Origin of the sequence: Phaeovulum sp. (assembly GCF_047638075.1) — a bacterium.
Lineage (GTDB): Bacteria > Pseudomonadota > Alphaproteobacteria > Rhodobacterales > Rhodobacteraceae > UBA6197.
Genome location: NZ_JBLJBV010000023.1, coordinates 56,415 through 107,339, shown reverse-complemented (window position 1 = coordinate 107,339; position 50,925 = coordinate 56,415). Strand labels below are relative to the sequence as shown.

The following is a 50,925-nucleotide window of genomic DNA, read 5'->3' as shown; positions in this document are numbered from 1 at the left end:
GAGGTCTTCTTCTTTGATGTCTGTTCCATAACTGGCAATTCTCCGAGAGTTTTGCTTTCCGGTAAAGCCGGGGCGGTTTACCCCGCCTGCAATCCACACCTTCAGGGCAGGCGGATCTTCGGTTGGGTCACGCGGACACAGAGAGGATCGTTAGGGGCGGCTGATGTTATGGCGGCCTCAATCCGCTTTTAGGACAGTGCGACAGGCGGGGTGTTGCACCCGAGTGCGCCGGCGGCCTTGAACAGGCGATTGAGCCCGTCGCGGTTGCGATGGATCGTCGTCATGGTGATCCGTGACGTGAGGCGCTCAGCGAGCAGGGCACGCTTTTCCAGATCGGAGAGGTGGTTCATTCCCCGGATCTCCTGCAAGACCTCCTCGTCTGCCGCATCGGCCTCGTCGATCTCGTCTTGTTTGGTGAAGGCGTATTTCTCGGGCTCAAGCGGGGTGTCCCGGCGGAAGCGGTTCTTGCCATGCCTTTTCCCGTGCTTTTTCGGCAGGCGCGCCATCCAGGCGAAAAATTCTCCTGGTCTTCGGCGGCGATTGTCGCGACCGGGATGTCTGCGAAGTAGATGATCGCGATCTTGGCGATGGCGTCGATGTTCCCTTTCATGTCCTTTGAAGGATAGAGCTTCAGCGCTTTATCCCAAAATTCCGACAGGGAAACGGACTTCGACGACACGAACTGATCCACGGATGTGTCGCTGAACTGAGCGACCAGAGGGCGCGCACCGGCACGCGCATCTTCGCCGTCGAGCACCTTCCCTTCAAGGTCCATGATCGCGCGGATCAGGTCGATGGCGCGACGACCCAGGTCGTTCGAAAGCGGTGATTGCACCGGGAGGCCGATCTTTCCGGCGGCCGTCGAGATCGTGCTCTCCACCTTGGTGAAGTCGTTGCGCCGGGCATCGCGCTTGAGGTCGATGGATTGCTGATCCAGCACCTCGATGCGCCTGTCGATCTCGTCGTCGGGGAGGTCTGGCCCGATATCCTGTTCGAGAATGACGCGGGCCAGTTTATGGCGTAGCGCTTCTCCCAGCACGACGGGGATCTTCTCTGCCGGAGTGCTCTGCCCAATTTTGTTTGTCATGATTTTTGTCGCTTCGCGTTTCAGAACAGCGAAGAGACGAGCCGCTCGGCCCATCGCCTCGGGCAGTAAAGGGGTTCGAAGCGAGAGACACAGAAATTCGGGACCACCTTTTTGGGCGATGACGTGGGGTAAGCGTTTTCTGAAGTAGTAGATCGCGCCGCGACGCTGGAGGTAGGGCCCTGCGGATCGGCTTCGGCGGGGGCGGCATGGCCGAGGCTCGCGTGCCGCCTGTGCCGGCGCGCGCCTGGTGGCTCGTGTCACATCATGTGTCACACATTGGGAAGACTGTGACACAGCGTTTCGCGACGGCATCCCGTCGACCCAATATCTATCAACGGCGGCGTAAAAGCCAACCAAGGGGCGGCGCAAAAGTCTACCAGTTGAAGGAGCCTTTGACGGTGCGGTTGTATCGCTCGATGTAGGCGTTCTGTTGCGGCTGGCCGGGTTGGATGTGCTGGATGCTAACTCCTTGTTTCTCAGCCCATTCCAGCAGCTTTCCACTGATGTATTCGGGGCCATTATCAACCCGAATTGTGCCGGGCTTTCCGCGCCACTCGATGATGCGGTTCAGGCTGCGAATGACCCTTTCAGCGGGCAAGGAAAAATCGACCTCGATGCCTAACCCTTCGCGGTTGAAATCATCCAAGATGTTCAACAGCCGGAATGCCCGGCCATCCCCGAGGCGATCTGCCATAAAGTCTATTGACCAGGTCACATTGGGCGCATCCGGCACCGCCAGTGCATCGGGTTCCGTAACGCCGACCAGTACTGGCAAGCCTTGGCTGACTACGTGGTGACCAGGAAGCTTACCTGAAAGCACCCTCGGCGGCCTCGTGCTGCCGGGGGAGCCACACTCCGCTTTTTTCGTCGTTTCCCAAATTGGATCAGAATCTGGGGGATGTATTCAGCTTGGGTTTTGGCGGTTCTTCGGGTGTCTCGGGGGTGTCGGAATGCAGTTGGGTAGGAGCGGTACAACGGGGCCGCTAACAAGCCCAAATCCACCAGTCGACGTTAATAGGAATAGAGCACCCCAAACGCAGCATTTGAGCGTTTTTGCAGGGCTTTGTCTGCCTCTCAAATCCAAGCGTTTTTATAAAGGAAATTCATTATGAATGTGACGAATATTAACCCGCATCTGGTCGCCACTAAGGGCTATGATCCCGAGCACCTGACCACCCTCTCACGCGCCATGGCAAGCTGGTTCGTGCGGCTAAATAACAACTACCACGATGTCGACGACCTTGCCCATCGGCGATCACGGGTTGATGTCGAGCAGACCGCTATGATCCGGTTTCGCGAAGAGTTTCCTGACATCCCGTTAACCAACGATCTGGTCGCGGCTGTACTCAAGCGGGTGATACATACGCGTCATACCGTGGTGGAAGAGACCATCCTGCCTTGGAGTGGCAACTGGGTATTCCGGCCCGGTAACCACCGGCGGATCATCGTCGAGCGGGGCGTAGCGACGATCAACACATGGCGCGAACCCAGCTATCGGCGGCTGGCGGTGACTGAAGCGGAGGCTGGCGTGGCGGGCGAGTTCCTTGACTGGTTTTTCACCCGTAAGCCTGAGCGGGACATGTTCGTAAACTGGCTGGCGTGGTCCTTGCAGCACGAAGAGGACAAGCCAAACTGGGCACCCTTCTTTTACTCGTCCAAGATGGGCACAGGAAAAAGCGCTTTGGGTCGCCTGCTGATCCGGCTGTTTGGTGAGGCTAATTCCATCACGCAAAATAACGTCGACAAGCTGACGGGCCGATTTAACATGACGCTGCTTCAGAGCAAGCTGGTGGTGTGCGAGGAGGTCAACCTTAAGCTTGGCGGCGGCGATGCAAACACCCTTAAGACCTATATTACGGAGAAGTTCACGGCGGGGGAGGCGAAGGGCAGGGAGACCGAACGGGTTGAGCAGAGGGTGTGCATGGTGCTGACCAGCAACCACATGCCCTTCTGGATTGAGGCTGAGGATCGGCGCTACTACATCGTTAACATCGACCACGACGGCTACGCGCGGGGGCCAAGGGCTGAAGAGTTTGCGGAACTGGTCGGGCGGCTTGAGGACTGGGCGGAGGAACCCGCCAACATCGCGCGGCTTTATAACGCGCTAATGATCCGCGTCCTACCTGACGACTTCTCAGCCAAGACGCTCAATGTCGAGGTCCATGGCACGGAAATTATGAAGCAGGTGTTTGGCAATGGGCGGGCGACAGTTCTGGATCAGTTGCAAGAGCATCTGGACGTAATGAAGCAGCACGCAGTGCCGGAAGCTGAAGTGGTAGAGATCGTCACGGGGACGTTGAAGGCCAACATCAATACCACCAAGCATTTGATGTCTGACCTTGGCTGGGTAAAGCGTCAAGTGAAGTGGGGCGGCACCGACTATGCTCGCCAGATTTGGGTGCGACAGGGCTATACGGTGGAGCGTGGCAGGATCTTCGGCCCTGATGGCTTCGACGAGGCACTAGCAACGCATTTGAAGGAAACGGTCTATGACGTTTGAATATGCAGACGCCTCGCAGCAGTGGTTCGAGGCAGTATTGAAAGACCATCAGGAGGGGGCTCGTTCGCGGGCCTTTTCTTTGATAGCGGAAGGAACGAAGACCGAGACGGGATGTATTGAGACGCCCACCCTCGGGGCCAGAAAGGTGCGGTTCGGCGGGAGGCAAATGCCTGCCTATCGCTTTATCCACTGCATTCTGAATGGGGTCGTGGCGAGCTATGATGACGTGGTTCGTCATCGGTGCAACAATCGTCGCTGTATCAACCCGGACCATCTGGAGATTGGCTCACGGGGGGAGAACTTGCAGGATGAACGCGGCTTTGCCGCAAACGGGGTGGACTTTGGCTTGCTATAACCCCGTGGCACTGACCCTCGCCAATTGGAAAACCCGTCACCCTTGCCACCCGTTCTAGCCTGAGGACCAAGTCAAATAGCTAGGCAAAAGGTCTGCGAAGAACATAACGGAAAGCGGGTTATGCACTACTAAGGGGGGTATCGACTACGTGTATACCTCCTCCACCCTCCATTACTTATACCTATTTCCCCTAGGAGGGAGGGGCAGCCTTTGGGGCATCCCCTAGGGATGGACGCTTAACAAGTCGAAGAGGATATGCAGTTTTCAACTAACATTAATGATTGGCTGGGGCGGTAGGATTCGAACCTACGGTACACGGTACCAAAAACCGATGCCTTACCACTTGGCCACGCCCCAACTTGGTGGCTGTTTAGCCAACGTGTTCGGGGGCTGCAAGAGGAAAAAGCCGCAAATGTGATTGCACCTTGCCCAAGACGCGCGTTAAGGCTGGGCCATGGAGACAACAGACGTTCTGATCCTTGGCGCCGGGGCCGCTGGCATGTTCGCGGGCATTGAGGCCGGGCGGCGTGGGCGGCGTGTGATGGTTCTGGATCACGCGAAAACGCCGGGAGAAAAAATCCGCATCTCGGGCGGTGGGCGCTGCAATTTTACCAATCTTTCCACCGCGCCCGAGGCATTCCTGTCGCAAAATCCGCGGTTTGCCCTATCGGCGCTGCGGCGCTATCGGCCGGCGGATTTCATTGCGCGTTTGGACCGGGCGGGAATCGCCTGGCATGAAAAGACGCTGGGACAGCTTTTTTGCGACGGCAAGGCGACCCAGGTGGTGCGGATGCTGACCGATGATCTGCGTGACTGCGGTGCGGAGTTGCGGCTGGGTGTCGAGATTGACGCGATCCGCCATGATGCGGGCTTTGTGGTGGAGACCGGGGGGGGGGCGATCCGGGCGCAGAGCCTGATCGTGGCGACCGGAGGCAAGTCGATCCCGAAGATGGGGGCGACCGGGCTTGGCTACCGTATCGCTGAAAGTTTTGGCCTGCCAGTGACGGAGACACGCCCGGCGCTGGTGCCGCTGGCGTTTGCCGAGCAGGATCTGGCGCGCACGGCACTGATGGCGGGTGTTGCGGTTCAGGCGCGGGTCCGGGCCGGGCGCACCGGTTTTGACGAGGCGCTGTTATTTACCCACCGGGGGCTTTCGGGCCCGGCAATCTTGCAAATTTCGAGCTATTGGCGCGAAGGCACGCCGGTCAGTATCGACCTTGCCCCTGGTGCCGATATTGTGGCGCGGCTGAAGGCAATGCGCAGCGAAGCGGGGCGGGTGGCCGTTCATAATGCGCTGGCGCGGCTTTTGCCGGAAAAGCTGGCGGTGTTCGCGACTGAAAACGCGGGTGTCGCGGGGCGGTTGGCGGATCTGAACAACGCGAGCCTTGAGCGGCTGGCGCAAGCGGTCAAGGAGTGGGAGGTGCGCCCGGTTGCCACCGAAGGTTACCGCACGGCCGAGGTGACGCTGGGCGGTATTTCGACCGAGGCGCTGGAGGCGCGCACGATGGCGGTGAAATCTGTGCCGGGGCTTTATTTCATCGGTGAGGTGGTTGACGTGACGGGCTGGCTCGGCGGGTATAATTTTCAATGGGCTTGGTCATCGGGCTGGGCCGCGGGGCAGGTGGCCTGAACGCGGTGATGATTGGGGCGTTCCGCCGTGAGTATTTGGGCCAAACAAAAGCGGTAGTTGTCTGGCCCAATTCTTGCGTTGGCAAATTGGAAGTCAGAGGCGGATCGGATCGGCCTTGGCCAGCGCATCAAAGGCCATCAGCGATTTGATCAGCTGCGGCATCTGCGCCAGTGGGATCATGTTTGGTCCGTCCGACGGGGCGGTATCGGGTGCTTCGTGGGTTTCGATGAAGACCCCCGCAACGCCAAGGCTGACGGCGGCGCGGGCCATGACCGGGGCAAATTCGCGTTGCCCGCCCGAGGCGCCGCCAAGGCCGCCGGGTTGCTGCACTGAATGGGTCGCGTCCATGATGACGGGGTAGCCGGTCTTCATCATCGTGGGCAGTCCGCGCATATCGGCCACCAGCGTGTTATACCCAAAAGAGGTGCCGCGTTCGGTCAGCAGGATCTTTGCGTTGCCGGTGCTTTCGACCTTGCTGATGACGTTGGGCATATCCCATGGGGCCAGAAACTGGCCTTTTTTGATGTTGACCACCGCCCCGGTTTCACCCGCCGCGATCAAGAGGTCGGTCTGGCGGCACAGGAATGCGGGGATCTGGATTACATCGACCACGGCGCCGGCGATGCGGGCCTGCTCGGCGTCGTGGATATCGGTCAGGACCGGGCAGCCGAATTCGGTGCGAACCGCCTCCAGCACGCGCAGGCCCGCGTCGATGCCAAGACCGCGTTTACCGGTCAGGGAGGTGCGGTTGGCCTTGTCATAGCTGGCCTTGAAGATGAACTGTGCGCCGGTATCCGCGCAAACGCGAACCATTTTTTCCGCGATCATCCGCGCGTGATCCAGGTTTTCCAACTGGCAGGGCCCGGCGATTACGGTCAAGGGGCGGTTGTTACCGACGGTCAGGCCGCCGATCGTTACGTCATGCATCTGCATTCTCCGGGCTTAGGACGAAACCTGCTCGCGCAGGATTGAGGCCGTCAGGGACAGCATCAGGTAGATGCCCGAGAAGATCAGAAATGCCAACAGGGTGCTTTCAAAAGACCGTGGATATGTCGGCTCGTCCGGGGCGATGGGACGCACCCCCATGGACAGGTAGCGCACCTGTTTGTTGGCCTCGATCCGGGCCAGCTCCATTTGCTGGGCGGCACCGCTGAGCAAAAGCTGACGCGTTTGCAATTCTGCTTCGGCGATGCGCAGCTTACCGGTAATGGCGGCCAGCGAGCTACCGGTGGTGTTGCGTTGGGTGAGCGTGGAGCGAAGTTCTGCGATCAGCATTTCAAGTCGCTCGATATCGCCCTGCACACCGTCGACACGCGCCTGATTGGGGGCGTCATTGTCCAACAGTTGCTGAAGCTGCAGGCGTTTTTGCTGTAACTGGATTTCAAAGTTGGAGACTTGGGTCATCACCACGTTGGTCTCGCTGACCGGATCGAGGATACCTAGCTGTTCTTGCAGTTCCAGCACCTTTTGCTGTGCGGCCAGCACTTTGGCTTCGGCGTCATCATAGCTGTCGCGGGCGCCACGCATCTGGTCTTCGCGCAGGCGTTGGGTCAACTGGTCGACCTGCTCTTCGGCGTAGCTGATCAACGATTCAGAGAAATCCACCGATAGTTCCGGGTTGGGGGCGATCACCTCCATCTTGATGATGCCTTCGGTCGGATCATAGCCGATTTTGACGTTACGACGGTAAAGTTTGTAGGCTTTTTCATTGGTTGCGCCCTCTGGAAGGCGCTGGATCGCATCTATTTCGGGGTTGCTGAACGCGGTCTTGAAGCCCATGTCGTTATCAAGGCGCATCAGCGCCTCGCGGGAGTTGAGGTAGCTTTGGACGGTGATCGAGTCCTGGCTGGTGGCCATGCCGGTGCCTTTCAGCATGCCGCTCAGGCCGCCACCGCCACCGCCGATGCCCTGATCGGCCTGCTGGATGACAAATTCGGTTTTTGTGGCATAAAGCGGCGTCGCCATGGCATAGTAATACCACCCCGCCATCAGCGTCGGCAAAAATACGAAGAACGCCAGCCGTGTCATCAGCAACAAGAGCTTGCGCCGCCGACGTTTGGCGATGTCGCGCTGAATGCGGATGATCTGGCGGGCGCGGCTGTCTTCGTCATAAAGCTGCGGCGCGGGAAGGTTTGCGTTCTGTTGTGTGGTTTGCGGCAACTGCACACGCGGTTCTGTGTCGGATTTGTCAATCCTGGCCAAAGCCCTGGAGATGACGTTGCCGATGCCGCCCGCCTTGCCGCTGCGCTTGGCCGGGTTTGCAACGAGGGCGGCGGCGGGGGTCTTGGCGTGGATCATATGCACCACACCGCCACGATCGAACGGGTCGATACCACGGCGGCGCAGCAGGCGCACCGCCTCATGATCCGAGGTGGCGTCAATCCCGTTGCGCAGTGCCATGCGCCGCGCCAGACGCAGTTGCCGCCCGGTCAGCCCTTCAGCCTGAATCGCGGCAATTTCCTGCGCCTCTGTCGGATCCGGCCTGTCGGGCTGCGCGGCGGTAGGAAAGGGCTCATCGCCAAAGCCATCATCGGGCACCTCGAACAACGACTCGGGATCGTTACCGCCCTGCGAGCTGGCCGCTGCGGGATCGACGTTGCGGATGCGGTATTTCTCAACCTTGGGAGCTATAGTCATAAACCCGCTTTGCTTCTTCCAATGTGTCGAACATATATAGCTTACCGTCGCGCAATACAGCCGCCGAGCGACAGAATTTCTCAAGTGTTTGGGCCCGATGTGACACAACCACCACGGTGGATTCTTTCAACCGATCCCGCAGGATCGAGCCGGCCTTGCGGTTGAACTCCACATCGGTGGTCGAGGGCATGCCCTCATCAATCAGGTAGATATCGAATTCCAGCGCCAGCAGCAGCGAAAAGGTGAACCGGGCGCGCATTCCCTGGCTATAGGTGCCAACCGGTCTGTCAAAATATTCCTCGATTCCGCAAAGCCAACGGCAGAACGCTTCGACATAGTCGGGGTCCAGCCCGTAAAGACGCGCAATGAAGCGGGCATTTTCGCGCGCGCTGTGTTTGTTAACCACCCCGCCCATGAACCCCAACGGAAACGAGACACGGCATGTGCGCCGGATCGTGCCTTCATCAGGCTTTTCCAGCCCGGCCATCATGTTGATGATTGTCGTCTTGCCAGTGCCGTTGGGCGCCAGAATACCCAACGAGTTGCCAAGCTCTACCCGAAACGAGGCTTGGTCAAGGATGACCTTGTGCCTTGTTCCGGTCCAGAAGGACTTGCTGACATTCTCGAATTCGAGCATTCGCCCCTTGCCTTGTTCGGCTGTTCTGGATTTTTGCGTTGTTCAGGCGTGTGATTGTTATGACTTTGCCAGATCATTCAGGCAACATTGTGTCTGATTGACGCAAAAATGTGTAGTGACAAGCCGTTTGTGGCACTGTTGGCAATGAAGGGTGCTTTAAGTGGCTGCGCCTTGCCCCTAGATAACACCTATGGCCGCCGTTGAAACCGATTTGATCCGCCAGATTTCCGCCTGCACGATTTGTGCCGCGCGTTTTGCCGCTACCGCAACCGCGCATACGCCGCGCCCTGTGGTCTGGTTTCAGCCGGGGGCGCGGGTTTTGGTGGCGGGGCAAGCGCCGGGGATACGGGTTCACGCATCAGGGGTGCCCTTTTCCGACCCCTCGGGTGATCGGCTGCGCGATTGGATGGGGGTCGACAAAGCGACGTTTTATGACCGCGCCCGCATTGCCATTGTGCCAATGGCCTTTTGTTTTCCGGGGCTTGATGCGTCAGGGTCCGATCTGCCGCCACCGCCGATCTGTGCGGCGACATGGCGCGACAAGGTGATGGCGGAATTGGGCGAGGTGCCGCTGGTGCTGCTGGTCGGTGGTGCGGCACAGCGTTGGCATCTGGGCACCAAAGTCAGCGTTACCGATACCGTTGCCCGTTGGCGCGACACGGCGCCTTGCGTCTTTCCCTTGCCCCATCCGTCGTGGCGCAATACGGGTTGGCTGAAACGCAATCCATGGTTCGCCGCCGAGCTGTTGCCCGCGCTGCGCGCCCGCCTGACCGAGGTTTTGATATGACCCCCTTTGACCGCGCCCATGCCGCAATGGAAGCCGCCCCCGAAAATGACGCCGCGCGGCTGGCGCTTTATGATCGGCTGGCAGATGCGGAACTATTCGTTTTGCTGGAATCCGAACCCGAAGGCGACGACATCACCCCCCAGCTTTTTGCGACCGAAGAGGGCGACTATGTTCTGGCCTTTGATCTTGAAGAACGCCTGACCCGTTTCACCGATGGCCCCGCGCCCTATGCCGCGTTGCCGGGCCGGGTGATTGCGCAGTATCTGGTAGGCGAGGGGGTTGGCCTTGGGGTCAACCTTGATGTGGCGCCCTCTGCGATGTTGCTTCCCCCCGAGGCGATGGAGTGGTTGACCGATACGCTGACCCACACCCCGACCGAGGCCATGGGAACGCCCGTTGCCTTTCACGCGCCCGCGCTGCCGCCTGCGGTTCTGGCGGCGCTGCTGCCCGCCTTTGACGCCAAGTTCAGCCATATGGCCGGGCTTGCCAGCCATGCGCTGCTGGGCGGTGTCAGCTATCAAGACGGGCGGCGGGGCCATGTGCTGGCCTTTCTGGGCGCCGCCCCGAAATCCGAACCCGCGCTGGCCAAGGCGGTTGCCGAGGCGCTGGTCTTTTCCGGGCTTGAGGCCGGCGAGATTGACGTGACGTTTCTGACGCCCGAAGATCCGGCCGCGGCGGTGTTGCTGGATAAGGCGCTGGTGCTGGCGCTACCCGAACCCATCGAGGAACGGGCGCAGATCCTGACCCCCGCCGCCCCCGGCATGGACCCGACAAAGCCGCCGATTCTGCGTTGATGGAACCCGGATCGTGCCGGGCGGCGGCGTTCAGTAGCCCTTTTGCCGGTCGACCAGATACAAAAGCGGCTCGCCTGCCTGATCGCGGCGGATGTTTTCGGCAATGACCCGCGCGGCCGAGCCGGGCCGCGTATCGGCCGCGATATGCGGGGTGACCGTCACCTTCGGATGCGCCCAATAGGGGTGCTCGGGTGGCAATGGCTCGGTGCGGAATACATCCAGCGTGGCTTGCGCAATATGACCGCGATCAAGCGCCGCCAAAAGGGCCGTATCGTCGATCAGGCTGCCGCGCCCGGGGTTGAGGATGACCGCGCCTTGCGGCATCTGCGCCAATGCGGCGCTGTCCAGTATGTTTTCGGTGTCAGGGGTGTTGGGCAGCAGTGTAACCAGGATTTCGGCCTGCGCCAACGCCGCGCTGAAACCCTCATTCCCCGACAGGCAGGTAATGCCGGGCAGGGACTTTGGCGACCGGCTCCACCCGGTCACCTGAAAGTTCAGCGCAGCAAGGGCCGCGCCACAGGCCGCCCCCAGCGCGCCCAGCCCCAGCACCGTCACCCGGCGTTCGCGCGCCAGCGGTGGGATGGCATAATGGCGCCAAACGCCATCCTGGTTCAGGATATGCCGGTCAATCCCCAGATGGGTGCGCAGCACATGGCCTGTGACCCATTCCACCATGCCTTCGGTCAGCCCCGGATCGACCATCCGGCACAGTGGCTGGATAAGGGTCGGGTTGCCCACGATCCGTTCGACCCCGGCCCAAAGGCTTAGCACCGCGCGGGCGTTCCGGTAGGGGGTGAAATCCTGAACCGGGCCGGTGGGTGCATAGATCACATAGTCGATCTGCGCGGCGGGGGTGCTTTCATCGGCAATGGTGGCGCTAAGCCCGAATTCGGCAAGGGCATCGGCCAGAGGGGTTTCATAATCGGGCAACAGCCCCGCCGGGGCGGCAAAAAGAACGGTCAGCATAAATTACCTCGGGCGGTGGACATGCGCGCTTTGGACCAGGCCAAAGGCCATCAGCAGGATCATCATCGCCGTTCCGCCATAAGACACAAGCGGTAATGGCACCCCGACCACCGGCATCAGTCCCATGACCATCGACATATTGACCGCGAAGAACAAAAAGAACGTCCCCGCAATGCCCAGCGTGACAAGCGCCGAAAAACGGTCCTTGTTGGTCAACGCCGAGTGAACGCAAAAGGCAATGATCCCGAAGTAGAGCACCAGCAGCGAAAATGCGCCCAGAAACCCGAATTCCTCGGCCAGGGTGGTAAAGATAAAGTCGGTGTGCTTTTCGGGCAGAAAGTTCAGCCGCGACTGCGTGCCTTGCATGAAACCGCGGCCCGCCCAGCCGCCTGATCCCAGCGCAATCTGCGCCTGCATGATGTTGTAGCCCGCGCCCAACGGGTCGGTTGAGGGGTCAAGGAACGTGTCGATGCGGCTGAACTGATAATCCTTGATCATCTGCCATGGCGTGCCCCGGCTTTCAAACACCACCCAGATCAACGCGATGCCTGCAGCGATCACGGTGCCGAAATACCAAAAACTGACGCCGGCGACAAACATCACGATACCGCCGCCCAGAACAAGCAGGATCGCGGTGCCAAGGTCGGGCTGTTTCAACACCAAAAACGTGGGTGCAAGGATCAATACCGCCGGGATTGCCACCCATAACGGACGCGAGGTTTTCGACACATCCAACCAGTCGTAATAGGCGGCAAGCATCATCACCATGGTAATCTTCATCAACTCGGACGGTTGCAAACGCACCGGCCCCAATTCGATCCAGCGCTGCGCCCCCATGCCGACAGAGCCGAAAAACTCGACCGCGACCAATAGCAAAAACGACACCGTGTAGGCCAGCGCCGAAAGGTTGCGCCAAAACCAGATCGGCACGAAGGCCACCACCAACATGCCTACCATCCCCACGCCGAAACGCTCCATCTGCGGTTCGGCCCAGGTGTCGATGTTGCCGCCCGCCACCGAATAGAGCATCAAAAAGCCCACGCAGGCGACCGCAGACAACAGCACGATCAATGGCCAGTTCAGATAAAGCACCTTGCGAAACCCGGTCGGGACCGCTTTCAGGTTGTGGTCAAGATAGCTCATGAGCGGGTCATCCCACTTGTCGGCGGTGCCGGGGCTGCCAGATCCAGCGCGTCTTGCTGGGCCTTGACCTTTGCGCGCTGACCTTCGGGGTAGGCGGTAAGCGGCGGCAGGCCACCGTTAAGCGCAAACAGCAAGATATCGCGCGCGACAGGGGCGGCGGCTGTCGATCCGCCGCTGCCATGCTCTACAATCACCGAAACCGCATAGCGCGGGGCCGCGACGGGCGCAAAGGCTACAAACAACGCGTGGTCGCGCCGATTCCAGGGAAGGTTCTTGTTGGAAATGACACCCCGCGCGCGTTCTGCGGCGGTGATGTTGCGCACCTGGCTTGTGCCGGTTTTGCCCGCCATACGCCAGTCTGCCGTGACAATCCGGCTGGCGTTGGCGGTGCCGCGCCCCGAATTGATCACCGCATTCATCCCCGCGCGCACGGCCGCCAGATGCGCGGGCTTCAACCCCAGATCGGCGGGCTCCGGCCCCCTGACATCGACACCATTGATCGACTGCATCAGTTGCGGAATGACCGCGCGGCCACTGGCAATGCGCGCCGTCATCACCGCCAGATGCAGCGGCGACGACAGCACATAGCCCTGACCAATGGAGGAGTTGATCGTATCCCCGATCAGCCAGTTCTTGCCGTAACGCTCTTGCTTCCATGCCTTGTTGGGTGCCAGCCCTTCGGCCACCGCCGACATCGGCAGATCATGCCGGATACCCAAGCCAAGGCGGTGCGCCATCTCAGAGATCTTGTCGATCCCGACACGCTGCGAGACATCATAGTAAAAGACATCGCAAGACTGCTCAAGGCTTTGCAAAAGGTTGACCCGGCCGTGGCCTGCGTGTTTCCAACAGTGAAACCTGCGCCCGCCCAGTTCAAGATAGCCGGGGCAGTAGACGGTATCTTCGGGGGTAATCACGCCCGCATCCAGGGCGGCAAGGGCGGTGACCATCTTGTAGGTCGAGCCGGGCGGATAGAGCCCCTGCACCGTCTTGTCCGCCAGCGGGCGATGGTCATTTTCAGTCAGCGCGCGATAATTGGCCGAGGAAATGCCGCGCACGAAAAGGTTGGCGTCAAACGACGGGGCCGAACTCATTGCAAGCAGATCGCCGTTTTGCACATCCATCACCACCGCCGCGGCGCTTTCGTCGCCCAGCCGCGCCAGCGCATAGTTTTGCAGCCGGTAGTCGATGGTCAGTTGCAGATTGTCGCCCGGCACACCTTCCTGGCGGCCCAGCTCGCGCATCTCGCGCCCGGTTGAATTGACCTCGACCCGGCGGGTGCCCGCCTTGCCGCGCAGACGTTCTTCCATCTTCGCCTCAACCCCCAGCTTGCCCAATTGAAACTTGGGAATCCGCAAAAGCGGGTCGGGGTTTTCAATAAGGCTGAGGTCATAGTCAGATACCGGGCCGACGTACCCCAGCACATGGGTCAGATCCTTGGTGCGGGGGTAGATGCGGCTAAGCCCCACCTCAGGCGTGACGCCGGGCAAGGAGGGTGCATTCACCGCAATTCGGGTGAACTCTTCCCAGCTGAGGCGGTCGGCAACGGTCACCGGGGTCGTCGGGCTGCGGCGTTTGAATTCGGCCATAAGATCCGCCGCGTCCGCATCTGAAATCGGGATCAGGTGGCGAAGATCGCGCAACACGGCCTCAACGTCATGCGCGTCTTCGCGGGTAATGGTCACGCGGTAGTTCTGCTCATTCCCGGCCAAAAGCACGCCGTTACGATCATAGATCAGGCCGCGCGCCGGAGGGATAAGGCGGATCTTGACCGAGTTACCCTCGGCAAGAAGGCGGAACTCATCAGCCTGTTCCAGTTGCATGCGCCGCATGCGCAGCGCCAACACGGCCGCAAACGCCGTCTGCGCGCCCCCCAGCATCAGCCCCCGCCGGGTAATGCCGCGCATGCTTGTTGCGGTGTCTTTGGGGGATCTTCTCATAGGGGCAGCCCTGCTTCGTCAATATCGCCCGGCACGCGCCGCAGCTTGAACACCACCTGCGAGACGAGCGCGACAAGCGGATAGGCAATCAGCGTGGCCTGCATCTGCAACAGTGTCTGTTCCAACGTGGGTTGCGGCACCACGACCAGCGCCAACACCAGCCGATTGGCCAGCAGCATCACCACCATAAGCGCGCCCACGATCAGCCATTCCGAAATGAATGGCAACTGCCTCAACGTGGTTTCACGCGACCGCAGGAATTCTGTCGCCAGCACGACGATCAGGGTCCAAAGGCCAGGGGGCCGCAAGAACAGCAGGTCTTCCAGAAAGAAAACCGCAGCAATCAGCAAGACCGGCACATATCTGGGGCGCCGCACCACCCAGACCAAGGTCAACGCCAACGTCAGATCCGGGCCCGGAGAGCGGTCAGCACCGGGTGACAGCGGTAACAGGTGCAAAAACAGGATGCCCGCGGCCATTGCTACAAAAAGCATCCGATACGCAATGCGTTTGGTGGTTTTGGGGTCAACCATCGTTTTGCCCCGCCGGCTTTGGTTGCGGCGCAGGATTGCCCTCGGGCAGGTCGGCCAACGGGGGAGGCGGCGGGATCAGCACGCCCGCATCATGCAGCTGTTCGGCCGGATGGCTGCGCAGCACGCGCAGAAAATCCAGCCGCTCATAATCCGCAGCCAGGCGCACCCGAAGGCGCCTGTCGCGGTCCTCCACCACTTGCCCCACCAAGATCCCCGCCGGAAAAACTCCGCCGTCGCCGGAAGAGACTACCTGATCGCCAGCGCGCACCTGTTCGGGATGTTCCAAAAAGTCGATCGGCGGCAGCATCGAATTGTCACCCGACAGGATCGCCTGCTGCCCCGAGGGCCGAATTGTTACCGGCACCATGCTTGATGTATCGGTCAACAGGATCACGCGACTGGTTGAATTCCCCACCCCCGAGATCCGCCCGACCAGCCCCAATCCATCCATTGTTGCCCAGCCGTCTACAATCCCATCGTGCGAGCCAACATTGATCAGCACTGATTGCCGAAAAGGACCGCCGCTGTCCGCCAGCACCACCCCGGATACCGACGTCAGCTTAGGGTCCAGCCGGACCTGATTTAGCGCAAGAAGCTTGGCGTTTTGCTGATCCAGTTGCACCGCAGCCTCTTTCCAGGCCTTCATCTGCTGCAATTCCCGCCGCAACTGCTGATTTTGCGAATGGATGCGCGAATAGGATTGAAACCCGTCGACCATGGTCAGAACCTTTGTTACCGGAACCATGGCCCAATCAAAGGTCGGCACAAAACGGTCAACAAAGGCCGCACGAAACCGTTCCACCCGGGGGCTGTCGATCCGCCATGCCAGAAAGATCGACGCCAAAACCAGCACCAGCATCGTAATCAGGATGCGGCGCACAGGTCCGGTATAATCGGTATTGTTGCGGTCTCTTGCCAAGGGTGCCTCTTGTCAGGCGCCGAAGGGCGCTTAGCTGTCGTAATCGATGACGTGGCGCAATTGCTTTTCGTGTTCCAACGCCTTGCCGGTGCCCAACGCGACACAGTTCAGGCACTGATCCGCAATCGAGATCGAGAGCCCCGTCTGTTCACGCAGGCTCAGGTCCAGATCACCCAGCAACGCGCCACCACCCGTCAGCATTACACCACGATCGACAATATCGGCGGCCAGATCGGGCGGGGTCGCCTCCAACGCCTGCATGACCGCGTCGCAAATTTGCTGCACGGTTTCCGATAGCGCCTCTGCGACCTGGGCCTGATTGATCTCAACTTCTTTCGGCACGCCGTTCAACAGATCACGCCCGCGCACCAGAATCGAGGCGCCGCGCCCGTCGTCGGGCATCCGCGCGGTGCCGATGGTGGTCTTGATCCGCTCCGAGGTGGATTCTCCAACCAGAAGGTTCTGGTTGCGGCGCAGATATGAGATGATCGCCTCATCCATCCGGTCGCCGCCAACCCGGACCGAACGCGCATAAACGATGTCGCCAAGGCTAAGAACCGCCACCTCGGTGGTGCCGCCACCGATGTCGACCACCATGCTGCCCGTCGGGTCGGTGATAGGCATGCCCGCGCCAATGGCCGCCGCAATCGGTTCGGCAATCAGCCCGGCCCGCCGCGCCCCCGCCGACAGAACCGATTGACGGATCGCACGCTTTTCAACCGGGGTCGCGCCGTGCGGCACGCAAACAACAACCTTGGGCTTGGTAAAGGTGGTGCGCTTGTGAACCTTGCGGATGAAATGCTTGATCATTTCCTCGGCGCTGTCAAAATCTGCGATGACACCGTCGCGCATGGGGCGGATTGCCTCGATGCTGCCCGGCGTGCGGCCCAACATCAGCTTGGCGTCTTCACCGACTGCCATGACCTGCTTTTTGCCGTCCTTGACGTGATAGGCAACCACTGAGGGTTCGTTCAGCACGATCCCTTTGCCCCGAACGTAGACAAGCGTATTCGCTGTTCCAAGGTCGATTGCCATGTCGGAGGAGAAGATCCCGCCAAAACCAGCCATATGTGTCCCGCTTCCGTTTTCTTGTGCAAATATCGAACCACCCCGACTCGGCGCCCCTGAGTCTTGGTCGGTCAACCATATAGGCTGCGCTGCGATGTGGCGGAAGGCCTAATGGAGACAGCCCCGGCGGCAATCCGCCGGAGTTGCGATCACTTTGGTGACATCTGGCCCCGGCATCACTACGCCCGGGGCCACATTGGCAAGCCCCCTTCAGAGTTTGAAGGAAACCTTTTTCATATCGGCATCCGGTGCGGTTTTTTCACGCCGCACCCGCAATCTGTTCAGCGCCCCGACATAGGCTTTCACGCTGGCGAGTATGGTATCGGTATCAGCGGCAGAGCCGGTGACGATCCGGCCTTCTTCCTCCATCCGCACCGAAACAGTCGCCTGCGCATCGGTGCCTTCGGTCACTGCATGCACCTGATAAAGTTGCAGCCGCGCCTTGTGCGGATAGATCTGGTCCACCGCACGAAACGCCGCATCCACCGGCCCATCACCCGAGGTGTCGGCATGGTGTTCAACCCCGTCGACCAACAGCTTCAGTTCAGCCGACTGCCCTTCGGAGCCGCAGATTACCCGCAGCCATTTGACCTGCAGAAAGTCGGTGTCGGTATTGGCGGCGCTGTCGGCCATCAGTGCGACCAGGTCTTCGTCGTAGATTTCCTTTTTGCGGTCGGCCAGCGCCTTGAAGCGCACGAAGACATCGTTCAACTGGTTGTCGGCCAGGTCAAACCCCAGATCCGACAGTTTGGACCGCAGCGCCGCGCGGCCGGAATGTTTGCCCATCGCAATGTTGGTTTCGGTAATCCCGATATCGGCAGGGCGCATGATCTCAAACGTTTCGACATTCTTGAGCACCCCGTCCTGATGGATGCCGCTTTCATGCAAAAACGCGTTCTTGCCGACGATGGCCTTGTTGAACTGCACCGGAAAGCCCGAAACCTGGCTGACGCGGCGGGAAAGGTTCATGATTTTCGTGGTGTCGATATTGGTCTGATACGGCATGAGATCCCGCCGCACCCGCAGCGCCATCACCACCTCTTCCAGCGCGGTATTGCCGGCGCGTTCGCCCAGACCGTTGATCGTGCATTCGATCTGGCGCACGCCTGCGGCCACGGCGGCAAGGCTGTTGGCCGTGGCCATGCCCAGATCGTTGTGGCAATGCGTGGCAAAGATGACCCCATCCGCGCCGGGCACCTTTTCCACCAGCATGCGGATGATCGCGGCACTTTCATCGGGCAGGGTATAGCCGACCGTGTCAGGAATGTTGATCGTGCCGGCGCCGGCCTTGATCGCGCATTCGACCACGCGGCACAGATAGTCGCGCTCGGTGCGGATCGCATCCATCGCTGACCATTGAACATCGTCACACAGGTTGCGCGCGTGGGTCACCGTATCGTGGATACGCTGGATCATTTCGTCCATGTCCAGCTTGGTGATTTCGCGGTGACTGGGCGAGGTGCCGATGAAGGTGTGAATGCGCGGCTGACGCGCGTGTTTCACCGCGTCCCAGCAGCGGTCGATATCCTTGAAGTTGGCGCGCGACAGGCCGCAGATCACGGCGTTCTTGCTGGCCTTTGCAATATCGGAAACCGCCTCAAAGTCCCCCTCTGACGCGATCGGAAAGCCCGCCTCAATGATATCCACCCCCATCTCATCCAAAAGCGTGGCGATTTCCAGCTTTTCGTCATGGGTCATGGTGGCACCGGGGGATTGTTCGCCATCACGCAGGGTGGTGTCAAAAATCAGAACGCGGTCTTTGGCGATTGTGGTGGTTGTCATCTGAATTCTCTCTATTTGTCCTAAGCTGTGGCCTTTGGGCGCTGGTCACCTCTGAGCGGTCGCACCCAAGGGCACGCTCAGAGGTAGCTAAGGAGAAGCAGCGCACGGAACGACCGGGCGCGAAAAGCGCCCAAGGCTGCGGGAATATGCAGGGTCCGTATCATGACGTGGACTATAAGGAGGAGGATGAAAAAGAAAAGTCCAAAAAGCAGGGCGGGACGTATCCTTTCAAATAACCTTATGGGGTAGGGCATGCGGGCATTGATTGTGGGGGAAAGCGGGGGAATTGGCAGGGCGGTGGCGTCGCATCTACGTTCTGGCGGCGCCGAGGTTCTGGGCCTGACACGCCGCAATCATGGCTTTGACATCACCGACGAGGCCAGTATCGCGGCGCATCTGGGCGCAATCGAGGGCCATTTTGATCTGATTTTCGTGGCCACGGGCGGCTTGGGACATCCTGAAAAAACCCTCAAGTCTGTTGCGGCAAACGAAATGGTGTCTCAGTTCGCGCTGAATGCAATGGGGCCGCTTTTGACGCTTAAACATGCGGTACGGCTGATGCCGCGAAACCGGCGGGCGGTGTTTGCGGCCTTGTCAGCGCGCGTCGGCTCTATCGGGGATAACCACCTTGGGGGCTGGTATTCCTACCGGGCTGCCAAAGCTGCGCTTAATCAGATGATGCACACCGCCGCGATCGAGCTGGCGCGCAGTCATCCGCAGGCGGTAATCGCCTGTCTGCATCCCGGAACCGTCGCCACCTCATTTACCAAAAACTATGACCGTGACAAATTCCCGCCCGACAAGGCTGCCCATCATCTTTTATCGGTGATCGAAGGGCTGGTTCCCGCGCAAACGGGTGGGTTTTTTGACTATTCCGGAAAAGAGGTGCCTTGGTGATGGCGCAAAGGGAAAAACCGGCCAGCAATCTTTCTTTTGGCGCCCATTAACGCCGCTTTTGGGCCGCTAACATGAGCTTACCGCAAGTGTCACCAATATAACCACCACACGGCACGAATCTGCCTGACGGAAAACCAACTTGTGAACGCCGGGTCAGGCCAACGCCCCAACATCGGGCGTCTTACGCCCCGCTTGCTGACGGGTTCCCCTTGGGTTGAGGCTGCAATTTACCCCTTGATCAATATTTTCACAAAATATCGTCATAAAAATTTCTTCAAAATCAATTATTTGCAAGTTTTAGCAGCTTATTTCCGAATTACAGCCTTGTTAGCGATTGACGTTCGAAGCCAAAAGATTACAACCCACGCCGAGCAACTTGTCGGGCCGCGCCGGACCAACAAGTGAGAAGAATGCCGCTGTAGCTCAGCTGGTAGAGCACGTCATTCGTAATGATGGGGTCGGGGGTTCGAGTCCCTTCAGCGGCACCACTCTTCTCGGAACGATCATCAGATTTCGGCGGCGCGTGGGGCGGGTACTCCCTCCCACATCGCCCGGTGCATGACCTTCACCGATGCGGCACCGCATGGGCCAGGCTGGCACCTTTGGACGCCCGCGCCCAAAGTGCCGGCCCATCAGCGACGACTGGTTACGCGGCAGCCCGGATTTGCCTGACGCGGGCTACCGCAGCCGCGGCATTCGTGGCGATCTTGTCCCAGTTACCCGCAGCAATATCTGCACGGGTGGCGATCCAGGTGCCGCCAACGGCACGCACCTCGGGCAGGGCCAGCCAATCGGCAAGGTTATCCATGTTCACCCCACCGGTCGGGTTGAATCCGATCCCGGTATGGACATAGGGCGAGGCGATATTTTTAAGCATGTTTGGGCCGCCTGCGGGTTTCGCGGGAAAGAACTTTACCATTTTGCACCCCATCTTCAGCGCGGCTTGCAGCTCGGTCGGGGTCATGATGCCGGGCGCAAAGGGCATGCCCACCGATGCCGCATGGGCCAGCACCTCGACGTCAATGCCGGGCGACAGGCAAAACTGCGCGCCCGCTGACTTTGCGTCATCAACCTGCGCATTGGTAATCACGGTGCCCGCGCCAATCTGCACCTCGGGGCGTTCGCTGGCGATTGCGGCGATTGCGTCGCGCGCCGCAGTCGTGCGAAAGGTGATCTCAGCCACCGGCAGGCCGCCCTTGATCAAGGCATCGGCAAGCGGAATGGCGTCGGCCGCATCGTCGATTGCGATCACCGGAACAACACCGTAGGCGGACAGTGTATCGAAAATGCTCATGATAAATCCTTTAATATCATTGTGGGGGCTGACGCCTGTGGTGGTATCCGCTGAGTTGCAGACCCTGCGCCGGCTTTTTCATTAGGCACGGGCTAAGGGGCCGCGTTATTGGTGATCTTGCCGCCTTTGTCACGCGTGCTCGCCTGTTTGGCGATGCCGCCCGATATTCTCAGGATTATGGGGGAAAACGCAAGACGGGCAAAACACATCCTCAGGGTTCAGGGCGGATGTTGGCCTTGGGCTAGACCCACAGCGGCCACCTGTGGGGCAGCATCCACCCCGGATGTCGACGCGAGGCGCCCTCATTGGTGGTCGGTGGAAATAGGCGCGGCCTGCTCATCTGCGGTCTTTGGGGGCGGCGGCACGATGATTATTGGCTTGGCATCATCGGGGGATGTTGCCGGCAGATCCGCACCAAGGCGTGCGTCCTGCGCCTCGGTCTGAATTTCGGCGCCATCCGGCAGTGTTTGGTCATGTGTCGCCTGCACGGCGGCGCCTTTGGCCCCGTCATCCGAACAGACGTAAACCGCGCCGCCCACGGCGACGGCGGTAACCGCCACCGCCCCCAATGCAACCGGGTTGCCCAGCGCAACAGAGCCAAGGTCAACCAGGTAGCCGCCAATTGCAGTCCCCTGGCCTTGCAGCACCACCGTGCCGGCCGGATACGCCAGGATTTGCCCGCCGATATCATAAGCAAGATCGGTTGCATTGGCCGCAAGGTGGCGCGCCGCCGCAGTAGACCCATTTACCCGTTGGCAAAAGCTGCGCGAAGGTTTGCGGCATGAAACCCAGGCATCGCGCGCGCCTTCGGCAAAACCTATATAGGTCTTGGCGTCGCGGTCCCATTGCAGGCAAAAGGGGGCGCGGCCGAGGTCGTCCAGCTCTGGCGTCATGGCGCGCAACGTCACAAATCCGGGGCAGGTGATTGCGCCATGCGCCCCTAAAAGGCGCTCGCGGCGCGAGGTGTTTTCGCGCAGCGCCATATTTTCGGCGTCATAGACAAAGGATTTGGCCTCGCCATGAATCGAGGTTTCGCAACGTGTCAGCTCTGCCAACGCAGAATGCGTGGTCAACGCCAGCGTGCCCGCAGCGATTACCCCAACCCAGCCCTTTCGCCCCCCACCCATGCGACACCTTTGCGATAGCCCTGGCAGTGAGGCGAAAGACAGGGAAATGACCATTTTGCAGGTCGTTGATAAACCCCGGCGCCTTCTCCGGGGTTCGCCAATCATTCCAATACGTCCAGCACCTCTTTCAACTTGCCGATCAGCTCATCAATCTCGGCTTTCGAGATGATCAGCGGCGGGCTCATGGCGATGATGTCACCGGTGGTGCGGATCAGGATTCCCTTTTCATACGCCTTGAGAAAGGCAGAAAACGCCCGCTTTGTCGGCTCTCCGGCGATCGGCTCCAGTTCTACCGCGCCAATCAGCCCTTCGTTGCGGATGTCGATGACATGGTGGGTGCCGCGCAGGGAATGCAGCGCCTCTTGCCAGTAGGGGGCCAATTCCGCCGCGCGTTCAAACAGACCCTCTTCCTTATAGGTCTCAAGCGAGGCGATACCGGCCGCCGAGGCGATCGGGTTACCCGAATAGGTATAGCCGTGAAAGAGCTCGATCATATGTTCGGGGCCCTGCATGAACGCGTCGTGGACCTCGGCGGTGGTCAGCACTGCGCCCATTGGAATGACACCATTGGTCAACCCTTTGGCGGTGGTCATCATGTCCGGCAGCACACCGTAGTGTTGCGCGGCAAAGGCGCTGCCAAGGCGGCCAAAACCGGTAATCACCTCATCGAAAATCAACAGGATGCCGTGCTTTTTGGTGATTGCACGCAGCTTATCAAGATACCCTTTCGGTGGCAGCAACACGCCGGTGGACCCGGCCATCGGCTCGACGATCACGGCGGCGATGGTTTCCGCACCGTGCAACGTCACGATCCGTTCCAATTCATCGGCCAGATGCGCGCCATGTTCCGGCTGGCCTTTGGAAAAGGCGTTCTCGCCCGGCAGATGGGTATGCGGCATGTGGTCGACCCCGCCCAGAAGCGTGCCAAAGACCTTGCGGTTAGAGACGATCCCCCCCACCGAGATACCGCCAAAGTTGACCCCGTGATAGCCACGTTCGCGGCCAATCAGACGGGTGCGCGCCCCCTCACCGCGCGCGCGGTGATAGGCGATCGCCAGCTTGAGCGCGGTTTCCACCGCCTCGGACCCCGAGTTGGCGTAAAATACATGCTCGATCCCCTTGGGCGCGATATCGACCAGACGGTTGGCCAGCTCAAAGGCGGACGGGTGGCCCATCTGAAAGGCGGGGGCATAGTCCAGCGTGGCGGCCTGTTTCTGGATTGCCTCGGTGATTTTGGGGCGGCAGTGACCTGCGTTGCAGCACCACAGCCCGGCGGTGCCATCCAGCACCTGACGGCCATCGGCGGTGGTATAATGCATGTCCTTTGCGCCCACGAACATCCGCGGGTTCTTCTTGAACTGCCGGTTTGCGGTGAACGGCATCCAAAAAGCGGCCAGGTCATTTGGCGTAGTCGTACGGTCAAGCGCCATGAGGTTCTCCATAAGGATCACCCGGCGCACCCGATACGGGCGCCGGGAAAGGGTGGTTCGACCAACCGGTCGCAACAAGCCTATCAGAGGCAGTGGTCCAGTCAATCTGAACGTGCCATCGCACAGAGCTATTGCGAAAGGGATAAGCACCGCCCCTGACCCAAGGCCCTGTCGGGTGGCCTTTTATTGGACGGGTTCGGGCTTTACTGGAAGGGTTGGGGCGACATAGGGCCAAACCCAAACGCGGCCGGGGTTCAAGCCGGCCGCGCTCATCGGGTGCATCAGCCAAAAGGCCGCGCGGTTATACCTGACCGAATTTTGCCGCCAGCCATTTTTCAAGCCAGTGAATAGAGTAGTTTCCCGATTGGATATCAGGTTCTGCCAATAGCGCACTGAAGAGCGGCACCGTGGTGTCTACCCCGTCCACAATCAATTCGCCCAAAGCGCGTTTCAACCGGGCAAGCGCCTCGTCGCGGTCGCGGCCATAGACAATCAGCTTGCCGATCAGGCTGTCGTAATAGGGCGGGATCGTATAGCCATCATAGAGCGCGCTATCCATCCGCACACCAAGCCCGCCGGGGGCGTGATACTGAGAAATCCGTCCGGGGCAGGGCGAAAAGTTTGGCAATTTTTCGGCGTTGATCCGCACCTCGATGGCGTGGCCCCGAATGGTCAGATCTTCCTGATGAAAATCCATCGGCAGGCCGGCGGCAACACGGATCTGTTCGCGCACCAGATCGACCCCGAAGATTGCTTCGGTAACGGGATGTTCGACCTGAAGGCGGGTGTTCATTTCGATGAAATAAAACTCTCCGTCCTCGAACAAAAACTCGATCGTGCCCGCGCCGATGTAATTGATCTTGGCCACGGCATCGGCGCAGACCTTGCCGATACGGGTGCGCTGTTCGGGGGTGATGACGGGGCCGGGGGCCTCTTCGAACACTTTCTGGTGGCGGCGCTGCAGGGAACAGTCGCGCTCCCCCAGATGCACGGCGCGGCCCTTACCATCGCCAAAGACCTGAATTTCGATATGGCGCGGCCGTTGGAGATATTTCTCCATATAGACCTCGTCATTGCCGAAGGCGGCTTTTGATTCCGACCGTGCGGTGCGAAAGGCCACCTCCAGTTCGCTTTCGTCGCGCGCCACTTTCATGCCGCGCCCACCACCACCTGCCGTTGCCTTGATGATGATCGGATAACCGATTTCGGCGGCAACGCGTTTGGCCTCGGCAACGTCGCCCACGCCCCCGTCCGAGCCGGGTACACAAGGTACGCCCAGTTTTCGCATGGTGTCCTTGGCGGTGATCTTGTCGCCCATGATCCGGATATGGTCGGAAGAGGGGCCGATAAAGACTATGCCGTGGTCTTCCAGCACCTGCACGAAATTTGCGTTTTCAGACAAGAAACCGTAGCCCGGATGAATCGCCTGCGCCCCGCTGATTTCACAGGCGGCCACGATAGCGGGGATCGACAGATAGCTTTCGGATGAAGAGTTCGGCCCGATACAGATTGATTCGTCAGCCATGCGCACATGCATCGCGTCGGTATCGGCGGTTGAGTGGACGGCGACCGATGCGATCCCCATTTCACGGCAGGCCCGGATGACACGCAGCGCGATTTCGCCGCGGTTGGCGATCAGGATCTTGTCAAACATTGCGCCCTCACTCGACGATCATCAACGGCGTGCCGTATTCTACCGGCGTGCCATCATCCACAAGGATGCGTTTGACGGTGCCGGATTTGGGCGCCGGAATGTGGTTCATCGTCTTCATGGCCTCGATGATCAGCAGGGTCTGACCTTCCTTGACTGCCGCGCCTATCGCGACAAAGGGTTCCGTGCCCGGTTCGGCCGCCAGATAGGCCGTTCCGACCATTGGCGAGGGAACCGCCCCCGGATGGTTGGCCGGGTCTGCAGAAGGCTCGGCGGCGATGGGGGCACCCGGTGCGGGCGCAGCCGTGGAAACGGGTGCCGCAGCATAGCTGGCAGGCGCCGGGGCGACGATTGTTGCCTGCTTGACCACGCGCACTTCCAGACTGTCATCTTCGCCATATTCGCGCATTACAGACAGTTCGGTCAGGTCATTCTTGTTCAAAAGCTCAGCCAGCGCCTGTATGAAGGCCACATCGTTTTCATGGTTGTTTTTGGTCATGCCGTCCTCGAAGGGTCTGTTTTTGGGTTGTTGCCACCCGTCCGGCACGGGCGTTGCCATTGTAGGGTGTTTATACGACAGCCCGGCGGGCGTGGAAAGCCATTGGTTTTGCGCTTTTCATCTGCGGCGCTGACGGTTCGGGTGTGCGACGTTGGGGTGCTTTGCCACCGGATGCAAAACCAAGCGTCTGCGCCAAGGAATGGATCGGTGGGCCTGCCGAAGGGTTGCGTTGCGCTCTTGCCCGTGTTGAAGATCATGGAAGAGCTAAACGAAAGGCAAAACCTGATGTGGATTGACCCGCAACACCCGATATTTCGCCCGATTGCGGTGCGCCTGGTGGCGGTGGCGGTGCCGCTGCTGGCGGGGGCCATGTTTTTTGCCACGGGCTGGGTCTATCCTGGTGCGGGGCTGACGATCATCGGCGGCTTTATGTTCAAGCGCCTCTTTTTGACCGATATCCACTAGGAGCAACGCATGAGCCGCCTTCATATCCGCCCCCGGGGCACCCACGGCAAGGTCCACAACATAACGCCGCAAAGTGCGGGGTGGGGGTATGTGGGGTTTGATCTTTACCGTCTGAACCCGGGCGAAACGGTTAACGACGTCACCGGCGCGCGAGAGGTGATCCTGGTGTTGGTCGAGGGGCGGGCAGATGTGCAGGCTGCCGGGCAGGACTGGGGCGAATTGGGCGACCGGCTGGACGTCTTTGAAAAGACCCCACCGCATTGTCTTTATGTGCCCAATGACAGCGAATGGCGCGCCACTGCCACCACGCCGCTGACGCTGGCCGTGTGCAGCGCACCGGGGCAGGGCGGCCACAAAGCCCGCCGGATCGGCCCCGACGGCATTGCCCTGACGGACCGGGGGCAGGGCGCCAACCTGCGCCACATCAACAATATCGCCATGGAAAACGAAGATTACGCCGACAGCCTGTTGGTGACCGAGGTCTTCACCCCCTCCGGCAACTGGTCAAGCTATCCGCCGCACCGGCATGACGAAGATGATTTCCCCCGCATGACTTATCTGGAGGAAAGCTATTACCACCGCCTGAACCCACCACAAGGCTACGGCATCCAGCGGGTTTTTACCGAGGATGGCAGTCTGGACGAAACCATGGCCGTCAAAAACCACGATGTGGTGCTGGTTCCAAAGGGGCACCACCCCTGCGGCGTGCCTTACGGCTATGAGATGTATTATCTGAACGTCATGGCCGGCCCTTTGCGCAAATGGCGATTTGCCAATCACCCCGATCACGACTGGATTTACCAGCGTGACACCGCGCAGGCCTGAGCCCGGATCAGTTGCGCAAGGGCCCGACTTCCAACAGGTCGAAATCCAACCCATCGCAGGCCTGCAATACCTCGCGCCGGACAAGCGTCCGGTTTGGCACCGGGCCGCAGAACGCCCGCAATGGAACATCGCAACCAAATTCCAACAATCTTGTCCCCACATCAATAATATCGAAGCCATCGCTGAGCAGAGGGGCTAGAATTACATCCGGCTGCGTCCGGTATAACGTCTCCAACGTCATTAAACGGAACGTGGAAACACTTAGCAAAGCGCCCGCAATGCCGCGCAGCGCGGCGGGCAATTCATGGGTGGACTCTATCAGCAAAATTCGACGACCGATCAGTAAACGCGACGCAAAACGCCCGGCATCGGGGGATGCGTATGAAACCTTTTTCATTGTCTTATATGCTGACGAATAAGCCGACGGGTTCGCGCCTGCTGGAATATGATCTTTGTATTCATTTCTGGCTGTGCAACCTATCGTCTCTGGTGTGTATCTTGCTTAATTTTCCCGCTTGGGTTTAACGGCAACAATTTATTGAAACAAGCGATTTTATAAACTGTTAGCAATGCCGATAAGGTTTTGATGGCCCCCTGGCATTGAGCGGTTTTTGGAAACAATAATCCGGGATTTTGAAACCCGCGCGATCAAGTCACCATGAAAAAGGTCGATACCGGGCTGGTTTTTGCCAGATCAGGGCCTCTCAGGCAGGCTTTCGCTACGTCGCACCCGGCGCAGTGCTGGACACTCACCGTAGCCTCGCGGCAATAAGGGGCGAAACTACGGTTGGCCGCAGTGCGGCCTAGCCTTTTTTGTTATCAGCGGGTCCGATCGGGGCCCTTGCGGAGGAAACATGACCCGTCACGCCACCAAGCCGTTCGCGGGGCAAAAACCCGGAACCTCTGGTTTGCGCAAGAAAACAAGGGTTTTCATGCAGCCGGATTATCTGGAGAATTTTGTTCAGGCAACTTTTGATGCTATCGGCGGCGTGCGGGGCAAGACTTTGGTTTTGGGCGGTGACGGGCGGTTTTACGGGGCTGAGGCCGCGCAGGTGATTCTGAAAATGGCGGCCGCAAACCACGCTGCACGGGTGATTGTGGGGCAGGGCGCATGGCTCTCCACGCCGGCCGCCTCGAACCTGATCCGGTCGCGGGGCGCAGATGGCGGGCTGATCCTGTCGGCCAGCCATAACCCCGGTGGCCCGGACGAGGATTTTGGCGTCAAATACAACATTGCAAACGGTGGCCCGGCCCCCGAGACAGTAACCGACGCAATCTTTGCGCGCGCTGTGGCCCTGACCAGTTACGCCAAGGCGGATCTGCCCGATATAGACCTGGGCCGAATCGGGGAGATCAGTTTCGGGGATATGCGGGTCGAGGTGGTGGACCCGGTCGCGCTTTATGCTGACCTTATAGAAGAATTATTCGATTTCAACGCGTTGCGAGACCTTTTTAAGGCAGGTTTTCGCGTGCGGATTGACAGTATGAACGCGATCACCGGGCCTTATGCGGTTGAAATATTCGAGCGCCGTCTGGGCGCGGCCGCAGGCTCGGTCATGCATGAAACGCCGCTGCCGGATTTTGGCGGGATGCACCCGGACCCGAACCCGACCTGGGCACACGAATTGATGGCAATCATGATGGGCGATGACGCGCCCGATTTTGGCGCCGCGTCGGATGGCGACGGCGACCGCAACATGATCCTTGGCGCGGGGGTCTATGTCAGCCCGTCCGATGGCCTGGCGGTGCTGGCCGCCAACGCGCATCTTTGCCCCGGTTATAACGCCGGACTAAAGGGGGTGGCGCGTTCAATGCCTACCTCGATGGCGGTGGACCGGGTTGCACAGACGCTTGGCATTGCCTGCCATGAAACCCCGACCGGCTGGAAGTTCTTTGGAAACCTTCTGGATGCGGGGCAGGTCACGCTCTGCGGCGAAGAAAGTTTCGGCACCGGATCTGACCATGTGCGCGAAAAAGACGGTCTGTGGGCCGTGCTGATGTGGCTGAACATCATCGCGCGGCGCGGTCAGTCGGTTGCACAAATTCTGGCCGACCATTGGGCGCGCTTTGGGCGCAACTACTATTCGCGTCACGATTATGAGGCGCTGCCGGTCGATCAGGCCAATGCGATACTGTCAGATCTGTGCGACCGCCTGGCAGATCTTCCCGGTCAGGTTGTGAACGGGCTTACCATTACGGCGGCCGATGAGTTTTCTTATACGGACCCGGTCGATGGTTCCGTTTCAGGCCATCAAGGCGTCCGGATCCAGTTTGACGGTGGCAGCCGCATCGTGCTGCGTTTGTCGGGCACCGGCACCGAAGGCGCAACGCTACGGCTTTACCTTGAAAGGTATGTTGCCGGGCCCGGCGGCCTGCACGAGAACCCACAGACCGCATTGGCACCGATTATCGCGGCCAGCGATGCGCTGGTTGGTCTGCGGGCCCGAACCGGGCGAAGCGGGCCCGATGTCGTCACATAAGATTTTGGGGACTCTGGGGGCGGCCATTTGCGCCATGGCAAAAGTCCGATAATCAGTATTATGTAAAATATAGGTTAACCCCGAGCACGCTTTCTACCACAAAATACACAGCCTTGCTGAATTTCCTATGACTGCACCGTTTTGATTGAGGCACACCACCACCTTGCGCCATGTGCCGCAATGTTGGACTAAGGGGCAAGCCACGCGCACCCGTGTCCCTTTGCAACGCTCTATTCGACAGCCAACCCCGGAGGCCAAAAACATGTTCGACCGTAAAATCAAGATCGCACCCTCCATCCTGTCTGCGGATTTCGCCAACTTCGGCCAAGAGTGCGAGGCGATTGAGGCACAGGGCTGCGACTGGGTGCATGTAGACGTGATGGACGGGCATTTCGTGCCCAATATTACCTTCGGCCCGGCGATGTGTGCTGCAATCCGGCCCCACATCAAGGGTGTCATGGATGTGCATCTGATGATCGCCCCGGTCGACCCTTATATCGAGGCTTTCGCAGCCGCCGGCGCTGATGTGATCTCGGCCCATCTTGAGGCCGGCCCCCATATTCACCGCAGCTTGCAAGCCATTCGCGGCGCCGGGGCCAAGGCGGGTTTGGCGATCAATCCCGGCACTGGAATCGAAGACGTTGATTACCTGCTCGATATGGTTGACCTGATTTGCGTGATGACAGTAAACCCCGGATTCGGTGGGCAAAAGTTCATTCATAGCCAGATCGATAAGGTCAGGAAGCTGCGTGCGATGATTGGCGACAGGCCGATCCATATCGAGATTGACGGCGGCGTTACACCCGAAACCGCGCCTTTGGTTGTGGCCGCAGGCGCGGATGTGCTGGTTGCGGGCTCTGCGGTTTTCAAGGGCGGTTCGGTCGCGAACCCCGCCCCTTATGGGGCCAACATCCGCGCCATAAGGGCCGCAGCCAAAGCCGCACTGTAGCAAGCCCTGCACCCTTGGATTAGCTGATCCGGACGCAAAGAACGGCGTACAGATCAGCGCATGAACAGGAGGTTTCAATGGCTGTCAGCCCCCCCGTTTGCGATTTCGGGCGCCCTGCCCCAGATTTCTCGCTTCTTGGTACCGATGGCCGCATCTGGCGTTACAAGGATGTGGCCGGCCCCCGCGGCACACTGGTAATGTTTATCTGCAATCACTGCCCCTATGTGCAATCCATCCTTGACCGTATCCTGCGCGATGGGGCCGATTTGCAGGCAGTTGGCGTGGGTGTGGTGGCAATTTCGGCCAATGACGCGCGGGCCTATCGCGATGACAGCTTTGAGAATATGGCGGAGCTGGCGCGTGAGCGGGCCTTTCCGTTTCCCTACCTTTATGACGAAACTCAAGCGGTAGCAAAGGCTTATGGGGCGGAATGCACGCCAGACTTCTTTGGGTTCAACGCCGCGGGGCACCTGCAATACCGCGGCCGGCTTGACGCCTCGACCCGCAGCGCCGCCGCAAAGGATGCGCGCCGTGAACTATATGAGGCGATGGTGATGATTGCGAAAACCGGTCTGGGGCCGTCAGACCAGACCCCCTCTATGGGGTGTTCGATCAAGTGGAAAACGGGCTGAAACCGCGCCAATCTATCAGATGACTTTCGGTTCGGGTCGGGGGCAGATCGCAACCCATCGTTGTTATGACTGCCCGTGACCCTATATAACCCCCATGATCCGGAGGAGCCGATGTTGAAACCTGACGTAAAAGCCTTTTTCGACAAAGCAACATTTACCGTGACCTATCTGGTCAAGGACCCCGGTAGCCCGGCTTGCGCCATTGTCGATTCTGTCTTGAATTTCGACTATGCCTCGGGGCGCACCGATACTGCCTCGGCGGATGCGGTGATTGCCTATATAAAGGATGCCGGGCTGACGGTTGAATGGATCCTTGAAACGCATGTCCACGCCGATCACCTTTCCGCCGCGCCCTATCTGCAAGAGCACCTCGGCGGCAAGATTGGTATTGGCGATCAGATTACCGTGGTCCAGAACACGTTCGGCAAGATATTCAATGAGGGATCCGAGTTTCAGCGCGATGGATCACAGTTCGATCAGTTGTTTGTCGAGGGCGACCGCTTTGAAATCGGGGCGCTTTCGGGCCGGGTATTGCACACACCGGGCCACACCCCCGCCTGCCTGACCTATGTCATCGGGGAGGCGGCCTTTGTGGGCGATACGCTGTTCATGCCTGATTTTGGCACCGCGCGGTGTGATTTTCCGGGCGGCTCGGCCGAGGCGCTGTTTGCCTCGATCCAGAAAATCTTTACCTTGCCGGATACCACCCGCATCTTTGTTGCCCATGACTACCTGGCACCGGGGCGCGATAGCTATGCCTGGGAAACTACCGTTGGCGAAGAAAAGGCACGAAACATCCATGTTGGCGGCGCAACGACCGCAGCGAAATTCGTGGCCATGCGGCAGGCGCGCGATGCCACATTGGCAATGCCACGCTTGATCATTCCGTCATTGCAAGTCAACATGCGCGCAGGCCAGATGCCGCCCGCCGAAGACAACGGCAAGACCTACCTCAAGGTGCCGGTGAACGGGCTTTGATTCAGCAGATCCGGCGTATCACCCATGCGCCCCAGAGGGAGAAACCTATGGACGTGCGGCAGATCACGCCGGAATTTGCGGTCGGCCCGCAGATCGCCCCCGAAGATATTCCGGCATTGGCTGAAATGGGATTCAAGACAATCCTGAACAACCGCCCCGATCAAGAGGTTGATGGCGTGCTGGACAGCGCCGCGATGCAGGCCGCCGCCGAGCGTGCAGGTCTGACGTATCGCTACCTGCCCTATCATCCGGGCCGGATGACGCCGGATCTGGTCACCAGCTTTGAGACCGCCATGGCCGAGCTGTCGGGCCCGGTTTTTGCCTATTGCCGGTCCGGTACGCGCTGCTCGCATTTGTGGGCCATGTGGCAGGCGGGCAAGATGCCCTTGGATCAGATCATCCGTGCCAGTGCCAATGTGGGTTATGACCATCGCGACCTTCTGCCCTTGCTTGAGGCCCATGCGGCCGATCGGGTCTGACCATCCGCACCGGGCGCCCGTTGGTCATGCCGCAGCCCCCGGGGTTTTGGCACAAAACCCGGGGGCCACTACGCGCAATCGCGTTTTGCGCGGCGCAAAGGACGCCAGATTGATCGTCAGACGATGGCAGCCTCGGCAAACGGCCGATTTTCCAGCACGCGTTCCATCCCAAATTGCGACAGATCTATACTGACCCAATCGCCCGTCAGGATCTGCTCGGCCAGGCCGCGCCCGATGGCCGGTGCCTGCTGCAGCCCGTGGCCCGAAAAACCATTGCACATATAGAGGTTTTCAAACACCGGATGGCGGCCCAGAATCGCGTTCTGGTCCAGCGTACAGTAGTCATATTGCCCAACCCACATACGCGTTACCTTGACCGCGTCAAACCCCAACGCGCGATTATAAAGCGCGGGCCAGATTTCTTCTTCAAACAGGTGGTGGTCAGGTTCAAAGTCGTCAACAGCACAAGGGCCGTCAGCGGCCGGCACGGTTGCGGTAATCCACTGATCGTGTTCGGGACGCATGTAATAGCCGGTGTAATCTATCAAAAGCGGTGCGTCCGGGTGGCGCGCATTTGGAGCGTCAATCACAAAAACCGTTCTTTTTCTGGGCTCTACGGGTAAATCTTCACCCACAAAACGCATGATCTCGGCCCCTCTCGTCCCGGCGGCATTGATCACGGCGCTGGCCTCGATGCTTGCGCCCGATGCCAGATGCACATGTGTCACGCGCCCGCCGTCTCGGGTAAGCCCGGTGACGGTATCGGCCACAAATTCAGCCCCCTGCGCGCGGGCCTGACTACGCAACCCCCCAAGCAAGCCCATATTGTCAAACCAGCCCTCGCCCGAGGGGCCGAAAGACCCCGCCACCACGTCGTCAAGGTTCATCCAGGGGAATTGTTTTGCCAGCTTGGCGGGGTCAAGAACGCATGTTTGGGCGCCAAGCCCTCGCTGCATTGCCGCCAGCGTTTCCATCTGTTCTGCGGCGGCGGCATTATCGGTCAGAAATAGATAACCGTTTTCCTTCAAGCCCAGATCCGGAACGCCGCCCTGCGGAACATAATTTGCAAAATTCCGTATGAAATCAAGTCCGAAAAGGCTGATCTTAACGTTAACCGGGTTGGAAAACTGTAAACGGACCGATGCGACAGAAAGTGCTGTCGCGGCCTGCGCATAGCTCGGGTCACGCTCAACCACCAGCACCTTCAAGGACGGGTCCATCTTTGTCAGCCAATAGGCCGCAGAGGCGCCCATCACCGCGCCACCGATCACCACAACATCATAGCCGCTTCGCATCTCAATTCTCCGATTCCTGTGCGCGAAACGTAACAGGTGCAATAAAAAGATAAAGCCGTATTGATGCGACTCGACACGATGCGAAACACATGCGATTTCTTTGCCAAGGATTAGTTTATTGTAGCGTCCATCAGGATGCGAAATTTGTTTTAAGGGTTATCCTTGACCGCCTGTGGGGGGATCATGCTAACGCATTTGGAACGGTTGTTGGAGGCGCCAACGATTCAGGAAATCTGGGCGCTGCATTGCGACAAGATGGCTGAATATGGCTTTGACCGCCTACTATACGGCTTTACCCAGTTTCGGACCCCCAACAGCTTTGGCAATCTTGAAGACACCGTCGTTTTGTCAAACCATAGCGAGAGTTATCTTGATACATTCATTCGGGGCGGAATGTTCCATGATGCCCCGATGGTGCGATGGGCGGCAACCCATGAAGGTGCCGCCTCATGGCGTTGGGTGGACGAACAGGCACGGGCCGGTAAGCTGAACGAGGCCGAGCTCAAGGTTCTGGAATTCAACCTGCGCCACGGAATCCGTGCCGGGTACTCCATTTCATTTCGAGATGTTTCCGTGCGGGCAAAAGGTGCCATCGGGTTGGCCGCCAGCGAATCCTTACGTCAACACGATGTCGATGTGATCTGGGAACGCCATGGCCGTGAACTGATGGTATTCAATACGATGACCCATCTGCGAATATCCTCAATGCCGCTTGCCACTGCACGCCGCCCGCTTACCTCGCGTCAGCGGGAAGTGTTGGAATGGGTTGGGGATGGCAAAACAACAGCCGACATTGCCACCATCATGGGGCTGACCCCCGCAACGGTGGAAAAGCACCTGCGGCTGGCCCGCGAAGCGCTGGATGTCGACACAACCGCCCAGGCCGTGCTGAAAGCCAGCGTACAGAACCAGATTTTTATCAGCGTTGCCGGCGCGCCCTTACACTAGATACGGTCGGGTTTTCCAGACTTTCCTTGCCTGCGCCAAATGGCGTTTATAGTGTTGTTCCAAGAGTGGTGGCTTCGGCCAGGAACAAGAGAAGGGTAAGCCGCCGTGGTATTTTTGGCGTTCCTTCTCTTTGCCGGGAGACCGGATCTGACCTTGTTGGGGGTATTTTCGCCCAGCAAGGTCAGCCTTTTTCAGGGCATGGGTTCGCTGCGCAGCGCCCATACGAAAGGTGGCGTTACAGGTCGCAGCCCCCTGCCCCGTCAAGCCTTCATCAGAACAAAGAAAACCGCCGGCCCCATGAGGCCGGCGGTTTAAGAAGATCTGATTGAGATCAGGCGCCCTGCAGCGTCTTGGCGACTTCGGCGGCGAAGTCTTCCTCTTTCTTTTCGATGCCCTCACCCACGGCAACGCGCACGAAACCCACGATCTCGACGCCGGCCTCTTTGGCGGCTTGTGCAACGGTGATGTCGGGGTTCACAACAAATTTCTGCCCCAGCAAGGTCACTTCTTCAAAGAATTTCGCCATCCGGCCCACGATCATCTTTTCGATCACCGCATCAGGTTTACCGGATTCGCGCGCCTGCTCGGTCAGAACGGCCTTTTCGCGTTCGATCAACGCCGGATCAAGGTCAGCTTCGCCAAGCGAGGCCGGCGAGGTTGCGGCGATATGCATCGCGATCTGCCTGCCGATACCGTTATCGGCACCTTTCAGACCCACCAGAACGCCGATTTTGCCCATGTCCGGCGCGGCGGCATTGTGGACATAAGACACGACGCTGTCACCGGTCACACGAACCATGCGGCGCAGGGTCATGTTTTCACCAATTACGGCGATTGCTTCTGAAATAACTGTCTCGACGGGCTTGCCGCCCAGATCGGCGGCTTTCAGGGCCTCGATATCCGCGACGTTCAGCGCGGCGTTGGTGATCCCCGCGACCATCTTCTGAAAGTCGGTGTTCTTCGCCACGAAATCGGTTTCCGAATTCAGCTCGACGGCGACACCCACGCCGTCGCTGACGGCAACGCCGACAAGGCCCTCTGCCGCGATCCGGCCCGATTTCTTGGCGGCTTTTGCCAAACCCTTGGTGCGCAGCCAATCAACCGCAGCTTCCATGTCGCCATCGGTCTCGGTCAAGGCGCGTTTTGCGTCCATCATGCCTGCGCCGGTCGATTCGCGCAGTTCTTTCACCATGCTTGCGGTGATGGCCATCACTGGCTCTCCTCTTCATCAATGGGTCAGGCGAGGGTTTCCCCTCGCCCGAAAAACTCCAGACCGTGGCGGTCTCAGGCCTCGGCGGCGACTTCGGTTTCGGCAACGGTCTCTTCGACCGGGGCTTCTTCCAATGCACCAAGGTCCACACCGGCGGCACCCATCTGGGCGCTCATCCCGTCAAGTGCTGCACGGCTGATCAGGTCGCAGTAAAGCGCGATCGAACGGGCCGCATCATCGTTACCCGGGATGATATAGTCCACACCCTTGGGCGAGCAGTTGGTATCAACCACGGCCACAACCGGAATTCCGAGCTTCTGAGCCTCCAGAATTGCGAGGTCTTCCTTGTTCACGTCGATGACAAAGATCAGGTCCGGCAGGCCGCCCATTTCGCGGATGCCACCCAGGCTGGCTTGCAGCTTGGACTGTTCACGCTCCATGCCCAGACGCTCTTTCTTGGTCAGGCCCTCGGCGCCTTGCGCCATCACCTCGTCAAGCTGCTTCAACCGTGAAATCGACTGAGAAACGGTTTTCCAGTTGGTCAGCGTGCCGCCCAGCCAGCGGTGGTTCATGTAATATTGTGCACAACGCTCTGCGGCCTCGGCCACGGCTTTTTGCGCCTGACGCTTGGTCCCGACAAACAGGATGCGGCCACCCTTGGCAACGGTGTCGCGCACCAGTTGCAGCGCCGTGTCCAGCATCGGAACGGTCTGGGTCAGGTCGATGATGTGGATACCGTTGCGGTCGCCGTAGATGAACTCCGACATGCGGGGGTTCCAACGGGCCTTCTGGTGACCATAGTGAACGCCAGCTTCCAAAAGCTGACGCATCGTGAATTCAGGAAGCGCCATATCCTATTTCCTTTTCCGGTTTGCGCCTGAGCGGGGTATTCAGGGCAAATGCCCAACCGGCGGACTTTCGAGGATTTCTCCCTCCAAAGCCCAACCCCGCCTGTGAAGTGCGCGCCGATTAACGCAGCCACCACCAAAACGCAAGAGAAAATCCCTGACAAAGGGGGCCTACGAAAATAAGCGGCATCAGGATAAGTGGATTTTCGCGCAGCAAGAAACCGTTGAGCAAGTATGCTGCCCTCTCCAACCTCGGATCTGCACGGATCACGATGGAACGAGGTGCGCTAACGTCGCCACCGCTTTGCGATGGTTTCCTAGCCTCCAGACCTCTGATCATGGTGATGCGAACCGCATCCCAATTGAACTCATGCTCCACGCCTGACACGGAGATTCCCGTGCGCTCTGTGCTGTGCCCTGTTCGGTATATGAGACGTGATGACATCTGCCTTTATCCTTGCCCCGCCGACCGTGCCGAGCTTCAAGCTCTGATCGCCGACCGCAACACTGCGCGCAAGCTTGTCTGGCAGGCTGAGATCGTGCTGGTGACGTCGGATGGTCATGGCATCTTTGAGATCATGCGGCGCGCGCACATCAAAGCCCATGGTCTGGCGATGGCAGGCCTTGTATCTTGATGAGGGCGTGGCGGTCTTGAGCGCGACAAGACGCGGCCCTAGCGCGTGCCACCGTTGCCCGTGGAGACAATCCTTGATTGCAGGCCGCGACATCCGCTGCCCGGCAGTAGTTTGCCCGCAAACCACGAGAGGGGGGCGAAAAGGCTCCTGAAATTCCTGCAGCAGATCGACAAGGCCGTGCCCGCGCGTCGCAATGTGCATCTGGTGCTCGACATCTACGCCATCCACAAGACCGGTGTTTGTCAAAGCAGTTGTCGCTTGAGTTCCTTTCAGGCCGCGCGTTTGGCGGGACCGATCATGGATCCGGGGGCACCAGCTTCTTGGGAGAGCGCGTCGGTGGTGCCACGGCCTCTGCGCCCGGTGTCAGGTCGTTCGGGGTTCAGCCAGACTGAGCCGACGGGCTGCCAGTTGCGCGTTTTGCCTGACCAGCGTTCGGGGTGTGTAGCACGGGCGGTTTCGTAGACACGGTGGCGGTTGACAAGCAGAGATCGGTCCTCGCCGCGGTGGTGCTCGTCGGGCGTGACAAAGCGCAGCGCGCTGTGACGATGGTCGAGGTTATACCATCGCACAAAGCCCTGACCCAAGCCCGCGCCTCGTCGATGGTTGCAAAGCCATGGGTGGGCCAGTGGGGCACATATTTGCAGGTCCGGAACAGTGCCTCCGAGAACGGATTGTCGTTCGACACCCGCGGGCGGCCGAAGGACGCGATGACACCGAGCCGCTCCATGGTGACTTTCATGGTCGCACCCTTCATTCGCTGCCCGGCAGTGCATGCGCAGCATGCATGAGAGGGGGGCTACCGTTGTCGGCATGCCGCACAAGCGGGCTGGGGACGCATTTCTCGGCCCAGACGGCACCTTCAAGCATCTGAGCAGCGAACTCGGCTGTCTCGCGATTGTGGACCTCCCAGCCGACGATCTTGCGGCTGAAGATGTCCCTCTTTCATGATTTGCATGCAAACCATTGCCGGGCAGCGGATAAGATAGAGATAGAAGAAGGCGCCTGCAATCGGGCCGGGCAGCCAGGTGATATCCCGCGACCAGACCTGGCAGGGGGCCTTCGCTTCGAAGCTGGTCGTTGGTGTCATCTGGTCGCCGGCCGTGCGCGCCCACGGCGGTGGTTCTGCCCAAGAGGGGGGATCACGCCTTCAACATCGCGCCAAATCCCTTGCAGCAGGACTTCAGCGCGAGCGGGCCGAACCAGAAGCGCCCTCTCATGTTTTGCACTTAAAACCCTTCCGGGTAACAGTTGGGCCATCAGCAACCGCATGAAGCAGGGTCTGGCCTTGCTGGCCCTCAACATGGCCATCCATTGCCCGGCAGGCGATGTTTTGCATCGCCGAGAGGGGCGATCCGCAGGCCGCCACCCGGCTGCATTCATCACACGGATCGCCCCTCTCACGGTTTTCAAGAAAATCGTTGCCGGGCAATGGGATCGCAATACTGTGCCCACGACTATCAGAAGCTGCGGCGCAAACACGGGTTCAAGGTCTCCCCTTTCGCGGATGTAAATATCCGCTGTCGGGCAGCGGATGAGCGGGAAAGGGAATTGTTATGACAATTCCGCCCCCTCTTGGCAGATTTGGCCCTGCCAAATCGCCTGCCGGGCAACGGTTGAAAGCTTTTTCAAACCGCTCCCTCTCACCTATTGCTGCGCAATGGAAGGGCGAACTGGTCTGGCGGCGGAACTGGCAAACCCGCCGCGAGGTCGAGGTTGCCCTCTTTGCTTCTCATGGTTTGCAAACAAACCATTGCCAGCCAATGGAATACATCAATGGCTTCTAGAACCCGCGCCGGAAGCACTAGCCCTCGGCTCGAAATCACCCGTGGCCTTCGAACAATGGGCCGTCTAACATGTGCACCTGACCGGAATGAAACCGGTGCAGGTCCATGCCGTTGGTGTGATAAGGCCCCGCGTTGCGGCGAAAGAGCGCCACGCCGAGCGTGGGTTCCAGATCGGAAATTCGCTTGCTGACGACAGATTTCGAAAGGTTCACCCGCGCGGCGGCGGCGGCGGCGGTGATGGCGCCAAGCTCCATTACCCTAGGGAAAGTCTCTATCTCATCCAAGGTGTAACGCATGAGGTGAGCCTATCAGGAACGGTATCGTTCGCAATAACAGAACACGGGATTCGCTACTGTAGCGCTGGTTCCGAACGCCATCGGGCCGATATCTTATGCAACGAAAGGAGGTCATCATGGACCTTACCGGAATTCACCACCTGACGGCGATCACTGCCGATGCCCCCACGAACAAGCGGCTCTACACCGACACGCTCGGCCTGCGGCTGGTTAAGAAGACCGTTAATCAGGACGACACGTCCGCCTACCACTTGCGCCTACCACTTGTTCTGTGCTGACGGACAGGCGACGCCGGGCACCAACCTGACCTTTTTCGACTGACCGACAGCACGGGAGCGTCGCGGCACATATCGCCCCGTTCGTCGCCGTCGATCCCGCGGGGGGGCGCCAGGGCAATGACGGGCTGCTTGTCGATGCCGCTGGGCACTGCATTCGGCCCCAATTGGCCGATCCGGGCCACGCGCACCTCTGCTACGCTGAAACCGTCCGTCACAGCGCCCCGTCCCTCTCTGCCACCAACGACATTATCTGGGCACCCAGACCCATGTCCGGCACGGTGCCGAAATGGCGCGCCCGCACCTGTCCCTGGCGGTCGAACAGCAGCAGGGTGGGCGTACCCTCCAGCCCCCAGGCGGCCATGGTCCGCGGCATCGCTCCGGTGCCGGGCGCATCCACCGCCACCGGAAAGGTAATGTGATATTCATGCAAGAACGCTCGCAGACTGACCGGCGTCATGGCCGCGTGATGCTCAAACACCGAGTGCAGGCCGATCACCGCCACATCTTCGCGGGCAAAGGTCTGGACAATGCGCAGCGCCTGCGGCAGCCCATAGCTGACACAGCCGGGGCACAGCATCTGGAACACCTCGACCACCAGCACCCGGCCGTGAAAATCGGCCAGACTCAGCGCCTTGTCAGAGTTCAGCCATTCGCTGGCGTGAAGTTCGGACACCATGGTTGCTGCTCCTTTCCTGCAGTTTCGCGGATTTTACGGCCCGGTCAATCCTTCCCGCCTCTGCGCTGGTGTTGCAGACACCAGCCGGCAGCGAGATAGATCAGTGGTGATGCGGCGACAGGTCGCGCGCGCGCGCTGGGCGTTGCAGACCGCCGCCGTTGATCCATTCCTGCGTGGTCTCTTTCGCGCGTGCGATCAGCTGCCGCGCTGCGCTGAAATCATAAGGCGAGACCGCAAGCGGGCAGAGCGCGGGCGCAAGATGCACCTCGATCCCGTCGGGCATGGTCGCGATCTCATGCATCAACTGCCACGAAATCAGCAAGGTGATCGCATGCAGGATCCGTGCAATTGCCCCCTTTGGTGGCCCATTCAACGCGCAGGCATAGCCGGTTGGCAAGACGATGATCCGGCTGGCGCCGAGGGTGACTGCAATGCGCAGTGGCGTGTTCGCTGCAATTGCGCCATCCATCAGGTCCTGCCCTCCGATAGTAACCGGTGGAAAGATTCCAGGCACGGCGGCACTGGCCAGGATCGCCTCGACCGCCGGACCTGAGGACAGCCGCACCCCCGCGCCTTGTTGATCGGTCGCCATGATGTGCAGCGGCAGACGGGCTTCCTCAATCCGGTCGAAGGCAAGGTTGGTTTCCAGAAGTCGGCGAAGGGGGCGCGGATCAGCGATGCTGTCCGGCCTGCGCAGAATTCCGAACAGTCTGGCCAGCGACATCGGGAAAAGATCGGCGCGGCGCAAACCCACCCAGACCTCGGCCAGCCGTTCCACCCCGGCCAGATCCGGTGCGCCGGCGAACCAGGCCGCATTCAGCGCTCCGACGGACGAGCCGACAAGGAAATCTGGCCGCTCACCCGCCATTAGCAGCGCGTGCAACATGCCGACCTGAACCGCGCCAAGACTGCCGCCCCCGGCAAGGACAAAGGCGGTTTTCCCCGCCTGCGCCATCAGCCCGGCCCTTTCATTGCCCGCGCCTGTGCCAGTGCCGCTTGTGGTCGCCCGATAGTGGCCACCGCCAGCGTGCGCCCCCCTTTGACATAGCTGACCATCGCATCCCGGCCGGCGATATCGCCGTCAATGGTGACGTCATCCCAGGCCTCGGCATGGCCAACATACTGCAACCGCAGGTCGTGATGGGCGCTCCAGAAAAACGGCACGTCGGCATAGGGCTTGTCTGCCCCCAGCATGTTCTCGGCGGCAACCTGGCCCTGACGGGTGGCCACCACCCAATGCTCGATCCGCACGTCGACGCCCTTCCACGGCCAGCGCGCGATGTCGCCCGCAGCATAGACGCCGGGGGCCGAGGTTTGCAGCCGGTCATTCACCACCACGCCATGATCCAGCACCAGCCCTGCCGCTTCGGCCAGTGCCAGCCGCGGGCGCACACCGACACCCAAAATCACCAGATCGGCGGGCAGATCGGTGCCGTCTTTCAGCGCCACCTTGCCGCCCGCGATGGCGGCAATCGAATTGCCCATATGAAAAACCGTCCCCGCAACCTGATGTCGTGCCTGAATGGCGTCGCCCAGCGCCGCCCCCAGAATGCGCTCCAACGGGCGGGCATCCAGCGAGACGACATGCACTTTCAGCCCGCGTTTAGTCAGCGCGGCGGCGGTTTCCAGCCCGATGAAACCCGACCCCAGCACAACGGCGGTTTTAGCGGATTCGGCCCGCGTGATGATGGCCCGCGCGTCCGCAATCGCGCGCAGGGTAAAGACATGCGGCAGATCGGCGCCCGGAATTGGCAGGTGCACGGGCTCGGCCCCGGTGGCGATCAGCAGCCGGTCATAGGCGTGGCGCGTGCCACCTTCGGTGACCACCTCACGCCGGGCGGTGTCGATGCGCGTGACCGGGGTGGCAAGGTGAAGGTCGATCTTTGCCTCCCGATACCAACTCTCGGGACGCAAGGGCATCCAGGCTTCTTCTGCACTGCCAGCAAGATAGTCTTTCGACAGGTTCGGCCGATCGATGGGCACCGAGGAGTCCGCACTGAATATGGCCAGACTGCCCGCGTAGCCACGCCGGCGCAGCATCTCGGCTGCAGCAAAACCAGCGGCGCCGCCGCCCACGATAACGATGCACTGCGGCAGATCTGCTGTAGTGGCCTGCGCAGGTTGTGGCTGGGGCTGGATCTCTTCGCGCACGACATAGCGGTTGCCCTGACGCTCCACCTGCCAAACCGCCACCGGATCAAAGGCAGGGGCACCCACGGCCTCACCAGTGCGCAGAGAGAACAGCGCATGGTGCAGCGGGCAGCGAACCGTCTCGCCCTCGATAGCACCTCGGTCCAGACGCCCGCCGTAATGGGTGCATTGGTTGCCGATAGCCACCACTTCGTCACCCAGACGCACCAGCAAAACCTGCTTTTTGCCGACAAAGCCGCGCAATATGCGGCTGGTGCCGAAATCGTCCAGTGTCACGCCTTTGGTCAGATCGGGGGTGTTGTCCTTTTGGGATGGGGTGGTCAAGGCCAGTCTCCTTTCACGGATCGACGCGGGCCAAGGTCTGTGTTCGGGCCCTGTCCCGCGATTGTTTCAGAGTTTGCTCAGCCCTTCTGCTGCTGCACGGGCCAGAACATTCGCGGTAATGCGGTCGCAGCGTGCGCCCGCGAAACTGAAGGCCTCGGCCAGAGAGGTGTCCATCTCTTGGGCCAGCCCTTTGCGCAGCAGGTTGCGAGCGCGGAAAAAGCGGCTGCGCACTGTGGCTGGAGGGATATCCAGCGCCGTAGAGACCTCTTCGACGCTCATCTCCTCGACCGCCCGCAACACGAAGACCGGGCGATAGACATCGGGCAAGAGGTCGATGCGCGCCTCCATCAGGCGGCGCATTTCGACGCGCAGCAGCTGTTGTTCCGGGCCACGGGACGGCGCTTCGGTCAGCGCTGCTTGGGTCTTTGGGTCGGGCGAAAGCATGGCAACCTCCAGCGGAATGATCTGCGCGGATGTGCGGCGCAGACGGCCAAGCGCCTCGTTCGAGACGATGCGGACAAGCCAGGTCGATAGGCGGCTTTCGGCACGAAACCGGGCCAACCCTCGCCAGGCATGCAGCCAGCCCTCCTGTGCCGCCTCCTCAGCCTCGGCATCACTACGCAGGATCGAGCGGGCAGTGCGGAACACCAACTGGTTGTAGCGGCGCATCAGCACCTCAAAAGCGGCACTGTCACCTGCAACAGCGCGGGCGATCAGATCGGCCTCTGGCACCGGGGCGGATGGTGGCAGGGTGCGGGAAGTCGCATACATGGGCAATCCTCCGTACTTGGGTCCAAGTCTGACGTGGGAAGCGGGAAAAGCAACCTCCCCTTCAGACTCATCAGCGTTTCATCAGGCTTAGAAATTCGCGCCGCAGGTCGGCGTCCTGTTCAAATGCGCCGCGCATCACGGAATTGGTCATCACCGCTTGCGTGTCCTTCACGCCGCGCCAATGCATGCAATTATGGTCAGCCTCCATCACCACGGCAAGGCCATCGGGGTGGGTGCGACGCTCCAGCTCATCCGCCAGCATCACCACCGCTTCTTCCTGAATCTGCGGGCGACTCATGATCCAGTCGCAAAGTCGGGCGTATTTCGACAGGCCGATCAGATCGGATTTCGCGTTGGGAAGCACGCCGATCCAGACCCGGCCCATGATGGGGCAAAGGTGGTGCGAGCAGGCGCTGCGCACCGTGATGGGGCCGATGATCATCAACTCGTTCAACTGCGAGACATTGGGGAATGCGGTGACAGCGGGCGCTGGCCGGTAGCGTCCGGCAAACACCTCATCGACGAACATCTTCGCTACCCGGCGGGCTGTGTCGGCGGTGTTGTGATCATGGGCGGTGTCGATCACCAGCGCACTTAGCACACTCTGCATCTGTTGTGCCACCTCATCGCGCAACGCATCCAACTCGCCCTCGCGCAGGGAGGCAGAGATGTTGTCATTGGCGTTAAAGGGCACGCCCGCGTCGATCAGGCGGGCGCGGATGCGGCCAGAGACCAAAGGTGCTGGCGGGAGGACCTTGGGAAACGCAGGCGTGGCGAGGGGATGAATGGTCATGGTTTATTCCTTTATTCCGTCATCAACAGGCGAATTTGTCGTGGACGGCAGCGATCTTTTCGGCGTTGGCGGCGGCAGTGTCCGACGCGATCTTGTCACCACCCTTTGAGACATTTGCGGTCGCGGTGGTGATAACGTCTTGCAAAAGCCCGATTAGTACGCGGACAGCCCTGCCACCGTAACCGGGATTAATGCCATCGCCGATGTCAAACCGACGCCGCATCAGCCGCGCGGCAGTGGGCTTCAGAACAGCCGTAGGTGACAAACTGACCTCCTCGCGTGCAAGACTTTGACGAAACCGGATGGCGTTCTGGCCTTTCAATCTGGCCCTGTTCCACCTGTTCTACCCATTGGATGCAGGCACACCGCGCCGTGTTCCCACTCTCCGTCTTTTTTTGTGGGTTTTTGATGAAAATCTTTTCTACGTCATGAAAAAAATCCTGCGTTTGCCGCATGCAGATACGCAGTCAGGGCCGCCGTGCGGGGGCTATCTTCAAAACGAAGGTGGCATCCCTGAAAAGAACCCTTATCTTTAATGCGCTGCTGATTAGAGGCAGTATTTTCAAGGAACCAGATCATGGCCAAGGGTTTGAACAAACGAGGACGTGATGAAAAGAAGCCGAAAAAAAAAGTGGTGAAAGTCATTGCCGCCGCACCCAGCGTGAAGAACGCCGTCGCAGTAACTGCGGCAAGGCCGAAGTCCAAGTGATATGACAGATCGGCGGCCAGTTTCGGCTGGCCCGTCCGAGGAAGGCGTCAACCAGAGGCGCCGCCGACCATTACCCGCAAGGTGCTGCCAGACGATGGCGGACTCATATCTGTCCACCATGAATTGTTGGAACTGCGGTCCTTAAAAATATTCTAACCGCTGGTGCAGCCCGCGCGACTGGAACAAGTTTTTCCCAAATCGCGGGGGATGATATTCAACCCACCCAAAAACGTCCTCTTTTCAGCTTGCGCTTCGATCCTTTTGCGTTTCGCATATCGCGATGCCATTGGGGACGCGCGGCATCCGCCCTATTTCTGCGACCCCTTTTCAAAGGCCTGACAAGCGACCGTGAGCAGATAGTTCCGCATTTGCCATCGGGTCAGGAAGGCCGTAAAGTTTGGCAAGTCTTAGGGGGGATCAGGACCTCGGCTGATGCGCCTGGCCAAGTTTGCCCATCCGCGGCGATGGTCAGGGCGCGGGTGTACGCTGCGCTCATCTGCTTCAGCATAGCCGCTCTTCGCTCTGGTGAATATCCCACGTCATTGTCCTATCCCGCCCACCTGAAAATAGAGGAAAATAGAGCGGCGGCCAACAACGCTGGCACAGGGGGTGGACCGCTATATCGTTGCCCCAGCCCAGTGGCTGCATGCGGGTCCTTGGCGACCCCATGACGAATTTATCCCACGGTGCTTCCTTCCATTCTGCCGGAATGAAGCACTCTCCAGCCACTGAATTAAGCACAAAACGGCTACTACCCTCCTACCGTCGCAGCATCGCACGAGTCGGAAAATACTCGCCACGGGTCTCAAAACTTCGCTCTGCAGCAGATTGAATTTTCCGCATCTTGTTCCGACCACAATCCGGCCTGAAACGTGCCAACCCAGTGGCATAGATCCGATCCTGCATCACAGAGAAGAAAGCCTAGGCAATGAATGTCAGCGCAGCATACGATCAGATTTTTGGGGCGTTACTCGACGCTGATATTGCTTTCGCTCGTCTCCGTGAAAAGGGGTTGGAGCGATCGGATCAGGATCTGTCACGAGACCAAGATTATCTTCGACTGCACAAATCGGGAATGCACATTGCCTTGATTGGCGGCCAAGCTGCGATTCACGGTGCGATCGTGTCGATCTGCAGGCTCGACGGTCCCGAGCCCGACTGCAGCCAAATAAAAATTGCGCTAGAGCGCTTTTGGGCCGGAATGGGGAATTGGAAACATTGATCAACCATCTAGAAGACCAGGCGCCTATCGCGTCTTGCACCCACCGGTTCACCCGTCACATCAAATAAGGATTTACAACCTCAGCGATCTTGAATACTGACATAGAACCGCCGTAGGCAGTATTTTTGAGCGCTTGGGGACGTAGGACGAGATATGATTCTGGGCATAGTGCTGAGTGCGGTATTTTTCGGATTGACATTCGCCGCCGGCGTGTTGATTGCGGGCTATCCGATTTGGCTGGCATTTCTGGTTTATACGGGAGTCGGCACGCTATGCGCATTTCTTCTCATTCTGTGGGTCGCGCTGAGACCAAGGTTGAGTGACGCTAGATCCGAAAGGTCAAGCCAGAGGCGCCCGCGTCGGACAGGAAATGATAATTGTTCACCCCGGCCAGCCAGATGCCCGGTCGAGCGGCTACCTGGACATCGCACATGATGATGACGCGTCAGCACCAAAGAACAGCAGACGCCGCAGGGAGCGCTTACGCATTTTTGTCAACGCGCTGAGGCATAGGCTGCCGCCCGTCGAAAGCATTCCGGGGAACAAGACCGCGCCAGCCGGCAAAGTCGTTTCCCCCGGCGGGGTCCCCAGCGGCCGCGCAAGAACCGCAATGGCCGTGGCGATCAGCGTCTTGGCAGTCGAGAATCGTGAGTGTAGCCGAAGTGCAGCAAGGCACCTTTTTGATTCGATCCGATCAGCTGCCCCGCCTATGGGGTTTGCACGGGCAGTTGGCACGCTCGCCCGCGCCCCTTCGGATCTCCGGCAAGAGGGCGACAATGAGAAAAGCGGATGGCCGGAAGTCGTGGCTCAGTCCATTGCCCGATCATCCTTGACCTCTCATGCTGATCGGGTCCAAATCCCTATGCTCGGCGCGCGACAGCGGAGAGCTTCGTCCAGGGCCGAGACGCAACCCAAAATTTGCTCGACGCCACTGCATGCAGCTTTGGGTTGTAACGCTCGAAGGCATTTACGGAGAAAATTACGATGAACGATTCGCCAATCATATATGCATTCAAGAACATGCAGGTCCCGCTGATGATTGTCGGATCAGAAGGCCAAATCTCACATTGCAATGGCGCGACCGGCGACCTGTTTGGCTATGGCAGCGAGGAATTGACCGGACGGCCTGTTTCTGACGTCTTGCCGATCGAGACATTGGCAGAGTTGAACGCGTTTATCGAACCTCCCGCGATCGATGCCATCGTGAAGGGAATGATTGGCCGCAGCAAAAGCGGCAGTCCGGTTGTGCTCGGGGTCCACATCACAGCCTGGACCGACCGAGAACAGGGCCTGCAACATGCGCTGGTCCTGCGCGACATTTCCGCTGAACTGGCTGCCGACCAGATCACAAAAAAAGAACTGAAGCTTGCGCATAATGCGATAAAAGGCGCCAGAATTGGTGTCTTCGAATATGATACCATTACCGATACGATGACAGTTTCCGAGATTTGGCGCGACTTGCTGGGGCTGGCGTCATCGGATAACGTGGATGTTGCGTGGGAATCGGGTGCAGAAGGATGGGCAGATCGTCTTCCGCCCCAATCTTGAGCATCCAGTTTTTCGAACCTATGCCGAGCAATTGCCAGAAGACCTGCGAGAGGGGGTCGAGCGCTGCCTGCGCATTGTCGGCTCAGGTCTGCCGATCGAGACGCTGCATGCTGAACTCGTCGGGAACGCGGAAGCGGTCACGGCTGACGAAACATCAGCAACCGACCTCGAAGAGTTGGTCTATTCCCTCGCGGTGACCATGATGGAAAACGGTGTGCCGTCCGAGGCTCTGTCGGACACGCTGCAGAGCAATCCATTCTTGCGAGTGCGGTGGGAAGCCGCCGCGACGGTTCTGGAAGATCTCTTAAGGACACGAATTTCATGAATGAAGCAATTGAGACAGTGAAGAACATTGTCGAAAGTGGCCTGTTCAATCAGGCCCGGAAGACCCTCCGCGTCCACATCCCGCTCACTCTGCGCAATCGCGGCGGACGCCCGCGCATCCTGCCGCCCAAGGATATCGAGGTGGCCATGGATTGCGGCCAGGACGCCCGACTTCTGCGCGCCATCGCAGCCGCCCAAGTCCGACAATACGCTGATCAAGGCGCTGGCGCGAGCGTTTCGCTGGAAGCGGATGCTGGAATCCGGCGAATTCACGACAATGGCAGAACTGGCCGAACACGAGGGGATTGCGCCGTCCTACATGACCCGCGTACTGCGCCTGACCCTGCTCGCGCCGGAAATCGTCGAGGCGATTCTGGACGGCAAGCAGAGCGCAGAGCTGACGCTGGCACGGGTCCTGGAGCTGTTTCCAGTTGAGTGGAGCAGACAGCGTCGTTAGCTACTGCTGCTGTCCATGCATCGAACAATACCGCACCAGGAAGCGTCTTGAATTTCGGGCATGCGTGTTACGCGCCGTTGGCTTCAAGCCGCCCGGGAAAAGAAATTGCATGCTTCACAAAAGTCTTCGCTGCCAGCTTCTGGACCAGCCCCATATAATCAACTAGGATCAAAGCTCTCTCTGCAAATCGTCCTTGGCAGAGATGCAAGGGCAGAAAGAATTGTACGACCCTCTAGATATGGTAAACTTGGCAGCAAGCATTGCTTGCGAACTCTTCCGGCGGGAGGAGCGATCTCTCACACCGGTCGATATCAAGGGAATATCCGACAGCGGTGGTATCTACGCAATATTCTACCGAGGAGCCGTCAAACCTTACCGGCTCTACCAACACTTAAATCGCAGCGCCGGGATATTGCCGATTTATGTTGGAAAGGCTGCAGAGAGCGCAACCGTTAATGGGCTCCAAGACTTCCGCAGTGGGCCGGGATCAAACAGTGTCAAGAAACGGCTTCAAACACACAAGCGGAAGATTGACAGCTTTTCAACTGGAGCTATCCCAGTTCAGACGTCTGACTTTTCTTTTAGGTTCCTTGGACTGCCCGACGCTCACGTATCAATGGCTGAAGCGGGACTGATCACGTTCCTAAGCCCTATTTGGAATGGGGCTGGCTTTGGAAGTAATGCACCAGGTGGAGGCCGCCCGGGGAAGCTGCCCCCAAGCCGCACGGCGAGGGCGCGCTGGAGGCGGCCTGCGAGCGCGCCCTCGCGATCGGGGCCCGGTCCTATTCCTCGGTCAATTCGATCCTGAAGAACAACCTGCATCGCAACCGGCCCGAACCCGCCGCGGAAGGGCCCGCGATCCAGCACGGCAATATCCGCGGCCCCAGTTACTTCCATTGAAAGGAAAGATGATGCTGACGCACCCCACCCTGGACCAGCTCCAACAGATGAAGCTCGACGGCATGGCCGAGGCCTTCATCGAATTGCAGGCGCAAGACGCCACCGTGGATCTGAGCCACGCCGAATGGCTCGGCTTGCTGGTCGACCGCGAGATCTCCAGCCGCAATACCCGACGGTTCCAGACCCGCATGCGAGCGGCAAAGCTACGCCACATCGGGGCAGCTATCGAGGATGTCGACTTCCGCACGCCACGCAAGCTGGACTGGGCCCTGTTCCAGCAACTCGCCACCGGGCGCTGGATCAAAGATGCCCGCAACCTGATGATCACTGGCCCCTGCGGTGTCGGGAAGACCTGGCTTGCCTGCGCTCTGGGGCAGAGAGCCTGCCGCGACAACCTCACCGTCATCTACCAGCGGCTGCCACGCCTGTTCGCCGATCTCGAACTGGCCCATGGCGACGGACGCTTTCCACGCCTGTTCCGATCCCTCGTGAAGGCAGACCTCCTCATTCTGGACGACTGGGGGCCGGATCGCCTGACCGCCGGGCAGCGCCGTGAGCTCATGGAAATCGTCGAGGACCGCCACGGACGAGGCTCGATCCTGATCACCAGCCAGCTGTCACAGCCTGGCACGACGTCATCGATGAGCGCACGTTTGCCGATGCCATCCTCGACCGCTTGGTCCACAACGCCTATCGCCTCGAACTCGACGGTCATTCTATGCGACGCGCGACCGACGACCACACCGAAAAGGTTGACGAAGGTCGCCCGGCCTGACATCAAAATCCATGCCTGCGCGGCAACGATCCTCAGGTGACCGGATACCCCGGAATGACTGACCGGATGTTGTCGGAACAGCTGACCGGATACCTCGGAATGCGCAACGGCCGCGGCGCGACCATGATCACCAGCCAGTTAGCTGTCCATGCGCAAAACCGTCGCCAAAATGGATGACGAAACGTCTCAAACCTGATACCCGAAATACGCTGCCTCATGGCAACGCGTCACAGGTGGGCGGATGCTCCGGAATACGCAATTCCGGCAGAACAGGGCTGTCGCCGTCGCTGCTAGAGGTGAATTACACGGCGCGGTTGTCCGACGTGGCGGGGTAATCCCCCGAGAGGTTAGACGGCTGCCATGTTGGAAAAAGGAAGCGTGATGTGGAAGACCGTGCCAACACCTAGGTCACTTTCATAGTCAATTGTGCCATTGTGGCGTAGTATGATGCGTTTTGAGATGCTCATCCCCAGTCCAGTACCGCCAGCGGAGCGGAC

General features: G+C 59.7%; 52 protein-coding genes, 2 tRNA genes and 6 pseudogenes (1 of these 60 cut by a window edge). 27 read left to right on the top strand and 33 right to left on the bottom strand.

All coding sequences use genetic code 11. The features are described 5' to 3' along the window. Positions 1-188 precede the first annotated feature (188 nt). The 4 genes and pseudogenes from ACM62R_RS03810 to ACM62R_RS03795 form a co-directional block, all read right to left on the bottom strand. Positions 189-350, bottom strand: a complete 162-nt coding sequence (locus ACM62R_RS03810; protein ID WP_415182730.1) for a hypothetical protein — start codon at positions 348-350, stop codon at positions 189-191. Then, positions 347-1,087 carry a hypothetical protein gene (locus tag ACM62R_RS03805; RefSeq protein ID WP_415182736.1) on the bottom strand — a complete coding sequence of 247 codons (741 nt, stop codon included), beginning with the start codon at positions 1,085-1,087 and terminating at the stop codon, positions 347-349. Before ACM62R_RS03805 ends, ACM62R_RS03810 begins: the two co-directional genes overlap by 4 nt. Before the next feature lie 24 nt (positions 1,088-1,111). Next, positions 1,112-1,399, bottom strand: a pseudogene (locus tag ACM62R_RS03800) (DUF6538 domain-containing protein); the annotation flags it as partial. A gap of 79 nt (positions 1,400-1,478) precedes the next feature. Further along, positions 1,479-1,838, bottom strand: a pseudogene (locus tag ACM62R_RS03795) (transposase); the annotation flags it as partial. Between the two features lie 357 nt (positions 1,839-2,195). Between ACM62R_RS03795 and ACM62R_RS03790 the strand changes: the two are divergent. Together ACM62R_RS03790 and ACM62R_RS03785 are read left to right on the top strand one after the other, a co-directional pair. Next, complete coding sequence (locus tag ACM62R_RS03790) at positions 2,196-3,587, top strand: primase-helicase family protein (protein ID WP_415182729.1); 1,392 nt, start codon at positions 2,196-2,198, stop codon at positions 3,585-3,587. Further along, a complete protein-coding gene (locus ACM62R_RS03785; RefSeq protein ID WP_415182728.1) occupies positions 3,577-3,942 on the top strand; it encodes a hypothetical protein in 366 nt (121 codons plus the stop codon). Before ACM62R_RS03790 ends, ACM62R_RS03785 begins: the two co-directional genes overlap by 11 nt. Positions 3,943-4,224: 282 nt before the next feature. Here ACM62R_RS03785 and ACM62R_RS03780 read toward each other — a convergent pair. Then, positions 4,225-4,299, bottom strand: a tRNA-Gln gene (locus tag ACM62R_RS03780). 97 nt (positions 4,300-4,396) lie between these two features. Here ACM62R_RS03780 and ACM62R_RS03775 point away from each other — a divergent pair. After that, positions 4,397-5,572, top strand: coding sequence for an NAD(P)/FAD-dependent oxidoreductase (locus ACM62R_RS03775; protein ID WP_415182727.1), 1,176 nt, complete (start codon positions 4,397-4,399; stop codon positions 5,570-5,572). Between the two features lie 93 nt (positions 5,573-5,665). On the opposite strand, the gene kdsA is transcribed toward ACM62R_RS03775, so the two are convergent. From kdsA to ACM62R_RS03760, 3 genes are read right to left on the bottom strand one after another with little or no spacing between them, the layout of a single operon-like run. Then, positions 5,666-6,499, bottom strand: coding sequence for a 3-deoxy-8-phosphooctulonate synthase (gene kdsA / locus ACM62R_RS03770; RefSeq protein WP_415182726.1), 834 nt, complete (start codon positions 6,497-6,499; stop codon positions 5,666-5,668). A gap of 15 nt (positions 6,500-6,514) precedes the next feature. Next, the gene (locus ACM62R_RS03765; RefSeq protein ID WP_415182725.1) at positions 6,515-8,209 is read right to left on the bottom strand and encodes a capsule biosynthesis protein; all 1,695 of its coding nucleotides are present in this window, start codon (positions 8,207-8,209) and stop codon (positions 6,515-6,517) included. Then, positions 8,187-8,846, bottom strand: coding sequence for an ABC transporter ATP-binding protein (locus tag ACM62R_RS03760; protein ID WP_415182724.1), 660 nt, complete (start codon positions 8,844-8,846; stop codon positions 8,187-8,189). Before ACM62R_RS03760 ends, ACM62R_RS03765 begins: the two co-directional genes overlap by 23 nt. A 190-nt stretch (positions 8,847-9,036) precedes the next feature. On the opposite strand from ACM62R_RS03760, the gene ACM62R_RS03755 reads away from it, so the two are divergent. Both ACM62R_RS03755 and ACM62R_RS03750 read left to right on the top strand, forming a co-directional pair. After that, on the top strand, positions 9,037-9,633 hold the full coding sequence (locus ACM62R_RS03755) for a uracil-DNA glycosylase family protein (protein WP_415182723.1): 597 nt from the start codon (positions 9,037-9,039) through the stop codon (positions 9,631-9,633). After that, entirely contained in the window at positions 9,630-10,427 is a 798-nt protein-coding gene (locus ACM62R_RS03750) for an SseB family protein (RefSeq protein ID WP_415182722.1), read from the top strand. Before ACM62R_RS03755 ends, ACM62R_RS03750 begins: the two co-directional genes overlap by 4 nt. Positions 10,428-10,457: 30 nt before the next feature. On the opposite strand, the gene ACM62R_RS03745 is transcribed toward ACM62R_RS03750, so the two are convergent. The 7 genes from ACM62R_RS03745 to ACM62R_RS03715 form a co-directional block, all read right to left on the bottom strand. Then, positions 10,458-11,393, bottom strand: coding sequence for a 2-hydroxyacid dehydrogenase (locus ACM62R_RS03745; protein WP_415182721.1), 936 nt, complete (start codon positions 11,391-11,393; stop codon positions 10,458-10,460). 3 nt (positions 11,394-11,396) lie between these two features. Next, positions 11,397-12,536, bottom strand: a complete 1,140-nt coding sequence (rodA, locus tag ACM62R_RS03740) for a rod shape-determining protein RodA (protein WP_415182720.1) — start codon at positions 12,534-12,536, stop codon at positions 11,397-11,399. Continuing rightward, entirely contained in the window at positions 12,533-14,476 is a 1,944-nt protein-coding gene (mrdA, locus tag ACM62R_RS03735) for a penicillin-binding protein 2 (RefSeq protein WP_415182719.1), read from the bottom strand. Before mrdA ends, rodA begins: the two co-directional genes overlap by 4 nt. Then, on the bottom strand, positions 14,473-15,009 hold the full coding sequence (locus ACM62R_RS03730; RefSeq protein ID WP_415182718.1) for a rod shape-determining protein MreD: 537 nt from the start codon (positions 15,007-15,009) through the stop codon (positions 14,473-14,475). The genes mrdA and ACM62R_RS03730 overlap by 4 nt, the downstream gene beginning before the upstream one ends. Further along, on the bottom strand, positions 15,002-15,928 hold the full coding sequence (mreC, locus tag ACM62R_RS03725) for a rod shape-determining protein MreC (protein WP_415182717.1): 927 nt from the start codon (positions 15,926-15,928) through the stop codon (positions 15,002-15,004). The genes ACM62R_RS03730 and mreC overlap by 8 nt, the downstream gene beginning before the upstream one ends. A gap of 30 nt (positions 15,929-15,958) precedes the next feature. After that, a complete protein-coding gene (locus ACM62R_RS03720) occupies positions 15,959-16,996 on the bottom strand; it encodes a rod shape-determining protein (RefSeq protein ID WP_415182716.1) in 1,038 nt (345 codons plus the stop codon). 210 nt (positions 16,997-17,206) lie between these two features. Further along, complete coding sequence (locus ACM62R_RS03715) at positions 17,207-18,778, bottom strand: 2-isopropylmalate synthase (RefSeq protein WP_415182715.1); 1,572 nt, start codon at positions 18,776-18,778, stop codon at positions 17,207-17,209. Between the two features lie 252 nt (positions 18,779-19,030). Between ACM62R_RS03715 and ACM62R_RS03710 the strand changes: the two genes are divergently transcribed. Both ACM62R_RS03710 and ACM62R_RS03705 read left to right on the top strand, forming a co-directional pair. Further along, complete coding sequence (locus ACM62R_RS03710; RefSeq protein WP_415182714.1) at positions 19,031-19,675, top strand: SDR family NAD(P)-dependent oxidoreductase; 645 nt, start codon at positions 19,031-19,033, stop codon at positions 19,673-19,675. Between the two features lie 412 nt (positions 19,676-20,087). After that, positions 20,088-20,163 (top strand) — tRNA-Thr (locus ACM62R_RS03705). Positions 20,164-20,321: 158 nt separating this feature from the next. On the opposite strand, the gene eda is transcribed toward ACM62R_RS03705, so the two are convergent. The 5 genes from eda to accB all read right to left on the bottom strand — a co-directional run bounded on the left by eda (position 20,322) and on the right by accB (position 25,676). After that, complete coding sequence (eda, locus tag ACM62R_RS03700) at positions 20,322-20,969, bottom strand: bifunctional 4-hydroxy-2-oxoglutarate aldolase/2-dehydro-3-deoxy-phosphogluconate aldolase (RefSeq protein WP_415182713.1); 648 nt, start codon at positions 20,967-20,969, stop codon at positions 20,322-20,324. A 302-nt stretch (positions 20,970-21,271) separates the two neighbouring features. After that, positions 21,272-22,096: a hypothetical protein gene (locus tag ACM62R_RS03695; RefSeq protein ID WP_415182712.1), complete on the bottom strand. Its 825-nt coding sequence runs from the start codon at positions 22,094-22,096 to the stop codon at positions 21,272-21,274. A gap of 101 nt (positions 22,097-22,197) precedes the next feature. Next, positions 22,198-23,526, bottom strand: a complete 1,329-nt coding sequence (locus ACM62R_RS03690) for an aspartate aminotransferase family protein (RefSeq protein WP_415182711.1) — start codon at positions 23,524-23,526, stop codon at positions 22,198-22,200. Between the two features lie 301 nt (positions 23,527-23,827). After that, positions 23,828-25,180 (bottom strand): acetyl-CoA carboxylase biotin carboxylase subunit, encoded by a 1,353-nt coding sequence (gene accC, locus ACM62R_RS03685; RefSeq protein ID WP_415182710.1) that lies wholly within the window; start codon positions 25,178-25,180, stop codon positions 23,828-23,830. 7 nt (positions 25,181-25,187) lie between these two features. Then, the gene (gene accB, locus ACM62R_RS03680; protein ID WP_415182709.1) at positions 25,188-25,676 is read right to left on the bottom strand and encodes an acetyl-CoA carboxylase biotin carboxyl carrier protein; all 489 of its coding nucleotides are present in this window, start codon (positions 25,674-25,676) and stop codon (positions 25,188-25,190) included. 255 nt (positions 25,677-25,931) lie between these two features. On the opposite strand from accB, the gene ACM62R_RS03675 reads away from it, so the two are divergent. Next, entirely contained in the window at positions 25,932-26,141 is a 210-nt protein-coding gene (locus tag ACM62R_RS03675) for a hypothetical protein (protein WP_415182708.1), read from the top strand. 9 nt (positions 26,142-26,150) lie between these two features. Next, positions 26,151-26,966 carry a 5-deoxy-glucuronate isomerase gene (gene iolB / locus ACM62R_RS03670; protein WP_415182707.1) on the top strand — a complete coding sequence of 272 codons (816 nt, stop codon included), beginning with the start codon at positions 26,151-26,153 and terminating at the stop codon, positions 26,964-26,966. A gap of 7 nt (positions 26,967-26,973) precedes the next feature. On the opposite strand, the gene ACM62R_RS03665 is transcribed toward iolB, so the two are convergent. Beyond that, complete coding sequence (locus ACM62R_RS03665; RefSeq protein ID WP_415182706.1) at positions 26,974-27,363, bottom strand: hypothetical protein; 390 nt, start codon at positions 27,361-27,363, stop codon at positions 26,974-26,976. 457 nt (positions 27,364-27,820) lie between these two features. Between ACM62R_RS03665 and ACM62R_RS03660 the strand changes: the two genes are divergently transcribed. The 5 genes from ACM62R_RS03660 to ACM62R_RS03640 all read left to right on the top strand — a co-directional run bounded on the left by ACM62R_RS03660 (position 27,821) and on the right by ACM62R_RS03640 (position 32,484). Then, positions 27,821-29,446 carry an alpha-D-glucose phosphate-specific phosphoglucomutase gene (locus ACM62R_RS03660; RefSeq protein WP_415182705.1) on the top strand — a complete coding sequence of 542 codons (1,626 nt, stop codon included), beginning with the start codon at positions 27,821-27,823 and terminating at the stop codon, positions 29,444-29,446. 262 nt (positions 29,447-29,708) lie between these two features. After that, entirely contained in the window at positions 29,709-30,395 is a 687-nt protein-coding gene (rpe, locus tag ACM62R_RS03655) for a ribulose-phosphate 3-epimerase (protein ID WP_415182704.1), read from the top strand. Positions 30,396-30,472: 77 nt separating this feature from the next. Then, positions 30,473-31,027 carry a thioredoxin family protein gene (locus ACM62R_RS03650; protein ID WP_415182703.1) on the top strand — a complete coding sequence of 185 codons (555 nt, stop codon included), beginning with the start codon at positions 30,473-30,475 and terminating at the stop codon, positions 31,025-31,027. 114 nt (positions 31,028-31,141) lie between these two features. Further along, positions 31,142-32,005 (top strand): MBL fold metallo-hydrolase, encoded by an 864-nt coding sequence (locus ACM62R_RS03645; RefSeq protein ID WP_415182735.1) that lies wholly within the window; start codon positions 31,142-31,144, stop codon positions 32,003-32,005. Positions 32,006-32,052: 47 nt separating this feature from the next. Continuing rightward, positions 32,053-32,484 (top strand): TIGR01244 family sulfur transferase, encoded by a 432-nt coding sequence (locus ACM62R_RS03640; protein ID WP_415182702.1) that lies wholly within the window; start codon positions 32,053-32,055, stop codon positions 32,482-32,484. Between the two features lie 116 nt (positions 32,485-32,600). On the opposite strand, the gene ACM62R_RS03635 is transcribed toward ACM62R_RS03640, so the two are convergent. Then, positions 32,601-33,779 carry an NAD(P)/FAD-dependent oxidoreductase gene (locus tag ACM62R_RS03635; protein WP_415182701.1) on the bottom strand — a complete coding sequence of 393 codons (1,179 nt, stop codon included), beginning with the start codon at positions 33,777-33,779 and terminating at the stop codon, positions 32,601-32,603. Positions 33,780-33,962: 183 nt separating this feature from the next. Here ACM62R_RS03635 and ACM62R_RS03630 point away from each other — a divergent pair, with 183 nt between their 5' ends. Further along, positions 33,963-34,727, top strand: coding sequence for a helix-turn-helix transcriptional regulator (locus tag ACM62R_RS03630; protein ID WP_415182700.1), 765 nt, complete (start codon positions 33,963-33,965; stop codon positions 34,725-34,727). A 331-nt stretch (positions 34,728-35,058) separates the two neighbouring features. On the opposite strand, the gene tsf is transcribed toward ACM62R_RS03630, so the two are convergent. Together tsf and rpsB are read right to left on the bottom strand one after the other, a co-directional pair. Continuing rightward, positions 35,059-35,937 (bottom strand): translation elongation factor Ts, encoded by an 879-nt coding sequence (tsf, locus tag ACM62R_RS03625; protein ID WP_415182699.1) that lies wholly within the window; start codon positions 35,935-35,937, stop codon positions 35,059-35,061. Positions 35,938-36,011: 74 nt separating this feature from the next. After that, positions 36,012-36,788 carry a 30S ribosomal protein S2 gene (rpsB, locus tag ACM62R_RS03620; RefSeq protein WP_415182698.1) on the bottom strand — a complete coding sequence of 259 codons (777 nt, stop codon included), beginning with the start codon at positions 36,786-36,788 and terminating at the stop codon, positions 36,012-36,014. A 425-nt stretch (positions 36,789-37,213) separates the two neighbouring features. Here rpsB and ACM62R_RS03615 point away from each other — a divergent pair, with 425 nt between their 5' ends. Continuing rightward, on the top strand, positions 37,214-37,420 hold the full coding sequence (locus ACM62R_RS03615; RefSeq protein ID WP_415182697.1) for a hypothetical protein: 207 nt from the start codon (positions 37,214-37,216) through the stop codon (positions 37,418-37,420). Positions 37,421-37,788: 368 nt separating this feature from the next. Here the strand turns inward: ACM62R_RS03615 and ACM62R_RS03610 are convergent. Then, positions 37,789-38,183, bottom strand: a pseudogene (locus ACM62R_RS03610) (integrase core domain-containing protein); the annotation flags it as partial. A gap of 486 nt (positions 38,184-38,669) precedes the next feature. Here ACM62R_RS03610 and ACM62R_RS03605 point away from each other — a divergent pair. Next, positions 38,670-39,141, top strand: a pseudogene (locus tag ACM62R_RS03605) (hypothetical protein); the annotation flags it as partial. A 98-nt stretch (positions 39,142-39,239) separates the two neighbouring features. Here ACM62R_RS03605 and ACM62R_RS03600 read toward each other — a convergent pair. Continuing rightward, positions 39,240-39,500, bottom strand: a complete 261-nt coding sequence (locus ACM62R_RS03600) for a LysR family transcriptional regulator (protein WP_415182696.1) — start codon at positions 39,498-39,500, stop codon at positions 39,240-39,242. Positions 39,501-39,616: 116 nt separating this feature from the next. On the opposite strand from ACM62R_RS03600, the pseudogene ACM62R_RS03595 reads away from it, so the two are divergent. Beyond that, positions 39,617-39,818, top strand: a pseudogene (locus tag ACM62R_RS03595) (VOC family protein); the annotation flags it as partial. Positions 39,819-39,989: 171 nt separating this feature from the next. Here ACM62R_RS03595 and ACM62R_RS03590 read toward each other — a convergent pair. From ACM62R_RS03590 to ACM62R_RS03565, 6 genes are all read right to left on the bottom strand, one after another. Continuing rightward, on the bottom strand, positions 39,990-40,454 hold the full coding sequence (locus ACM62R_RS03590) for a TlpA disulfide reductase family protein (protein WP_415182695.1): 465 nt from the start codon (positions 40,452-40,454) through the stop codon (positions 39,990-39,992). Between the two features lie 100 nt (positions 40,455-40,554). Then, complete coding sequence (locus tag ACM62R_RS03585) at positions 40,555-41,409, bottom strand: patatin-like phospholipase family protein (protein WP_415182694.1); 855 nt, start codon at positions 41,407-41,409, stop codon at positions 40,555-40,557. Beyond that, positions 41,409-42,929 carry an FAD-dependent oxidoreductase gene (locus tag ACM62R_RS03580; RefSeq protein WP_415182693.1) on the bottom strand — a complete coding sequence of 507 codons (1,521 nt, stop codon included), beginning with the start codon at positions 42,927-42,929 and terminating at the stop codon, positions 41,409-41,411. Before ACM62R_RS03580 ends, ACM62R_RS03585 begins: the two co-directional genes overlap by 1 nt. Positions 42,930-42,995: 66 nt before the next feature. Beyond that, a complete protein-coding gene (locus ACM62R_RS03575) occupies positions 42,996-43,700 on the bottom strand; it encodes an RNA polymerase sigma factor (RefSeq protein WP_415182692.1) in 705 nt (234 codons plus the stop codon). Positions 43,701-43,770: 70 nt separating this feature from the next. Beyond that, the gene (gene folE / locus ACM62R_RS03570; protein ID WP_415182691.1) at positions 43,771-44,493 is read right to left on the bottom strand and encodes a GTP cyclohydrolase I; all 723 of its coding nucleotides are present in this window, start codon (positions 44,491-44,493) and stop codon (positions 43,771-43,773) included. Between the two features lie 22 nt (positions 44,494-44,515). Beyond that, positions 44,516-44,758 carry a hypothetical protein gene (locus ACM62R_RS03565; protein WP_415182690.1) on the bottom strand — a complete coding sequence of 81 codons (243 nt, stop codon included), beginning with the start codon at positions 44,756-44,758 and terminating at the stop codon, positions 44,516-44,518. 37 nt (positions 44,759-44,795) lie between these two features. Here ACM62R_RS03565 and ACM62R_RS03560 point away from each other — a divergent pair, with 37 nt between their 5' ends. The 9 genes and pseudogenes from ACM62R_RS03560 (at position 44,796) to ACM62R_RS03520 (ending at position 50,605) form a co-directional block, all read left to right on the top strand. After that, complete coding sequence (locus tag ACM62R_RS03560; protein WP_415182689.1) at positions 44,796-45,029, top strand: hypothetical protein; 234 nt, start codon at positions 44,796-44,798, stop codon at positions 45,027-45,029. 41 nt (positions 45,030-45,070) lie between these two features. Continuing rightward, complete coding sequence (locus ACM62R_RS03555; RefSeq protein WP_415182688.1) at positions 45,071-45,202, top strand: hypothetical protein; 132 nt, start codon at positions 45,071-45,073, stop codon at positions 45,200-45,202. A gap of 928 nt (positions 45,203-46,130) precedes the next feature. Next, entirely contained in the window at positions 46,131-46,424 is a 294-nt protein-coding gene (locus ACM62R_RS03550) for a hypothetical protein (RefSeq protein WP_415182678.1), read from the top strand. A gap of 1,020 nt (positions 46,425-47,444) precedes the next feature. Then, complete coding sequence (locus tag ACM62R_RS03545; RefSeq protein ID WP_415182687.1) at positions 47,445-47,972, top strand: PAS domain S-box protein; 528 nt, start codon at positions 47,445-47,447, stop codon at positions 47,970-47,972. After that, positions 47,932-48,297, top strand: coding sequence for a hypothetical protein (locus ACM62R_RS03540; protein ID WP_415182686.1), 366 nt, complete (start codon positions 47,932-47,934; stop codon positions 48,295-48,297). Before ACM62R_RS03545 ends, ACM62R_RS03540 begins: the two co-directional genes overlap by 41 nt. A gap of 249 nt (positions 48,298-48,546) precedes the next feature. Further along, a complete protein-coding gene (locus tag ACM62R_RS03535) occupies positions 48,547-48,753 on the top strand; it encodes a hypothetical protein (protein WP_415182685.1) in 207 nt (68 codons plus the stop codon). A 202-nt stretch (positions 48,754-48,955) separates the two neighbouring features. Further along, the gene (locus ACM62R_RS03530; protein ID WP_415182734.1) at positions 48,956-49,561 is read left to right on the top strand and encodes an Eco29kI family restriction endonuclease; all 606 of its coding nucleotides are present in this window, start codon (positions 48,956-48,958) and stop codon (positions 49,559-49,561) included. Positions 49,562-49,664: 103 nt separating this feature from the next. Further along, positions 49,665-50,428, top strand: a pseudogene (gene istB, locus ACM62R_RS03525) (IS21-like element helper ATPase IstB). Between the two features lie 54 nt (positions 50,429-50,482). Further along, complete coding sequence (locus ACM62R_RS03520) at positions 50,483-50,605, top strand: hypothetical protein (protein ID WP_415182684.1); 123 nt, start codon at positions 50,483-50,485, stop codon at positions 50,603-50,605. Between the two features lie 170 nt (positions 50,606-50,775). Here the strand turns inward: ACM62R_RS03520 and ACM62R_RS03515 are convergent, their stop codons facing one another. After that, positions 50,776-50,925 carry the 3' portion of a sensor histidine kinase gene (locus ACM62R_RS03515; protein ID WP_415182683.1) on the bottom strand. Its footprint extends 1,248 nt past the window's final position, so only the last 150 of its 1,398 coding nucleotides appear in the window; its start codon lies beyond the right edge, outside the window — the gene reads right to left on this strand; its stop codon occupies positions 50,776-50,778.

What these genes read in the sequence shown, in the direction of transcription:
- ACM62R_RS03535 (WP_415182685.1), top strand. Translation starts at nt 48,547, where the DNA reads ATGCTGGAATCCGGCGAATTCACGACAATGGCAGAACTGGCCGAACAC.
- iolB (WP_415182707.1), top strand. Translation starts at nt 26,151, where the DNA reads ATGAGCCGCCTTCATATCCGCCCCCGGGGCACCCACGGCAAGGTCCAC.
- ACM62R_RS03545 (WP_415182687.1), top strand. Translation starts at nt 47,445, where the DNA reads ATGCAGGTCCCGCTGATGATTGTCGGATCAGAAGGCCAAATCTCACAT.
- ACM62R_RS03785 (WP_415182728.1), top strand. Translation starts at nt 3,577, where the DNA reads ATGACGTTTGAATATGCAGACGCCTCGCAGCAGTGGTTCGAGGCAGTA.
- ACM62R_RS03675 (WP_415182708.1), top strand. Translation starts at nt 25,932, where the DNA reads ATGGAAGAGCTAAACGAAAGGCAAAACCTGATGTGGATTGACCCGCAA.
- ACM62R_RS03520 (WP_415182684.1), top strand. Translation starts at nt 50,483, where the DNA reads ATGACTGACCGGATGTTGTCGGAACAGCTGACCGGATACCTCGGAATG.
- ACM62R_RS03760 (WP_415182724.1), bottom strand. Translation starts at nt 8,846, where the DNA reads ATGCTCGAATTCGAGAATGTCAGCAAGTCCTTCTGGACCGGAACAAGG.
- ACM62R_RS03615 (WP_415182697.1), top strand. Translation starts at nt 37,214, where the DNA reads ATGAGACGTGATGACATCTGCCTTTATCCTTGCCCCGCCGACCGTGCC.
- ACM62R_RS03775 (WP_415182727.1), top strand. Translation starts at nt 4,397, where the DNA reads ATGGAGACAACAGACGTTCTGATCCTTGGCGCCGGGGCCGCTGGCATG.
- tsf (WP_415182699.1), bottom strand. Translation starts at nt 35,937, where the DNA reads ATGGCCATCACCGCAAGCATGGTGAAAGAACTGCGCGAATCGACCGGC.
- mrdA (WP_415182719.1), bottom strand. Translation starts at nt 14,476, where the DNA reads ATGAGAAGATCCCCCAAAGACACCGCAACAAGCATGCGCGGCATTACC.
- ACM62R_RS03600 (WP_415182696.1), bottom strand. Translation starts at nt 39,500, where the DNA reads ATGCGTTACACCTTGGATGAGATAGAGACTTTCCCTAGGGTAATGGAG.
- ACM62R_RS03730 (WP_415182718.1), bottom strand. Translation starts at nt 15,009, where the DNA reads ATGGTTGACCCCAAAACCACCAAACGCATTGCGTATCGGATGCTTTTT.
- kdsA (WP_415182726.1), bottom strand. Translation starts at nt 6,499, where the DNA reads ATGCATGACGTAACGATCGGCGGCCTGACCGTCGGTAACAACCGCCCC.
- ACM62R_RS03745 (WP_415182721.1), bottom strand. Translation starts at nt 11,393, where the DNA reads ATGCTGACCGTTCTTTTTGCCGCCCCGGCGGGGCTGTTGCCCGATTAT.
- ACM62R_RS03575 (WP_415182692.1), bottom strand. Translation starts at nt 43,700, where the DNA reads ATGTATGCGACTTCCCGCACCCTGCCACCATCCGCCCCGGTGCCAGAG.
- ACM62R_RS03530 (WP_415182734.1), top strand. Translation starts at nt 48,956, where the DNA reads ATGCAAGGGCAGAAAGAATTGTACGACCCTCTAGATATGGTAAACTTG.
- ACM62R_RS03660 (WP_415182705.1), top strand. Translation starts at nt 27,821, where the DNA reads ATGACCCGTCACGCCACCAAGCCGTTCGCGGGGCAAAAACCCGGAACC.
- ACM62R_RS03630 (WP_415182700.1), top strand. Translation starts at nt 33,963, where the DNA reads ATGCTAACGCATTTGGAACGGTTGTTGGAGGCGCCAACGATTCAGGAA.
- ACM62R_RS03750 (WP_415182722.1), top strand. Translation starts at nt 9,630, where the DNA reads ATGACCCCCTTTGACCGCGCCCATGCCGCAATGGAAGCCGCCCCCGAA.
- ACM62R_RS03710 (WP_415182714.1), top strand. Translation starts at nt 19,031, where the DNA reads ATGCGGGCATTGATTGTGGGGGAAAGCGGGGGAATTGGCAGGGCGGTG.
- ACM62R_RS03635 (WP_415182701.1), bottom strand. Translation starts at nt 33,779, where the DNA reads ATGCGAAGCGGCTATGATGTTGTGGTGATCGGTGGCGCGGTGATGGGC.
- folE (WP_415182691.1), bottom strand. Translation starts at nt 44,493, where the DNA reads ATGACCATTCATCCCCTCGCCACGCCTGCGTTTCCCAAGGTCCTCCCG.
- ACM62R_RS03690 (WP_415182711.1), bottom strand. Translation starts at nt 23,526, where the DNA reads ATGGCGCTTGACCGTACGACTACGCCAAATGACCTGGCCGCTTTTTGG.
- ACM62R_RS03665 (WP_415182706.1), bottom strand. Translation starts at nt 27,363, where the DNA reads ATGAAAAAGGTTTCATACGCATCCCCCGATGCCGGGCGTTTTGCGTCG.
- ACM62R_RS03810 (WP_415182730.1), bottom strand. Translation starts at nt 350, where the DNA reads ATGAACCACCTCTCCGATCTGGAAAAGCGTGCCCTGCTCGCTGAGCGC.
- eda (WP_415182713.1), bottom strand. Translation starts at nt 20,969, where the DNA reads ATGAGCATTTTCGATACACTGTCCGCCTACGGTGTTGTTCCGGTGATC.
- ACM62R_RS03720 (WP_415182716.1), bottom strand. Translation starts at nt 16,996, where the DNA reads ATGGCTGGTTTTGGCGGGATCTTCTCCTCCGACATGGCAATCGACCTT.
- ACM62R_RS03695 (WP_415182712.1), bottom strand. Translation starts at nt 22,096, where the DNA reads ATGGGTGGGGGGCGAAAGGGCTGGGTTGGGGTAATCGCTGCGGGCACG.
- rodA (WP_415182720.1), bottom strand. Translation starts at nt 12,536, where the DNA reads ATGAGCTATCTTGACCACAACCTGAAAGCGGTCCCGACCGGGTTTCGC.
- ACM62R_RS03560 (WP_415182689.1), top strand. Translation starts at nt 44,796, where the DNA reads ATGGCGTTCTGGCCTTTCAATCTGGCCCTGTTCCACCTGTTCTACCCA.
- ACM62R_RS03590 (WP_415182695.1), bottom strand. Translation starts at nt 40,454, where the DNA reads ATGGTGTCCGAACTTCACGCCAGCGAATGGCTGAACTCTGACAAGGCG.
- ACM62R_RS03805 (WP_415182736.1), bottom strand. Translation starts at nt 1,087, where the DNA reads ATGACAAACAAAATTGGGCAGAGCACTCCGGCAGAGAAGATCCCCGTC.
- rpe (WP_415182704.1), top strand. Translation starts at nt 29,709, where the DNA reads ATGTTCGACCGTAAAATCAAGATCGCACCCTCCATCCTGTCTGCGGAT.
- rpsB (WP_415182698.1), bottom strand. Translation starts at nt 36,788, where the DNA reads ATGGCGCTTCCTGAATTCACGATGCGTCAGCTTTTGGAAGCTGGCGTT.
- ACM62R_RS03755 (WP_415182723.1), top strand. Translation starts at nt 9,037, where the DNA reads ATGGCCGCCGTTGAAACCGATTTGATCCGCCAGATTTCCGCCTGCACG.
- ACM62R_RS03650 (WP_415182703.1), top strand. Translation starts at nt 30,473, where the DNA reads ATGGCTGTCAGCCCCCCCGTTTGCGATTTCGGGCGCCCTGCCCCAGAT.
- ACM62R_RS03550 (WP_415182678.1), top strand. Translation starts at nt 46,131, where the DNA reads ATGAATGTCAGCGCAGCATACGATCAGATTTTTGGGGCGTTACTCGAC.
- ACM62R_RS03765 (WP_415182725.1), bottom strand. Translation starts at nt 8,209, where the DNA reads ATGACTATAGCTCCCAAGGTTGAGAAATACCGCATCCGCAACGTCGAT.
- ACM62R_RS03585 (WP_415182694.1), bottom strand. Translation starts at nt 41,409, where the DNA reads ATGGCGCAGGCGGGGAAAACCGCCTTTGTCCTTGCCGGGGGCGGCAGT.
- ACM62R_RS03640 (WP_415182702.1), top strand. Translation starts at nt 32,053, where the DNA reads ATGGACGTGCGGCAGATCACGCCGGAATTTGCGGTCGGCCCGCAGATC.
- accB (WP_415182709.1), bottom strand. Translation starts at nt 25,676, where the DNA reads ATGACCAAAAACAACCATGAAAACGATGTGGCCTTCATACAGGCGCTG.
- ACM62R_RS03715 (WP_415182715.1), bottom strand. Translation starts at nt 18,778, where the DNA reads ATGACAACCACCACAATCGCCAAAGACCGCGTTCTGATTTTTGACACC.
- accC (WP_415182710.1), bottom strand. Translation starts at nt 25,180, where the DNA reads ATGTTTGACAAGATCCTGATCGCCAACCGCGGCGAAATCGCGCTGCGT.
- ACM62R_RS03790 (WP_415182729.1), top strand. Translation starts at nt 2,196, where the DNA reads ATGAATGTGACGAATATTAACCCGCATCTGGTCGCCACTAAGGGCTAT.
- ACM62R_RS03555 (WP_415182688.1), top strand. Translation starts at nt 45,071, where the DNA reads ATGGCCAAGGGTTTGAACAAACGAGGACGTGATGAAAAGAAGCCGAAA.